48 protein-coding genes (2 of these 48 only partly in view) are annotated in these 57671 nt (G+C 41.4%); 22 read left to right on the top strand and 26 right to left on the bottom strand.

The genetic code is table 11. The annotated features are described in order from the left end of the window. The 7 genes from BUC20_RS19130 to BUC20_RS19100 all read left to right on the top strand — a co-directional run. Window positions 1-160, top strand: the final stretch of a protein-coding gene (locus BUC20_RS19130) for an efflux RND transporter permease subunit (RefSeq protein ID WP_073232626.1). It extends 2957 nt beyond the left edge of the window; only the last 160 of its 3117 coding nucleotides appear in the window; its start codon lies off the left edge, out of view; it ends in the stop codon at window positions 158-160. Window positions 161-259: 99 nt separating this feature from the next. After that, a complete protein-coding gene (locus BUC20_RS19125) occupies window positions 260-1606 on the top strand; it encodes a TolC family protein (protein ID WP_073232625.1) in 1347 nt (448 codons plus the stop codon). Window positions 1607-1653: 47 nt separating this feature from the next. Then, window positions 1654-3078 (top strand): MFS transporter, encoded by a 1425-nt coding sequence (locus tag BUC20_RS19120; protein ID WP_073232624.1) that lies wholly within the window; start codon window positions 1654-1656, stop codon window positions 3076-3078. Window positions 3079-3085: 7 nt separating this feature from the next. Then, window positions 3086-4150, top strand: a complete 1065-nt coding sequence (locus BUC20_RS19115; RefSeq protein ID WP_073232623.1) for a ferredoxin--NADP reductase — start codon at window positions 3086-3088, stop codon at window positions 4148-4150. Between the two features lie 80 nt (window positions 4151-4230). After that, window positions 4231-4434: a heavy-metal-associated domain-containing protein gene (locus BUC20_RS19110; protein ID WP_159441130.1), complete on the top strand. Its 204-nt coding sequence runs from the start codon at window positions 4231-4233 to the stop codon at window positions 4432-4434. 12 nt (window positions 4435-4446) lie between these two features. Continuing rightward, window positions 4447-4899: a heavy-metal-associated domain-containing protein gene (locus BUC20_RS34215; RefSeq protein WP_234994553.1), complete on the top strand. Its 453-nt coding sequence runs from the start codon at window positions 4447-4449 to the stop codon at window positions 4897-4899. An 80-nt stretch (window positions 4900-4979) separates the two neighbouring features. Further along, window positions 4980-5705, top strand: a complete 726-nt coding sequence (locus BUC20_RS19100; RefSeq protein ID WP_073232621.1) for a hypothetical protein — start codon at window positions 4980-4982, stop codon at window positions 5703-5705. A gap of 4 nt (window positions 5706-5709) precedes the next feature. Here the strand turns inward: BUC20_RS19100 and BUC20_RS19095 are convergent, their stop codons facing one another. The 3 genes from BUC20_RS19095 to BUC20_RS19085 form a co-directional block, all read right to left on the bottom strand. Continuing rightward, on the bottom strand, window positions 5710-5964 hold the full coding sequence (locus BUC20_RS19095) for a hypothetical protein (protein WP_073232620.1): 255 nt from the start codon (window positions 5962-5964) through the stop codon (window positions 5710-5712). 154 nt (window positions 5965-6118) lie between these two features. Continuing rightward, window positions 6119-7090 (bottom strand): metallophosphoesterase family protein, encoded by a 972-nt coding sequence (locus BUC20_RS19090; protein WP_073232619.1) that lies wholly within the window; start codon window positions 7088-7090, stop codon window positions 6119-6121. Between the two features lie 19 nt (window positions 7091-7109). Further along, complete coding sequence (locus tag BUC20_RS19085) at window positions 7110-8039, bottom strand: metallophosphoesterase family protein (protein WP_073232618.1); 930 nt, start codon at window positions 8037-8039, stop codon at window positions 7110-7112. A 633-nt stretch (window positions 8040-8672) separates the two neighbouring features. On the opposite strand from BUC20_RS19085, the gene BUC20_RS19080 reads away from it, so the two are divergent. Next, window positions 8673-11633, top strand: a complete 2961-nt coding sequence (locus BUC20_RS19080) for a SusC/RagA family TonB-linked outer membrane protein (RefSeq protein ID WP_073232617.1) — start codon at window positions 8673-8675, stop codon at window positions 11631-11633. Further along, window positions 11633-12982 (top strand): RagB/SusD family nutrient uptake outer membrane protein, encoded by a 1350-nt coding sequence (locus BUC20_RS19075; protein ID WP_073232616.1) that lies wholly within the window; start codon window positions 11633-11635, stop codon window positions 12980-12982. Before BUC20_RS19080 ends, BUC20_RS19075 begins: the two co-directional genes overlap by 1 nt. 25 nt (window positions 12983-13007) lie before the next feature. Here the strand turns inward: BUC20_RS19075 and BUC20_RS19070 are convergent, their stop codons facing one another. The 5 genes from BUC20_RS19070 to BUC20_RS19050 form a co-directional block, all read right to left on the bottom strand. After that, a complete protein-coding gene (locus BUC20_RS19070) occupies window positions 13008-13547 on the bottom strand; it encodes a hypothetical protein (RefSeq protein WP_073232615.1) in 540 nt (179 codons plus the stop codon). Further along, window positions 13547-14185: a LuxR C-terminal-related transcriptional regulator gene (locus BUC20_RS34400; protein WP_073232614.1), complete on the bottom strand. Its 639-nt coding sequence runs from the start codon at window positions 14183-14185 to the stop codon at window positions 13547-13549. Before BUC20_RS34400 ends, BUC20_RS19070 begins: the two co-directional genes overlap by 1 nt. Then, entirely contained in the window at window positions 14172-16034 is a 1863-nt protein-coding gene (locus BUC20_RS19060) for a 7TM diverse intracellular signaling domain-containing protein (RefSeq protein WP_084529042.1), read from the bottom strand. The genes BUC20_RS34400 and BUC20_RS19060 overlap by 14 nt, the downstream gene beginning before the upstream one ends. A gap of 133 nt (window positions 16035-16167) precedes the next feature. Further along, a complete protein-coding gene (locus tag BUC20_RS19055) occupies window positions 16168-16689 on the bottom strand; it encodes a thioredoxin family protein (RefSeq protein WP_073232612.1) in 522 nt (173 codons plus the stop codon). After that, complete coding sequence (locus BUC20_RS19050; protein ID WP_073232611.1) at window positions 16676-16864, bottom strand: hypothetical protein; 189 nt, start codon at window positions 16862-16864, stop codon at window positions 16676-16678. The genes BUC20_RS19055 and BUC20_RS19050 overlap by 14 nt, the downstream gene beginning before the upstream one ends. Before the next feature lie 211 nt (window positions 16865-17075). On the opposite strand from BUC20_RS19050, the gene BUC20_RS19045 reads away from it, so the two are divergent. The 4 genes from BUC20_RS19045 to BUC20_RS19030 all read left to right on the top strand — a co-directional run bounded on the left by BUC20_RS19045 (window position 17076) and on the right by BUC20_RS19030 (window position 21636). Continuing rightward, window positions 17076-17867 (top strand): hypothetical protein, encoded by a 792-nt coding sequence (locus BUC20_RS19045; protein ID WP_073232610.1) that lies wholly within the window; start codon window positions 17076-17078, stop codon window positions 17865-17867. A gap of 115 nt (window positions 17868-17982) precedes the next feature. Continuing rightward, complete coding sequence (locus tag BUC20_RS19040; RefSeq protein ID WP_073232609.1) at window positions 17983-19539, top strand: protein adenylyltransferase SelO; 1557 nt, start codon at window positions 17983-17985, stop codon at window positions 19537-19539. Window positions 19540-19854: 315 nt separating this feature from the next. After that, window positions 19855-21120, top strand: coding sequence for a hypothetical protein (locus BUC20_RS19035; RefSeq protein ID WP_073232608.1), 1266 nt, complete (start codon window positions 19855-19857; stop codon window positions 21118-21120). A 45-nt stretch (window positions 21121-21165) separates the two neighbouring features. Beyond that, on the top strand, window positions 21166-21636 hold the full coding sequence (locus tag BUC20_RS19030; protein WP_073232607.1) for a hypothetical protein: 471 nt from the start codon (window positions 21166-21168) through the stop codon (window positions 21634-21636). A gap of 94 nt (window positions 21637-21730) precedes the next feature. Here BUC20_RS19030 and BUC20_RS19025 read toward each other — a convergent pair whose 3' ends face one another. Further along, complete coding sequence (locus BUC20_RS19025; protein WP_073232606.1) at window positions 21731-22084, bottom strand: winged helix-turn-helix transcriptional regulator; 354 nt, start codon at window positions 22082-22084, stop codon at window positions 21731-21733. Window positions 22085-22203: 119 nt separating this feature from the next. Here BUC20_RS19025 and BUC20_RS19020 point away from each other — a divergent pair, with 119 nt between their 5' ends. After that, entirely contained in the window at window positions 22204-23409 is a 1206-nt protein-coding gene (locus BUC20_RS19020) for an MFS transporter (protein WP_073232605.1), read from the top strand. A 20-nt stretch (window positions 23410-23429) separates the two neighbouring features. Here the strand turns inward: BUC20_RS19020 and BUC20_RS19015 are convergent, their stop codons facing one another. Further along, a complete protein-coding gene (locus BUC20_RS19015; RefSeq protein ID WP_073232604.1) occupies window positions 23430-23819 on the bottom strand; it encodes a VOC family protein in 390 nt (129 codons plus the stop codon). 222 nt (window positions 23820-24041) lie between these two features. Here BUC20_RS19015 and BUC20_RS19010 point away from each other — a divergent pair, with 222 nt between their 5' ends. Then, window positions 24042-24707 carry an RDD family protein gene (locus BUC20_RS19010; protein WP_073232603.1) on the top strand — a complete coding sequence of 222 codons (666 nt, stop codon included), beginning with the start codon at window positions 24042-24044 and terminating at the stop codon, window positions 24705-24707. Window positions 24708-24720: 13 nt separating this feature from the next. Here BUC20_RS19010 and BUC20_RS19005 read toward each other — a convergent pair whose 3' ends face one another. The 6 genes from BUC20_RS19005 to BUC20_RS18980 form a co-directional block, all read right to left on the bottom strand. Beyond that, window positions 24721-25014 (bottom strand): hypothetical protein, encoded by a 294-nt coding sequence (locus BUC20_RS19005; protein WP_073232602.1) that lies wholly within the window; start codon window positions 25012-25014, stop codon window positions 24721-24723. Window positions 25015-25380: 366 nt separating this feature from the next. After that, window positions 25381-26724, bottom strand: a complete 1344-nt coding sequence (locus BUC20_RS19000) for a deoxyguanosinetriphosphate triphosphohydrolase (protein WP_073232601.1) — start codon at window positions 26722-26724, stop codon at window positions 25381-25383. A 116-nt stretch (window positions 26725-26840) separates the two neighbouring features. Next, window positions 26841-29195, bottom strand: coding sequence for a TonB-dependent receptor (locus BUC20_RS18995; protein WP_084529040.1), 2355 nt, complete (start codon window positions 29193-29195; stop codon window positions 26841-26843). A gap of 114 nt (window positions 29196-29309) precedes the next feature. Then, window positions 29310-30308: an alpha/beta hydrolase family protein gene (locus BUC20_RS18990; protein WP_159441129.1), complete on the bottom strand. Its 999-nt coding sequence runs from the start codon at window positions 30306-30308 to the stop codon at window positions 29310-29312. Between the two features lie 82 nt (window positions 30309-30390). Then, the gene (locus BUC20_RS18985) at window positions 30391-31479 is read right to left on the bottom strand and encodes a helix-turn-helix domain-containing protein (protein WP_073232598.1); all 1089 of its coding nucleotides are present in this window, start codon (window positions 31477-31479) and stop codon (window positions 30391-30393) included. A 78-nt stretch (window positions 31480-31557) separates the two neighbouring features. After that, on the bottom strand, window positions 31558-32859 hold the full coding sequence (locus BUC20_RS18980) for a DUF5074 domain-containing protein (protein WP_073232597.1): 1302 nt from the start codon (window positions 32857-32859) through the stop codon (window positions 31558-31560). Window positions 32860-32964: 105 nt separating this feature from the next. Here BUC20_RS18980 and BUC20_RS18975 point away from each other — a divergent pair, with 105 nt between their 5' ends. After that, the gene (locus BUC20_RS18975) at window positions 32965-33486 is read left to right on the top strand and encodes an OmpA family protein (RefSeq protein WP_073232596.1); all 522 of its coding nucleotides are present in this window, start codon (window positions 32965-32967) and stop codon (window positions 33484-33486) included. A 74-nt stretch (window positions 33487-33560) separates the two neighbouring features. Here the strand turns inward: BUC20_RS18975 and BUC20_RS18970 are convergent, their stop codons facing one another. From BUC20_RS18970 to BUC20_RS18955, 4 genes are all read right to left on the bottom strand, one after another. Further along, the gene (locus BUC20_RS18970; RefSeq protein WP_073232595.1) at window positions 33561-35324 is read right to left on the bottom strand and encodes a RagB/SusD family nutrient uptake outer membrane protein; all 1764 of its coding nucleotides are present in this window, start codon (window positions 35322-35324) and stop codon (window positions 33561-33563) included. A 2-nt stretch (window positions 35325-35326) separates the two neighbouring features. Then, window positions 35327-38608 (bottom strand): SusC/RagA family TonB-linked outer membrane protein, encoded by a 3282-nt coding sequence (locus tag BUC20_RS18965; RefSeq protein WP_073232594.1) that lies wholly within the window; start codon window positions 38606-38608, stop codon window positions 35327-35329. 70 nt (window positions 38609-38678) lie between these two features. Continuing rightward, a complete protein-coding gene (locus BUC20_RS18960; RefSeq protein ID WP_073232593.1) occupies window positions 38679-39605 on the bottom strand; it encodes a FecR family protein in 927 nt (308 codons plus the stop codon). 57 nt (window positions 39606-39662) lie between these two features. Beyond that, window positions 39663-40214 (bottom strand): RNA polymerase sigma factor, encoded by a 552-nt coding sequence (locus tag BUC20_RS18955; RefSeq protein WP_073232592.1) that lies wholly within the window; start codon window positions 40212-40214, stop codon window positions 39663-39665. Between the two features lie 241 nt (window positions 40215-40455). Here BUC20_RS18955 and BUC20_RS18950 point away from each other — a divergent pair, with 241 nt between their 5' ends. The 4 genes from BUC20_RS18950 (at window position 40456) to BUC20_RS18935 (ending at window position 46286) form a co-directional block, all read left to right on the top strand. After that, window positions 40456-41058, top strand: coding sequence for a TetR/AcrR family transcriptional regulator (locus tag BUC20_RS18950; RefSeq protein WP_073232591.1), 603 nt, complete (start codon window positions 40456-40458; stop codon window positions 41056-41058). Window positions 41059-41146: 88 nt separating this feature from the next. Next, window positions 41147-43900, top strand: a complete 2754-nt coding sequence (locus BUC20_RS18945) for a TonB-dependent receptor (RefSeq protein ID WP_073232590.1) — start codon at window positions 41147-41149, stop codon at window positions 43898-43900. A gap of 29 nt (window positions 43901-43929) precedes the next feature. After that, window positions 43930-45213 carry a parallel beta-helix domain-containing protein gene (locus tag BUC20_RS18940; protein WP_073232589.1) on the top strand — a complete coding sequence of 428 codons (1284 nt, stop codon included), beginning with the start codon at window positions 43930-43932 and terminating at the stop codon, window positions 45211-45213. After that, window positions 45204-46286: an SO2930 family diheme c-type cytochrome gene (locus tag BUC20_RS18935; RefSeq protein ID WP_073232588.1), complete on the top strand. Its 1083-nt coding sequence runs from the start codon at window positions 45204-45206 to the stop codon at window positions 46284-46286. The genes BUC20_RS18940 and BUC20_RS18935 overlap by 10 nt, the downstream gene beginning before the upstream one ends. A 78-nt stretch (window positions 46287-46364) precedes the next feature. Here BUC20_RS18935 and BUC20_RS18930 read toward each other — a convergent pair whose 3' ends face one another. Beyond that, window positions 46365-47480, bottom strand: coding sequence for a serine hydrolase domain-containing protein (locus tag BUC20_RS18930; protein ID WP_073232587.1), 1116 nt, complete (start codon window positions 47478-47480; stop codon window positions 46365-46367). 293 nt (window positions 47481-47773) lie between these two features. On the opposite strand from BUC20_RS18930, the gene BUC20_RS18925 reads away from it, so the two are divergent. After that, window positions 47774-48187, top strand: coding sequence for a PH domain-containing protein (locus tag BUC20_RS18925; RefSeq protein ID WP_073232586.1), 414 nt, complete (start codon window positions 47774-47776; stop codon window positions 48185-48187). Here BUC20_RS18925 and BUC20_RS18920 read toward each other — a convergent pair. The 5 genes from BUC20_RS18920 to BUC20_RS18900 form a co-directional block, all read right to left on the bottom strand. Next, complete coding sequence (locus BUC20_RS18920; RefSeq protein ID WP_073232585.1) at window positions 48177-49634, bottom strand: aminoacyl-histidine dipeptidase; 1458 nt, start codon at window positions 49632-49634, stop codon at window positions 48177-48179. The two genes, BUC20_RS18925 and BUC20_RS18920, sit on opposite strands and share 11 nt — an antisense overlap. 132 nt (window positions 49635-49766) lie before the next feature. Next, the gene (locus BUC20_RS18915) at window positions 49767-51644 is read right to left on the bottom strand and encodes a RagB/SusD family nutrient uptake outer membrane protein (RefSeq protein WP_073232584.1); all 1878 of its coding nucleotides are present in this window, start codon (window positions 51642-51644) and stop codon (window positions 49767-49769) included. 35 nt (window positions 51645-51679) lie between these two features. Then, window positions 51680-55120: a SusC/RagA family TonB-linked outer membrane protein gene (locus BUC20_RS18910; protein ID WP_234994552.1), complete on the bottom strand. Its 3441-nt coding sequence runs from the start codon at window positions 55118-55120 to the stop codon at window positions 51680-51682. 169 nt (window positions 55121-55289) lie between these two features. Beyond that, complete coding sequence (locus BUC20_RS18905; RefSeq protein WP_084529035.1) at window positions 55290-56360, bottom strand: FecR family protein; 1071 nt, start codon at window positions 56358-56360, stop codon at window positions 55290-55292. Between the two features lie 96 nt (window positions 56361-56456). Continuing rightward, window positions 56457-57023, bottom strand: a complete 567-nt coding sequence (locus BUC20_RS18900; protein WP_084529033.1) for an RNA polymerase sigma factor — start codon at window positions 57021-57023, stop codon at window positions 56457-56459. A 149-nt stretch (window positions 57024-57172) separates the two neighbouring features. Here BUC20_RS18900 and BUC20_RS18895 point away from each other — a divergent pair, with 149 nt between their 5' ends. Continuing rightward, window positions 57173-57671: the 5' portion of a hypothetical protein gene (locus BUC20_RS18895; protein WP_073232582.1), read on the top strand. 134 nt of this gene lie beyond the right edge of the window; 499 of the gene's 633 nt are visible here — the first part of the coding sequence; the start codon lies at window positions 57173-57175; its stop codon lies off the right edge, out of view.

Genomic DNA, 57671 nt, shown 5'->3' with positions numbered 1-57671 from the left:
AATTGTAATTGCCGGTGGATTGACCTTTGCAGGGATTCTTACCCTCTTTATTATTCCTGCGGTTTATTCTTACCTGTCAGGAACCAAGCGTAAAGAAGCGATGGAAGAAGAAGATGAAGAGATGGAATCCGATCATGCTGACCTATTAAAACAAAAATAATGAGCCCGACATGATTAAAATAATTATTGAGCATACTGCGCCATAATTATTTTAATCATCAAAGACTCCATCTGACGAATAACCACAATAAACAAATAGATGAAAAAGAAATTTTTAAATATACTACTTGCTTTGCTGCTGCTGTTTTCCGGCAAAGTTTTGCAGGCCCAGAAAAGAGATTTAAGCCTGGCGGAAGCATTGGCAATGGCAGCAAATGGCAACAAGGAGCTTCAGGTACAAACGCTGGAAGAAATCCGCTACAAAGAGATGACCCGGGAGGCACAGAGCCGTCTGTTACCAAACGTTTCAGCAAACGCGGCCTATTCCCGTTACTTTGACCGTCAGGTGATCTTTCTTCCGGGTTCATTTGCCGGCACTGATAAAGCGGTACAGGATATTGCAGTTGGAGGAAAAAATGTGTTCAATGGTTTTTTATCATTAAATCAGCCATTGTTTCTGGAAAATGCACGCCGCCAAAAACAGGCTGCTGTGATCAACGAGAAAATCCAGAAAGAAAAAACCACTAACCTGCAAAGCCAGCTGGCATTTCAGATCTCAGCCAGTTATTTTAACCTGCTGCTGATGAATAACCAGCTCAGTTTACAGCAACAAAGCTTATCCCGGAATACCAGAGCACTGGAAGATACCAGGGCCTTGTTTGCACAGGGACGAAGTCTGAAGGTAGATACCTTAAGGAGTTACATTGCGGTAGAGAACCTGAAGTCTTCCATCTCCTATTTAAGAAACAACATCGAAGTGAGCGGCATTCAGTTGAAAAGACTCATTGGCTTGAATGAGATGGCAGAAATAAAGCCGACCGACAGCCTCAATGTTAAAGCCGATCAAGCCGAATTTTATACGCTGGATCAGGCTTTAAAAACTGCTGAACTGAACCGCCATGATCTGAAACTGCAAAGACTTTCCATAGAACAGGGAGAAAAGCAATTGTCTGTCAGTAAAGCAGAGCGCCTCCCCCAGGCTTCAATTGTAGGTCAATATCAATTGCAGGCACAGGCAGACCACCTGAGTCTGGGCAATTATACCTGGCCACGCACCTCATTTCTGGGACTTCAGCTTACGGTTCCGATTTTTAACGGAAACCGGACCAGCTCCCAGATCAATCAATCCAGGATTAAAGTACGACAGGAAAAAATCAGATTAGATGACCTGCAGGAGGAAATGAATGCTGAATTAGCGGCCATCATCAGTAGGTGGAAGGAAGCCAATACTCAGCTCAATGTTCAAAAAACAACAGTAGAAGCGGCAGAACTCAGTTATATCATGATGAACGACCGTTACAAGAACGGCTTAAGTTCCAGGCTCGAATTAACAGATGCCGAACTGGCACTAACGCAGGGTAAGATCAATTATTTACAGGCAGCATACCACATTAAGGTATTGCATGTTGAATTACAGCGATCATTAGGCTTGTTAAAACTGCAATAAATACACCAAAACACATTCCGATAACCCTAAAGAAAAAATAAAAATTTATGTCTAAAGATACCACACTACCAATAGAAAAAGCAGTGCCCTACGCTAAGCGATGGGCAGCCCTTTCTTTACTCTGTATGGCTCAGTTCATAGTGATCATGGATACATCCATCATAGGTGTTGCATTGCCTGCGATCAAAACCGATCTGGGTTATTCACAAACAGGCCTTCAATGGATATTTAATGCCTACGTAATTGTTTTTGGCGGTTTCCTGCTTTTAGGTGGCCGTCTGTCCGACCTCTTTGGCTCACGCAAGGTTTTCATGTGGGGTTTTGCCATTTTAACCGGCGCCTCCCTTTTAGCAGGTATGGCCTCGTCAGAAGCCATGTTAAACACCGGCAGAGCACTGCAAGGTCTGGGTTCGGCTTTAATAGCACCAGCAGCCTTAACGCTGGTTTTAACCAAGTTTACCGATCCTAAAGAGCTAAATAAAGCCCTGGGTTTCTGGGGCGCTGCCGCTGCAGCAGGTGGTTCTGCCGGTGTGTTCTTCGGTGGTGCCATTACCCAATGGCTTTCCTGGCAATGGGTTTTCCTGATCAATATCCCTTTAGGCCTGATTGTTCTGGTTTTGAGTCCGGGCTTATTGCTTAAAGGAGCAACGCGAAAAGGAAAAGTAGATATGATTGGTGCGATCCTGGCCACTACGGCACTTATTCTGATGGTATATGCCATTGTATCAGCTGAAAGTGCAGGCTGGGATTCGCTTCAAACCCTTGGGCTGCCGGGCTTAGCAGTAGTGCTGTTTATGGTCTTCCTCATGATGCAAAAAAATAAGAAAGAGCCGCTTTTACCTTTATCCATTTTCAAGGCACCTAACCTTTCGGCCGGGAATCTGGTGATGGGCTTGATGGCAGGCGCATGGATTCCACTGTGGTTTTTTCTCAACCTCTATTTACAGCAGGTATTGAATTATTCTGCCTTCAATAGCGGACTTGCCTTACTGCCGATGACCTTTACCATTATGGTCCTGATGGTGGGTGTTACCGGAAAGCTGGTTGCCAGATTTGGCTTTAAAGCAAATATGATCGCAGGGTTTATAGCGCTTACGGCTGCCCTGGTTCTTTTCAGTAATGTTCCGGTAGATGGATCTTTTATGATTCATGTTTTGCCTGCATCCCTCTTAGGCGCAATAGGCATGTCACTGGCCTATATTCCTGGAACGATTGCCTCCATGTCAGGAGCCAAACCGGAAGAAACCGGACTGGCTTCAGGCCTGGTGAATACCAGTTATCAGATTGGTTCAGCACTGGGGCTTGCCATCATAGTTGCTATCGTAGCCGCAAAAAATGACATGGTGCAAGCCGATGGTACAAACGGACTGCTGGCACTGAATGAAGGTTTTCGAACCGCCTTCAAATCTGCGGCTGTAGTAAGTGGCCTTGCCACGTTAATCGCTGTTTTTTCCATCAAAACGTTTAAGTAACGGAACAATGCAAAAATATAAAATGATCTGCCCAAGTCTTAAGGTAGTCAGGGAGACAAAGGATGCCGTTACCCTGGCATTTGACATCGCCGAATCAGGATTCAGCTACTTGCCAGGGCAGTTTATCAATGTCAGTATGGTACTGAATGGAGAAAAGATAACCCGCTCCTATTCTTTGTCTTCTTCACCTGATCTGGACCCTTATCCTGCCATCACTGTAAAACGGGTAACAGAAGGATTGATGAGCAATTACCTGGTAGACTACGCAGAGCAAATCTCTGAATTGGAAATAGAAGGCCCATATGGCGCCTTCGTTCCCTCCGAAAGCAGTTATCAAAGCGGCCACGTTGTTTTATTATCAGGAGGAAGCGGAATAACCCCATTGCTTTCTATTGCGAAGTCCCTGTTGAGTAAATCAACTGATGTTCAGCTGACCTTAATTTATGCAAACCGCAACTGGTCTGATGTCATTTTCACCGCAGCGATCGAAACATTAGCACTGGAATATAAGGACCGGTTGACCGTCTTTCATGCACTATCCCGACAAGAAGAACCAACACCGGTGTTCACCGGTACTTTAATTGAAGACAGGCTGAGCAAATTGCTTGTCAAAAAGCTACTGAAACAAGCCACTGCCGGAAAACAATCAGAAACCCAATACTTTATATGTGGGCCTTCCGGGCTGATGAAAATATATCAGGATGCCCTGAAGTCTTTACAGGTTCCGGAAACAGCGATTTTTATGGAACGGTTTAAGGAGGATGATGAACCTGTGGAACAGTTAAACCTCCCTCAGGTTACACATGAAGTCCTGGTTCATTTTTATGAGCAAACTCATCTCATCGAAATACCTCCGGCAACATCTCTGTTGAGTGCGGCATTGAAAGAAGGCATTTCTTTTGGACATTCCTGTAAGTCAGGAACCTGTGGTTCTTGTGTAGCACTGCTGACATCGGGAAAAGTAAGCATGCTTAAAAATTATGCGCTAACGGAAAGTGAGGTCGCACAGGGCATGATTTTGCTCTGTCAGAGTTATCCTTTAAGTGAGGACATCACCATTGAGTTCGACTGAAATTATGTAAAAGAATGCCGCAATTGTATAATAACCAAAGCCCTGGCTATAAATAACTTTGAACTATAAAACTAATGATTATGGAAACACTTAATTTAAAGATCAGCGGAATGGGAAGTGCCCATTGTGTTGGAGTAGTAAAAGATATAATAGTTAAACAAGATGGTGTAGCTATTGAAAATATAGCATTGGGACAAGCAACTGTCAGTTATAACCCGGAGAAAGTTAAACCGGAAACCATTATTCAGGAGATTGAAAAGATGGGATATAAAGTAGATCAATAAACTGTCCCGAAAATGAAACTACTTGGTTTGGACATCAGCAACCTGAAAGATGGTTATTGCATTTCAACAGTAACTCTTTCAGTATTAAATACTCCGGGAGCATACCTGATGGTAGTACTACCTGGTATTATGGTGATCTCCTATGAGCCGTTGGTTACCTCTGTCGACAAAATAATCAACGCTGTAACACGTCTGGGATATCAGATTAAAAAATTAGTTCAACAAGATTCATTAACACAAATATTAGCATCAATGAAAACATTAAAATTTAAAACCAACATCAAATGTGCCGGATGCCTGGCAAGAGTTTCTCCGAATCTCAACGAAATAGCAGGAGAAGACAACTGGGAAGTGGACATCAATACCCCGGAAAAAACATTAACAGTGATTTCTGACGAAGTAGATGAACGCTCCATCATTTTTGCGATTAATGAAGCCGGTTTTACAGCCGACAGTATCAATTAACAATACAAATCAGGAAGGAAGCTGCTCTATACGGGAGCTTCCTCTTTTTGAAAAATAATCATTTTATAAATTATAATGATATGGAAAACAGAGAATACATCATGGAACTCACATCAGTGCCACAAAATATTGTTCCGGAGCAGGAAACCAGGTTAACCTTAACCCTTCAAAAGCCCTCAGTATTGGAGATCTCACACGAACAGAAAATTCATTTGATCATCCTGAGCGATGACCTTTCGTACTTTAACCATATTCATCCGGTTGAAACAGAAACAGGTTATGAGGTTAAAACACAATTTCCATCCCCTGGTAAATTTTATCTTTTTGCAGATTACAAACCTTATGGTATTGAACAGGTGGTCAATAAACTGGAAGTAAATGTCCAGGACAATGCCCCCTCCCCAGTAGTATACAGTAAAGAAGAACTAACCGGAAATTCAGGGGCGTATTCTATTTCCCTTGTTGCTGATCAGGGTCAGTTTACAAACGGTCATATGATGATAGATGGCATTTTAAAAAAGGATGGGAAAGAAATTGATCCCTCCACATTAGATAATTATTTAGGTGCAAAAGCACATGTGGTCTTAATTAGTGTGGATGATAAAGAATATATCCACGTCCATCCTGAGGTAGAAAACGGAAGATATAAATTACATGCTTCTTTCCCTAAACCAGGTATTTACAGAGGCTGGATACAGTTTCAGGCCGAAGGCAGGCTTCATACCACAGACTATGTATTAAAAGTTGTTCAGGAACAGGCTAATCCTGGAAACGGCCACCAGCAAGCCTCTAAACCTCATCATTAACTTCTTAACCTGTGAATTTACAGATCAAGGTCTCCATCTCCATCAATCCGTCTTTGTCTATCGGGTCAACAGCTTTTATTTCGGGCCCATAAGCCAGATCAAAATAGACATTAAATCTTTTGCCATTATTCCTGCAAAGAAAAACATTGGCCTCTGGTATCATCACCTCCTCCAAAATTTCAATTTTACCGATTGAAGCTGCTTCCTTTAAAGCATGCTTCAATACCTGATAACTCAATTTCTGAAATTCGACTTTCATTAAAACCCATTTCCCTAAATATAGCGCAAATTGATATGGATTCATAACAATCTATAATCCCCCCTGATTTTCCATTCTATTGGAGCCGGAGGGGTTCGAACCCTTGTCCAGTAACAGACAACTACCTCTGATCAGCAAATATAAAAATCTGCATTTACTTACTCAGATTCCTGCTGGAAATATACGGAACGATCGGATAAATATAATCATCCATATTGACCCCAAGTTTCTCCGGAGAAGATCCTACAAAAACTGTTTTTTTACCCTGAATGGTAATTCTGCCTTTATGGTCAATTTCAATCATCGCCCAGAGCGGATCCTGATACGGCACCGTGTATTTAATATTTGGCCTTGCTTTATCTACTGCGTCAGAATACCGGATTTCTTTAAAATCATCCCCTAGCCATTGATAGGAAGCGCTATTGATTTGTACATAATGAATATCATTAATCTTGTTATAGTAATCCTGATGATGGTGGCCACTCAGCACCATAATGACCTTTTTCCATCCCGCTTTATGGTTGGCCTGTTCCAGGGTGTACCGCAGCAAAGTGCCATTTTCCAGTCCACCTGCATCGTTATCAAGTCCCTGATGACAGCAGACAACTACAGGCAATGATGTCCCTTCCAGGTCCTTTCTCAACCAATCCAGCTGTACCGTAGAAATGAACCTTGCATAACCCACAGGACGGGATTTACTTTCATTATGTTCATTCCCATTGAGGACTACAAAATGAAAACCATTGCGGTCAAAAGAATAATATTTCCCTTCTGCTTTCCAGAAATCAACCACCTCATCAGGCTTAAAACCTCCATCCGTATCATGATTCCCGATCACATGGTATTTAGGTCCTTTAAACTTATTCCATACGTCCATTAAAGGGCTGTTCGTTTTTTTAGGCATGCAAAAATCGCCCATCTGGATAATGAAATCAGGTGTTTTCTGGTTCATGTCATCAATGAATGCAGACAGGCGCTCAATACCATCGTGCATAATATCGTGGTGTAAATCTGCGATTACACCAAAACGAACTTTTTTGTCTGCCGGTTGCAGCTCAGGATAGCGGGCCAACAGGAATGTTCCTCCCGCCAGTCCTGTCTTTGTCAGGAATTCTTTTCTGTTCATTTGTGTTTATGATTGGTTTTTAAGCTTCGTATTTAATGTATTCATGATCAAAACTTCCATCATTGTAGAGGTTAAGCAATGTATATCCGGGTACGGTCTGTTTGTAAGCACTTTTGCCATCATCCCCTGGCTCCCACCAAAAACCACTGGTTGCGCCATTACATAAATAAGTGACGTCATTATACCAGACCTTATCCAACAGGTGAATATGCCCGCTTAAACATACCTTAACGTTTTTATTTTTATTGAATACCTCGATAAACTTCATAATATCGAGGTGATTGTAGCTGCCACTGATCTTAAAAGGTCCTGTTGCATCCGGTTTACTGTCTGTAATTCCTGTGCAGCTCAATAGTGGATAATGGGACATGATCAAAATCGGCTTACCCTGACTATTCTTTTCTACCTCCTCAACGAACCACTGCCATTGCGTTTCATCCAGCATTCCCGGACTGGTAGGATGGTTGCTGTCCAGCATAATAAAGTGCCAGCCGTTGCGGGCAAAACTGTAGTAGTTGTGTGGCATATCCAGCATTTTCAACACTCCGGGTTTTCCATACATTTCGTCTCCCTTTCCCTGCCACCACATATCATGGTTCCCCAGAACATGGTGCATTTTGATATGATCAACCACCTTAACTGCATCTTTCCAGCAAGCCCATTGTTCCAGCACCCTTTCTTTTTTTATGTTTTCGTAATCTGCGGCATAGATGGAATCTCCACCATTCAGAATCAGATCAACTTTATCATTTTTGATTCTTTCCAAACATTTTTTAAACCGCTGCGGGGCATTATATTCCGGTCTGATGTGTACATCGGTAATGTGTGCGATTTTTAAAACTCTTTTCTTTTCAGGCATTGCAGCAAGGGAAGGGCTGGGAGCAATGCCGGTCAATGCAATGGTTCCTGTTGCAAGGCCTAACTTTTTAAGTAAATCTCTTCTTTTCATTTGGTGGTGTTCATTTTGTAATTAGCAGGTATAGCCTTCTCAACGCAAGAAATGATTACAAATACTAAACAAAAGTTTTATTTAAATGTACTCGTTTTTATAATAAAAACGAACAAACAACAAAAATATCACACTCATTTAATATTTAAAGAACATATAATTCTCAATCTCGCTTCCTTAAGGAGGAAATAGATGGCCAGGTTAAACCTCGAATTAAACACAAATACTAAACATTAGCTTAAATAAAAATCCGGCGTAATTAAACAATGGTTCCATCTTTAAGATCCTAAAAAATAACCATTTGATTTACTGTGGGTTTACCAGACAAATGACCACAAAAACCAGATAAAACACAAAAAGACTACTAAAACAGTAGAATTAATATATCTTTGCAGCATCATTAATATTTGTACTTCCGAAATCACATGATTACGAGCCGATCTTTCCTTTTTATCAACGAAAATCCATCCATAATGGCTACTCTTAGAAGAGAGTGTCTTTATTGTTGTGACTAATTCAGCCGGCCGGTAATACCCGCCCCTCATTTTCCATTTCTTAAAAAACAGGGATATCGTCCCATGGGATTCTATTGCCCAAAAATTAATTCATCAATTAAGTTTCTATCAGATCTTTATGAAATCAAATTTCTACAAAACATTGTTGCTGATTTGCTTTGGCCTTTCTTTGGCACAGACCGGATTCGCGCAATCTCTAAAAATCACAGGCCAGGTACGCTCGGCTTCCGATAAACTTCCCCTTCCGGGCGTTTCCATTTCCATAAAAAATGGTGCCGGACTCAGCACCACGGATACACAGGGAAATTTCAGTGTAAACGTTCCTTTATCAACCGTCCTTGTCTTCAATTCCATAGGCTTCCTCTCACAATTGGTGACCATTAAAAATGAAAACGTTTTAATCATATCTCTTAGTGATGACATTGCTGCTTTAGAAGAAGTGGTCGTGACCGGATTGGCCTCCGGCATTAAGCGTTCCAATCTGGCAAATGCCGTCACGAGCATTTCCAGTAAGGAACTTACCGGAACCACTCCACCACAAACTGTAGATAAAGCGCTTTACGGAAAAGTTCCTGGGGCCAATATACGGGCAAACAGTGGTGCACCAGGAGGAGGTATTTCTGTACAGCTAAGGGGGATCAGTTCCCTGCAGGGTGCTTCACAACCTTTGTACATTATAGATGGAGTTTACCTGAACAACAATGTTCTTAGAACAGGCAGATCTACACTGTCTGCTGCAGGAACCCAGGGGGAGGATGACGCTTCAAACCGACTTGCCGATCTAAATGCCAACGATATCGAAAATATCGAGGTGCTTAAAGGTTCTTCTGCCTCTGCAATTTATGGAACAAGAGCAAATGCAGGGGTAATTATCATTACGACCAAAAGAGGAAAAGCAGGAAAAACAAGGATAAGCTTCTCTCAGGATGCAGGATTTTCAAAGCTCCAGAAAAAGGTAGGAGCTGCCACATGGAATGAAGAAAAAATCAGGCTTTTCTTCCCTAAAGAAACACAGGATCTGGAATTAAAAAGATATCAGGATGCCCTTTCCAGCAATGGGATTACAGACTTTGAGCAACTCATTTATGGAGAAATACCAGCCATCTGGAGCAGCAATTTAAGCGTATCCGGTGGAACTGAAAAAACGAAATTCTATGTATCAGGAAATTTATCTGACGAAGGCGGAATCATCAAACATACCGGATTTCAAAGAAAATCCATCAGGCTGAACCTCGATCAAAAGATCAATGACTGGATCAATTTCTCCATCAATTCCAATTACCTCAATACCAATAGCGACCGGGGCTTTACCGGAAATCAGAATGTCTCGGGAACTTCCATCGGATACATTGGCGGATACACCCCTAATTACTATAACCCAAGACCTGTAAATGGAATTTATCCGGACAATCCTTATAGTGCCGATCAGAATCCTCTGGAGTTAAGAGACCGTGGCATCAATAACTCCAAAATCAACCGTTTTATACAAGCAGCAAATTTAAATCTGCACTTCCTTCAGAATGAAAAAGCCAATATTAAACTGGCCATACAGGGAGGTGTAGATTACCTGAACAGCAGAAGCAAGCAATATTTACCAGACGATATCCAGTCGCAAAAGAGCTTAGAAAACCCGGGAGATCTTGTTATTGGTTCTGAGCAGAATACCAATGTAAACCTTCAGGCCTTCCTCATCTATGGACAGCAGCTTAATAAATTCCATTTTACAACTCAGTTTGGGGGTGTTTTCCTTCAAACACAATCCAACCAGCTTTTAAACCGCGGACAAGGATTGGTGAACAGACAAGAAAACCTTAAACAGGCAGCCGTTCAATCCATATTGAGTCAGTACGATCAAAAGGTAAAGGATTTCGGGATGGTGTTCCAGGAAGAAATCAATTTTGAAGACAAGGTGATCAGCACATTTGGAGTCCGTTTTGATAAATCAACCCTGAACGGAGATGCAGACAAATTTTACGCATTTCCAAAGGCATCCACAGCAATTAACCTGACTAAATTTGATTTTTGGAAGGTACCAGTCATCAGTCAGTTAAAGCTAAGAGTGGCTTATGGTCAGACAGGTGGTCTGGCCTCTTTTGGGGATACTTATACCTCCCTCCGCCCGGTTGTTACCGGTGGATTGGTAGGCTCAGTGATTTCATCTACTGCCGGAAACAGGGACATCAAACCCGAACGTGCGGGAGAACTGGAATTAGGTGCTGATATCGGTTTTTTAAAGAACAGAATTGTGCTGGAAGCTACTTATTACAATAAAAAAGTAACAGACCTGATTCAGGATCTAAAACTTGCAGGCGCTTCAGGAATTACCCTAAAAAAGGTAAATGCAGCAGACCTGATCAATAAAGGAGTTGAGCTTTCCTTAACAGGAGTCCCTTTTTCCAGTAAAGATCTCAGCTGGACCAGCAGGATCCTGTTCTGGAAAAACACCAGCAAACTGACCAGGCTAAAAGTTCCAGCTTATACTGCAGGCATATATGGTCCTTCTTATGGCACCTACCTCTTTAAGGAAGGTTTCTCTCCTACTGCTATTGTCGGTACACCACAACTGGCTCCCGGACAATACACTGTTTATGGGGATTCACAAGCCGATTTCCAATCCTCCTGGTACAATAGCATCAGCTTCCTTGATGGATTTAGTTTCTCCTCATTGCTGGATTGGAGAAAAGGTGGAAAAATCATGAACATCACCCTATACAATACAGACAATGGGGGAACCACCAAAGATTGGAATGAAGACTATAACAACAACGGCATTCCCAATGGAAGAGACCGTGAGGGGAAAGGTGCAGGAGTATATGTACAGGATGCGAGTTACCTCAAGCTGAGAGAAGTAGCCTTCAACTATACCCTCTCCAAAAAATTCACTCAGCGATTTTTCAGAAATGCAGTGGATCAGATCCGCTTTGGCGTATCTGCCACCAACCTGCTCACCATCAGCAAGTATAAAGGATATGATCCCGAAGTATCCAGTTTCGGAACGGGTGCCACAAATACCGGATCCGACTTATTCAATTTTCCACCGTCAAAACGGTTTCTTTTTAACCTTAGAATAGATTTATAATGAAAAACATATCCACCTACCTGTTCTTCACAGGCCTGATTACCCTAACTTCCTGCAAGCTGAATGAAATTCCCGATCCCAATAACCCGTCCATTGCGGTCGTGACAGAAAATGCCAGCAGTGGACAACTGCAAACACTGGTAACCGGGCTGGAATCCAGAAGCGAAGATTACCTCTCTGCTACCACCAACGCCTTAGGTACATTTGGCAGGGACATCTGGTACTTCAATAACAGCGATTCCCGAAACATCCACTTTTGGCTTGGACAAGGTGGAAGAAAACCAGATGCCAACTTCTATGGCGTTGAAGGGCTTTACAGTAGTCCATATCAGGCTATCAAACAAGCCAATATTTTAATTACGGCAGTTCAGCATACCTCGGCAATACCGGAAAATCAGAAGACGGCCTATCTTGGATTTGCAAAAACCATTCAGGGTTATCAATACCTGATTCCTGCAAATACCCAATATAAAAACGGAATCAGGATTTCAGTTTCTGATGAATCAAACCCTGGCCCCTTTGTCAGCTATGAAGAAGCCCTGAAAGCCATCCGGGCCTTGCTCGACGAAGGCTACCAGGACCTGAATAAATCAGGAAGCACTTTAAGCTTCAAGCTCAGTTCCGGTTACAATGGGTTTAATACTCCTCAGGGTCTGGCAAAAGTAAACCGTGCTTTAGCGGCCAGGGTTGCAATTTATCAAAAGGACTGGCAATCCGCATTGGATGCCTTAAACCTTTCTTTCTACCAGCTGGAAGGAGAGTTGAACACAGGGCCTGCACATCCTTATGGGGGACCTCCAGAACCCTTTAATCCGCTTTACTATGTATTGAATGGAAATCTCAGCACACTTCCTGTGGTGCACCCTTCATTTGTTGCAGATGCTTTGCCTGGTGATCGCAGGGTAACGAACAAAATATTTGTCCGCAGCAACCCGATCATCAGCACTGTTGGTACAGTTCCATTGTCCAGTCTTTACCAGGATCAGCGATGGACCAGCAATACTACCGCAATACCATACATCAGGAATGAAGAGTTAATTTTGATCTATGCAGAAGCTTCCGCGCAATTGGGACATTTCCCTGATGCCATAAAAGCCATTAACCGCATCAGAACTGCTGCAAATCTGCCAGTTTATACCGGTGCTTCGAATCTGGATGCTTTAATCACGGAAATTCTGTTCCAGAGAAGGTATTCTTTATGGTTTGAACCCGCCGGACACCGATGGGTGGACCTGAGAAGGTACAACAGGCTTAGCGAAATCCCTGTTTCATCGGATGCAGGGACCGTATTTACGCAGCTGGAAAGGCCGGCAAGCGAAATCAACTGGGAAGAGTTTCATAAAAAATAAATTCCAAAGAATTGAATTAATCCCCTTAGCAGGACCCGATGAAATCGTCGGGTCTTTTTCTTTCGTACAATTTATGATTCACTAAAAACTCACACTCAGGTGGCAAAGCCGCTTCAATTTTTGATAACTCCTCTTCCTCTCCTTCCGAAGCCGAAACCAGGAGTAGTTTTAAATTTCGTAAACAGCCTATTTTCTCTAATCCATTGAGGCTGATTTCTGTTCCACCTAAGTGAAGTAGCTCTAAGCTTTGTATTTTACACAGAAAATCAATACAGCCATTGTCGATGGCACTGCATTCTTTAAGCCTCAGCTCTTTCAGGCTCTCCAATTGGGTCAAATAGCCAATTCCTTCATTGGTGATGTCAGTACCATCAAGGTCCAGCTGCACAATAGACCTCACATATCCAACCATTCTTAACAGTCCTTCGTCGTCTACATTATAATGCCTAAAACTAACACGCTTAAAAAAAGTTGGAATTTCATTGACGCCTCTAGGAAGATTGAAGTCACAGAAATCCGACCAGAATTTCTCCTCTTTTACTCTTAGTAATTTTTTCCTTCTCATCAGATACCAGTTTGAGGATCAATAGCATTGCCATTCATTTTGGAGATCAGGTTGGCCACATTCTTTGTACCCAGTTTTTTGCCTATATTTTTCCGGTGTGTCTTAATGGTTAGTTCAGCCACAAAGAGCGCTTCGGCAATCTCTTTACTTGTCTTACCGATTGCAATAAGGGAGATGATTTCTTTTTCCCGTTTGGTTAATCTCAATTGTTGCGTGAAAGAATCTTCAAAAGTATGGAGGGTAATGATATTCGGATCAAGATATAGTACGCCTTTTTTCATTCCCTCAATCGCCTCTTCCAGAATATTTTTCCCTGATATTTTCAAGACATAAGCATCTCCTTTGAAATTGGCCAGGTTCAAACCAATATCTGAAGGTTGATACATAGAAAGGATCATAATTTTAAGCGTCTTGTATTCTTCTTTTATTCTCGTCAGTAACTCCAGTCCATTGTAAGGAGGCAGGTTAATATCCAGCAACAGAAAATCTATAGGATGATGCCTCAATAAACTAAACATTTCCGGAACGGAAGCTGCCACAAAGGCCAGCTGCAAATCAGGATTACCAGAGATAATGTTGCTGAGGCCTTCTGCAAACAGCACATGATCGTCTGTGATACCAATATTATATGTTTTCATGTTGATGCTGATTAAATTCTATGGAGATGCTGAAACCTTTATCTTCGCTGCTATCGATGCTAAAACTCCCCTTCAACAGTTTGACCAGGTCTTCTAAACTTTTCAAGCCTACGCCGTCACTTATTTTGTTCGGATCCAAACCAACGCCATTGTCTTCCGCATAAATGGAAACCAGGTCCTGTTCCACCATCACCTGTAAAAACCCAGCTGTTGCCTTAGAGTGTTTTAATAAGTTTTGTAATATTTCCTGAACCATCCTGTAAATAATGATCTCGTACTGTACAGAAATCCGGTCCTTAACCCCTAACCATTCAAACTGCAAATCAATCTTCCCATTGTTGATGATGAGTTTAACCATTTCAGCAATGGATAAATACAATCCTTTATCCTGCAAAACCAGAGGAGAGAACTCATGGCTCATCGTTCGCACTTCCTGTCCAAGTTTAGTAATTGCTCCGGCTATTTTAGCGCGGCCCTCTTCTGTGAGTGGCATATTATCAGTTTCCAATCTTAAAAAGCCCAGGTTTGCACCTACCGTATCGTGTAATAATGACGACATGCGTTGCATTTCTTTTTGCTGGTAGGTAGCTGTTTCATTAAAAATATTTTCCTGTTGCAGCTGAGTTTCTTTGAGCAGCCTTTCGGAATCTTCTTTATAGGACTTAAAACGCCAGGCCAAGGCGAACGCCATCACCATTCCCTCAAAGAACAAACCCCAATAAACCGCAGAAGAGGTGAAACCATTCCTCGGCAGGATTTCATTTTGCTGAAGGACATAAATCAACGTTGAAGCAAAAATAATCAGCAGGGAGATCACAGAATATCCAGCATAGCGGATCCCCTTTTTAAAGCAATAAATGCTCTCTGCCAGAATCACCATCAACACTAAAGGATAAATAATCCGGTTCGCATATACCCAATAACCCTGTATCTTATAATTGCCGGAAGCCGAAGTGGCAACTGCCAGCACAAATAAAACAGCAAAAACCACCAGCAATCTTTTGTTGAAACGATACATCAGGGGCATTTTCTCCTGAAGGTTCATCAGGTTATTGAAAAAATTTACCTGAGGGATAAAGCTAAGCGCAAACACAGCAGGCCTGATGATGTCGTTCAGAAAGGGATAATCCGGATAGAAATACATAAACATATGCCCCATGCTGGTCCCCAGGTAAAAAGCGATCATCAAAATATAAATGCTGTACCACAAATAGAGGTTTTGCCTGATGCTGATGAACAGGTAAAAGTTAAACACGAAGAGGAACAGGGTGATTCCAAGAAACAAACCAAAAAGCAGGTTTTTAGACTGACTGCTACGCAGGTAATAGGTTTCCGTATAGAAATTAACCGGTAGGTCTAATTTGGTATAACGCTTATCAGTAGCAATTACAAAATCACAGTCCAGATAATCCGAGCCATTGATATGGTAAATAAAAGAAGCCGTAGGCAAAGGCCTGTTGGAGAAAGGCACATTATCACCACTGCGCGGAAAGGCCTTTATAAGACTGTCTTTTCTAATGATCCAGCACCTTAGAAAATTGATGTGGGGATTGTTAATGTCGATAAAATTAAAATCCCCATACGTTAACACACTCCGGACAGGAATCTTAAGCCATACACAATGTGGAGAATTACTGATGGGTATTTTGCCGGTCAGCAAGGTTTTCCAGTCCCCCTTCTTCATTTTAAAAAGGGCCGAATCGCTAAAATCATTGCTGGAACTAAATGCATACTGAATCTCTGCTCCCCGGTAATCAATCTGACGCCCATCACTGGTGATTTCCAATTGAGCCATTGCAGCCGGAGCCATAAAAAGCAGCAAAACATAAATCAGCAAATTTCGTAGCATCTCATAAAAGTAATCAATACAATTTCGAAATGTATGAAAAGGGCTTAAAATACTCCTTTGTAGGTATTGATTAAAAAGGGTTGTTTTTTCAATTTTGAATAGCAGTTGAAACACCCCTGGACCGACAAAAAAATCAATTGATGCCCTCAGAGACCCGATTAGACAATTGGGTCTTTTCTGCTTTCAGATAAGCCAGTAACAATGTATTCAGATCCTTTGGCTTAAGGTATCCGGAGAAACTGTATTGTACTTTATACCTGGCATCCAGGATGAACCACATGGGATAAGCAATATCTTTACTATCCTTTCCTAACTCCAGCACCAACTCATGAATCCCTGTAGATGGTCCGTTTGGTTTAAAATGATACTGTTTGTGATTAAAAGAGATGTTTTCCCTGTTTTCTGCGTTCAGCTTCAGGTAATACATCTCCTTACCTAAGGTAGCTGAAAGTTCGGCAGATTTTTTAATTCCATTCTCCTGCATTGAACAATAAGTGCACCAATCTGTGTATACATTAACGATGATGGGCTTTGGATGTTTAGCCAGGCTATCTGCCAAAGCTTCGAAAGAAATTGCCACCTCCCCATGCTGGGCAAACCCCATAAAAGGTAAAAAAACCATCAGCAGGTTCACACAAAATTTATTCAAAATCATAAGCCCCTTTTCTTTGGTGATGGTCTTTGACTACTTTTAATGCCTGCTTTAATTTTGAGATTTCTTTGAGCAGTTCTGTTGCCTTTTTTCTATCCTTGAACATCAGGTTCTCCCTGCTGATCAATACTTTTCTGTTCGATATTTCTGTCTGAAGTACTTTTATTGCAATTTCCATAATTTATATATTTTTAAATAAGCGCCTGCATATACAGGCGCTTAAAAGGAAACATATGGCTTTTACCTGCGTTACAGATCAGTCTCCCTTACCTTATTTAGACAAATCTAAATAAAATACCGATACAACTAACAACAAAAGTTAGGTAAACCTAAATATTGCGGTAATATTGCTTTTTATGTACTTTAGAAAACATTAAAACATCAGCACTATGGGATACGACATCAGCTATCATCCAATAAACGAAACAGAGATCAGAGAATGGTATTTTGACGTACTTAATGATCCGGAGTTAATTTCCGGGATAACAGACCGGTACCAGGTAGACGATTTCTATAAAGAAAAATATCAAGAGGTAATCAACATTGGCTTAGGAACAAATTCTGATGATTCCTTTGAGCGCTCTCATGGCTATTACATTGCAGTTGTGCAAGGTTTCCTTCGTAAATATTACTATACCAGAGGATCCGCTTTCTCATTTCTACTGGAAGAAAGACCGCACTTTGAAAAGTATACGAAAGATTTTAAAACGATCGCCCCAGATTCCGTTGGTACAGTGATCAGCAACAGAATTGTTCAGAATTACAGTTCTGGCGTATTCATCCCGGCAGGACAAGTAGTTCAACTGCTTGCCGACTATGAAAATGATCCATCTGTCAAAGCAGACCTTGACGCGTTTTTTTCGGATGGCAGGATCAAGGTTTTCCTGAAGGCACTGGAAGATGCAAAACAACAAGGACTAGGTTTACTGGAAGCTACAGAGGTGGTAGAACCCAATCCCTTAAACCTCAATGATTCTGCCTGTTATTCAAATCTGTTTAATTGCGATCAGGAAGGTGCTTACCTTTTCAAAGCAGCAGCGATGGCGCAAATGAAAGCCATTGAAGAGCAAAACAACCTGCAACCAGGCGAAATATCGAACAATGCGGAACGCGTAGTGATGAACCATGAAGAAGTAAAGGAACAGGAGAAAAAAGGTTTTTGGAAAAAATTGTTTGGATAGTTTGCCCTGTTTATAATTTCCCTGAAGTCATATCTTGTTATTTACGCACAATCCCTGCTTAGGTCTTCCGGATTAACCCGATATTTGTCTATTCGTTGAAAAATCTGTTTATCCTATGCAAAACCTAAGTTCCAGTACATTCGTCAATAACTTTACAGAAAGCTTCGAGGGGGATCAAAGCGGGAATCCGCAGCCAAGACAAACTCCGGGAGTATTGTACAGTAAGATTATGCCTGATCCAGTCAGAAAACCTGAGTTACTGGCATGGACAGAAGATCTTGCTATAGAACTGGGCATCCATAAACCGAACGGGAAGGATATAGAATTACTTGGTGGCAACTTTGTAAACCCAACCATGAAGCCATATGCTGCCTGTTATGCCGGCCATCAGTTTGGTAACTGGGCAGGGCAATTGGGTGATGGAAGGGCCATTACCCTTGGAGAATGGCCGGTTAGCCCGGAAAAATCCTGGGAACTGCAATTAAAAGGGGCAGGAATGACTCCTTACTCCCGCAGGGCTGATGGAAGAGCAGTACTCCGCTCTTCGGTCAGAGAATATTTAATGAGTGAAGCCATGTACCATCTGGGTGTGCCCACTACAAGAGCATTGAGTCTGGTCGCTACAGGTGAGCCGGTAAGGCGGGATATGTTTTATGACGGAAGGCCGGCAAATGAGCCAGGAGCAATAGTAATGCGCGCTGCACCCAGCTTTTTGCGTTTTGGGAACTTCGAAATGCTGGCGGCAAGAAAGGAATATGATCATTTAAGACAACTGGCTGACTGGACGATTGAAAAATTTCATCCTCATATCAAAGGAGAAGATCAAACCTTAACCTGGTTTAAAGAAGTCCTGGAGAAAACGGCAACGATGGTTGTAGAATGGCTGCGTGTAGGTTTTGTACATGGAGTGATGAATACCGATAACATGTCGATCCTCGGATTAACAATAGATTACGGACCTTTTTCATTTCTGGATGCCTATGATCCGAACTTTAGTCCGAACACAACAGATCATCCCGGACTTCGTTATGCCTTTGGTAAACAACACTCCATTGCCTATTGGAACCTGGGTTGTCTGGCTAATGCCATTGCTCCCCTGTTCGACGATACTACAGAACTGATCAAAGTCCTTGAAAGTTTCGCCCCCGTTTTCTACGAAAAATATTATGCAATGAAAGCAGGCAAAATGGGACTGGATGAGGTAAAAGGAAATGATATTGAATTGATTGATCAGTTTGAAGATCTATTGGCAACATTGCAGCCAGACATGACCATTTTCTATCAGTTACTGATCGAACTACCGGAAGACCTGAGGGATGAACAGTCTGTTGCCCTTCACTTCGCTCCCGCTTTATATGATCAGCTGAATGCGACAGAACTGACCTTGCTGAGCAAGAACATTAAAAATTATCAGGCAAGAATGGAGTTGAACAACACTTCAAGAGACCTGGCAAAGTCCCAGATGAGAACAAATAATCCAAGGTTTATCCTCAGGAATTTCCTGCTTTACCAGGCTATACAGGATCTGGAAAAGGGAGATGATGGACTTTTCAAAAGATTACAAGCTGCCTTGCAAGATCCATACTCAGATCAGCATGATGAGTTTTTTGGATTGAGGCCAGCCTGGGCCAATGAACAGCCTGGAAGTGCAACATTATCTTGTAGTTCCTAAAAATACAACTCCTTAATTATCGACACTTTAGCACAAAAATAAATCAATTCACTGAAGTAACACCGATTAAAATAAATGAGTTTTGGCGCGATATAGAAAGCTATATCACGCCAAAACTCATAAATTATCATTAAATTTTCTGACCATGATTACTACTTACCGCGCAAAGAATAGTTTAGCCTACCCAGGCCTGATACAAAAAGAAATTACCATGAATGCATTATTTGATATTAAATAAATATTTACATAACCAATATACCTGTCTACTTTACCAAAATGTTTATTTAATTTCACCATTCATCAAATTTGCTCCATATGGACAGAAAGAAGAAAAAACAGGCGGCAATTAAATCTGCCGCAAATGTCGAACAGGCTCGTAAAGCTTTAAAAGAGAGGTTCATGGACCGCATCAAAAAGATCATCACACTCATTGGTGGTCCGGAATTGCTGGCCAAGTTTCCTCCTATCTTTATCCATAACCTGTATGAAGTCCGGTATCCGGTATTGAAAATAAAAGCCGCACCAGGGTCAGAAATGTCAAAAATAAAGATCACTCAGTTCAATAAACTGATGTATCAGCTCATGGAAGGTATAGATATTGAATTCGAGAATGGAAACACGATCCCTTTAACCTGGTACCTTTCTGAAGGATTAACATTGATGGACTGTGTTGGTGAAATCAATGTGCTCACTGATCCTGATTTATCAGAAATAAAAACGCATTTCCTTCCCTATCTACATGACAGCAAAGCACATAGGGACCTTCAGGATGGGTTGGTTCAGATCGTGACACATACCTGCCGGCTTTTAGCAGATTATAACGATCAGATTTACAGTGCTGATCTTTCCGACACTCCGTATTTTGCAAGGTTTAATCCACAGAACGACATCCTCATTCATCCCTTCAAACAAGAAAGACATCAAATCATGCTAAAAGACGGTGTTCGTACTGCAATACGCCTGGGCTGGGCCTCTCCTGATCTTGAAATGGAATATTACAATGTAAAACCATCGTTGCTGGGATTTAAGACACCCGGACTGGATATTCCATTGCAATTATACATCACCATTCACGCACTGGACAGGCTAAAGGAAAGGGTCAATATCACCCCGGGAGTCATGCATGAAATATTATTACTTACCTTTTTACAAGACAAGATCCCGCACCGCTGGTCTGGCAGTGAGAGTCATGTAGACTTTTGTATAGCAGACGAAAAAGTAGGATATTTTGTAGTGAGGTTGCATGGCGACAAGCTTGTGGTTCGTACCTTCCTGTTTTTAACCAATAACGACACATTCGAAGGAGAAAAACTAGGCCGCTTGTTAAACATCAACAAGATTGATAAAGAATACCTGGCGATTGATACACTTCCCGCTTTCAACTCCTACCACATTGACCAGAATGAAAAGCTCAGCAAACTATTCAGGGATGCAGGATGTGGTTCTTTATTAAAGTTAGGCTACCTACAGGAATTTACGGCCAATCAGGTAAAGGATAAAGATCCGGAATCGATATTGCAGTACCTGGCTGACGCGCCCTATTTCATCAGACAGCTGCCTCAGGATGAATATGAAAACTAAAATTCCCTATACCGATTACTACAAATGTTTATCTACTTTTACCCTATGAAAAAATACGCATTTACAATTATAATTCTCTTATCTGTCTCTATTTCTTCTTATGCGCAAAAATACCTGTTACCCAATGAGGAAGCTATTTTTTCGTTCCAGACCAAAAACAACAAACGTGTCGTATTGGCAAAAGATAAAGCCAATGCTTACATCGTGTACAGATTCGGAACAGCCCAAAAGATTGAATTTGAGTTTCCCGAAAAAACAAAAGACAGCTGGACAAAATTCAGTTATTCCTTTTATTTAAGAGGTGGCGGGGCACAGAACGATGCAATGGACCTGAACTATGTTCATTTCAGCAACAAAGGTTACAAATACACCATTTACGATAAACAACCTGAAACAGGCATTACGATTACCAATCTGAAAACAAATAAGGAAACCGAGATTGAAGGAAAACCGAAAACACGCAAAGGAAATCTGATTGTCTTTAGGGACAATGGCTTATTGAAAATTACGGAATAGTGTAAGTACCAGGCTTTCCAATTTGTCTGATCAAAAAAGCAATGTACAAAAGTACATTGCTTTTTTTTTATAAAATCGTCCCACAGACAACACCCTATTTTGGCGGAAATTCAATTCCCGCCTCCTGAATCAGCTCATAACCATATTTCATAATGGTTTCAATAATCGGAATTGCTTTTAATCCTTTTTCTGTAATGCTATACTCCACTTTTGGAGGTACTACGGCATAAACTTTTCGTTCGATCAGCCCTTTTTCTTCCAGATCTCTCAATTGCGTTGTCAGCATTTTATCGGTGATGTGCGGAATGTCTTTTTTTAACTCCCCATACCTCAGAATATTCTTATGTAAACGCCAGAGAATGGGCATTTTCCATGTTCCTCCAATGTGATTTAAAGCAAATTCAATGGGCGTATAATACAGTTTTTTATCATGAAAAAATTCTGGCATAAGGGGAGTTTTGACTTTATACTTTCCTAAAAGTAAGTATCATACACAAAGGTGTGTACGATAAATCAGGTTAGCTTATTCGGCAAATTTGCACAAAAAACAACAGCTACAAAAATTTTATGAAACGAACACTTTATGTACTTGCCCTGGGTATTTTCGGGATTGCCACAACTGAGTTTGGCGTAATCGGGATTTTACCGCAACTCTCTTCTGCTTTTCATGTCAGCATTGATAAAGCAGGTTGGCTCCTGAGTACTTTTGCCCTGATTATTGCCTTATTTGGTCCGTTTATGATGATGCTGGCATCCAGTTTTGACCGTAAGAAAATACTGGCATTTGTGCTGGCAATTTTTGCAGTCTCCAACATGATATCGGCCCTTTCCCCCAGCTTCAATGTCTTGTTAATAGCCCGGATTTTACCCGCATTTCTCCACCCTGTGTTTTGGTCGATTGGCCTGGCAACAGCGGCCAACTCCGTCCCACCCGGGCAGTCTCCAAAAGCAGTAAGTATTGTATTCGCCGGATTTACCATTGCGAGCGTCTTCGGGATTCCGTTGGCTACTTTTGTAGCTGATATTTTTAACTGGCAGACTTCTTTTATATTGTCAGCGTTCATCAATACCATATCCTTTGCAGGCTTAGTATGGCTTTTGCCACAGATCCCTGCACCAGAGAAAAACCAGGCTATGGGTCAGGTCAGCATTTTCAGAAAGAGAATGCTATGGATAAACCTGGTCCTGGCCTGTTTAATGATTTCAGCAATGTACTCCACCTATGGTTATATGGCCGTATATCTGGAACAAATCACCAAAATGAGGGGTGGAGAAATCAGTCTGATGTTGTTACTTTTTGGCGTCGCAGGTGTGGGTGGAAACTGGTTGGCAGGAAAATATTTAAGTAAAAACATCGACGTCACGACTTTAATATTCATCGTGTTACTGGCCATCGTACATCTGCTTTTATTTTTCTTCGGTTCTTATTTTATCCCGATGATCCTGATGGTTTTTTTCTGGGGATTAGTCCATACCGGCGGCTTTTTGATCAGTAACGTAAACGTGACTTCGTCTGCTACCGAAGCACCAGAATTTGTTAACAGCATCTTTACCTCCTGTGGAAATTTAGCAGTTACAATAGGATCTACAATTGGTGGCTTGACGATAGCAAAAACCGGCATTCATCAGGTACCACTTACGAGTATAATTTTACTGATACTTTCTTTGTGTGTATTGTTCCTGAAAACCTTTAAAAGGTTTAGCCTGGTCTGGAATAAAGTTGTTACCGCGATTTACGGACTTAATTGCAAATCAGAAGGAGGTAAATACTGATCAGGAAAAGTTTGCAGCATTTACCCTTCGTAATTGTGATACTCCGTGATGGTCAAATAATATCCATCAGGATCTCTAAGCGAGAATTCCATTTTTGTTGAGTTTGTGTTTAGGTGAATATCTTCTTCAATAGTGTAGCCCCTATTTTCGACGTTTTGTCTTATAACATTCATATTTTCAGTCCTGAAATAAAGGATTAATCCATTTCCAGGAGTAATATCTGGATTTGCCATTGTAGGGTGCCCATGCGCGCCCCATTTATGAAGACAAATTAAAATTTCATCATCTTCAGAGACCAGAATATCAAATTCCTTTCCTCCGTGCATACTTCTACATCCAAACACAGATTGATACCATTCAGAACTGGCTTCTACATCTTTTACAGCAATTATAGGGTCGGTCTTTGTCATCGTATATTATTTTTCATATAAAAGGAAAGCTCAATTTACCATAAAAATAAAATGGCTCCAAATATATCCTGAATGAGGTGTACCATCATTATTCTACAGGTCATGGCCTACCGGATGAGCAGAAAAAAACTTGATTATGTAATTATTTTTTTCTTTATTTTTAAAGAACAATGCAGATAAGAGTTATTTTTTTACGCATTTAAATAGCTAACCATAACAAACATGTTGGTAATCTTTGGAACAAAACCAGTCGGCACAACTATTCAGCAAGGTAGCTTCTCCTGTCCGAATTGCAGAACTGAACGCAACTATTTACTGAAACGGTATAAGAACTATTTTACATTATTTTTTATTCCGCTTATCCCCATGAAGGATCTGGGAGATTCAGCAGAATGTCTGGTATGCAGAAAATCATATGTTCCAGGGTCTGTACTTTCAACATACGATGGCACACCTCAAAGCCAGGACTTCCAGCCCGACAGCCAAACAACTGTTGTAGCTAATGCTGCCCCCGGAAAACGCTTCGGCGCTTATTTTATTGATATGATTATCTTAACGATTTTAAACTTCCCCACTGCTTTCCTCATACCTGTGCTCCCAACCGGCTTACAGCAATTCCTTCAACACCGCTTCTACATTGTGATCCTCCTGCTTTGGTTTCTTTATTTTTTCCTGTTCGAATATTTTGCAAAAGGATATACTATAGGGAAAAAGATATTTTCAATTCAAACCACAAGCAATGGTGATGGGCACAATTTATCTATAAGTCAGGCGCTGGTCCGGAGTCTGATCAAAATGATTCCGGTAATACCCGTTGTCCTTTTATTTACTAAAGACAACAGGGCAGTTCATGATTACGCTGCGAACTCTATTGTTGTTCAAAAATAAGGAGACCGGGAATTCAGCTTAATTTTGAAGAAGCCCTGTATTTCAGGAATATATATCGGACAAATACTACTAAAACCAACACAAAAGCCATATCAACAATTAAATTTTCCGGATAAAAGTCACCCGCTCCCACAGATTCGCCTTCCATGTTTAAAAACCTCCCCCCTGTTCTGGAAAATCTAAAAGGGAAACCATAGTCGTCCGTTCCGTCTACATCTGCGGATAAACTGGCTGTAATCAGAGTAATCGCCCCAAAACCGAGCAAGAAAAGAACAACTATCCATGTGATGTTTTTTATTAGCTGCATATTTCCCTTTTTGTCATTTTTCTATAGATCCGAATCATTTAAATCTTTAGGCAAATTCTTATTCAGAATTAAATATATTAATAATAAACTTAGAGCTAATCCTCTGCGGGCACGCTCCGGGATTGGAAGGGAGTTGCGAGGTAGTTACGAGGTAGTTGGAAGGTTAAATAACCTTCCAACTACCTCTCAGATATCTTCCAATTACCTCCCAACTACCTTCCAACCCCGGAGAATGTACGGAGCGTTCCCGGATTTGTATCCCTATCACGTCCTGATATAGTTATACAACTGCAATCAGTTTATATTAGTTGAACATACCCCTCAGCTGTCAATTAACAGTGTCCTGGTAACCTTAATTTTAACAACTTAACTCATAGAAGGGAAAGAAATTCCTTTGATCTTCCTGAAAAGCTCTACCGCATATATATCGGTCATCCCTGATATGAAATCAAGGACACTTTGAATTTTGGAATAAGCATCCGTTTCTTTGGTCAGGAATTGCTTGGGAATCAATTCTACCAGTTTCTTATGGTATTTCGATTCATTCAGAAGATAAGCAGGAATAAACTCTTCCAGCAAGCCTCCCATTACCTGATAACCTGCCACTTCTATCTGTACTACCGACGAATAGTTATAGATTTTCTTATAGGAAATCCGTTCAATCTCCTTCATTACGGAGAGAAAAGGTTCATCAATCGCATCCATCAGGCTGATGTTAAAATCACCATTCAGAATGGCTTCCTGTTCTTTAAAGAATACAGTGGAACACTGCCAGATGAGTGTACTGATAGATTTTGCCCTCATCAGGGTAATCTTAGCATCATCATCTTCCATTTCTGCTAACCTCGCAGGCAACTTAGGGTCGTTACATAAAGGTAACAACAAGGTTTGCACTTCTTCATAAGAAAGGATCTTCAGGCGGTGCGCATCTTCCAGGTCAATGATGTTATAGCAAATATCATCCGCAGCTTCAACCAGATAGACCAATGGATGACGTTTATAGACCAAAGGCTCATCCTGAACCTTGATCAGGTCCATTTCTATGGCAATCTTTTCAAAGCCACTTTCTTCCGACTGGAAGAATCCATATTTCTTGGTATAAATGTTCTTTTTGTTATGTCCTGCCAGTGAAGCGCAAGGGTATTTGGCAATAGAAGCTAATGTAGCGTAAGTCAATGCGAAACCTCCTGTCCCCTTTCCTGCAAACTGATGGGTCAGGATTCTTAGCGCATTTGCATTTCCTTCAAAATGAATAAGGTCTTCCCATTGTCCTGGAGTTACCTGAGATTCATATTGCTTACCATCACCATCGGTAAAGTAATGAGAAATTGCAGATTCGCCGGAATGGCCGAAAGCGGGATTGCCAAGATCGTGCGCCAGACAGGCTGAGGCGATAATATTGCCGATCTCACAAAGTAAAGGGCAGGACTCATCGATATTCGAATCGTTCTCTTTGACCTTATTGTAAAAGATCGTGCCCAATGAACGGCCAACACTGGCCACTTCTAAACTATGGGTTAAGCGGTTATGAACAAATACACTTCCCGGCAAAGGAAATACCTGTGTTTTATTTTGCAATCGCCTGAACGGTGAAGAGAAAATGATCCTGTCGTAATCCCTTTGAAACTCTGACCTCGCTTCTTTCTGATTTCCTGCAAATCTATCTTCATTCCCCCAGCGTTTCGCCGATAGTAACTTTTCCCAATTCATATAATGGATTAAAATTTTTGGCCGCAATATACAAATCTCTTGTTTGTGGATCCAATAGAAAGCAAAAAGCTGCACCAATACACCTGATGCAGCTCCAGTTAATCTGAAGAATTTATTTAGTAGCTAACAGACAGTCCAAGGTTTACTGAAGTGCCCCTTCCTTTAGAATAGAATCCGGGTTGCATAAACCATTGAGCCCTTGCCGGGAAGTAATCCTGGTTAAACAGGTTTTCGATCCCAAGACTTAGTCTGGTGCTTTTATTGACCTTATAATTTCCCGCAAAACTGAATATATGATAAGCTTTAACCGCTCCTTCATTGCCATTATAAATACCATTGGCATTTTTCTGAAAACGGTTACGTGAACCAATGCCAGTATAGTTAAGGGTAAGTTCTAATACGGTAAGAGGTTTGTAGGTAACCGTTCCTGTATATTTTGGTGCAGAAATACGTCGGCCATTCAGATACATATCTTCTGCATCATCATATTTACCGTTATTGTTCAGGTCCCGTTTTCCTTCCGTATAACTGTAACTTCCTCCTAATTCCAATGAAGGTGACAAGGTATAATTAGCGGCAAGTTCAAATCCATAGATCCTTTCCGGACTCCTGCTGGTATTAAACTGATCTGTAGCGGGGTCATAAACCACTTCTATTCCTAATTTCGAAGTACTGGTATAAGCAGAGGCAGAGAACGACAATCCTTCATAAATGGTTTCGAAACCAGCTTCGTAATTGTTCACTTTTACTGCGTCTGTATTGATTTTATCAATGCTTTTCACCTTAGCATCCCTCAATGCAAGACCAATATCCATTACAGAAAAGCCTTGAGAGAAGCTTACAAAAGGACTGAATATAGCATATCTGTTATATTTTAAAGCGGCATTAAACAGATAAGTTCCATATTTCAGGTTTCCACCTGTAACATCAAATGATGGTGTAAGGGTTGCACCAGCGGCATTCGTAGTCCGCAACGTACGATAATCATCCACTTTAATATTTACACGTTCATAACGTACTCCTGTTTTAAAGATCAGATCTTTAAAGAGGTTCAGGTTTGCCTGTGCAAAAGGGGCAAGGTTATTCATGTCCATTGTTGGGACCCATATCCTGCCATCCTCAAGGGGCTGAGCAGTTTTATCCTTCATAAAATCCAGTCCGTAAGCAAGGCTGAGGTTGATCTGTGGTTCCTTAACGATCCCGGTCTGCAGAAATAAGCGTGCACCTTTTTTATCATTTGTAGCAAGCGACTGCCCGTCTCCTCCATCAAATCTGCCTAAAGAAACGTAAAAAACATCCTGACGTTTTTGATAAAATGCATCGACATTCAGATTCGTGTTTTTAAACACACTATCAATCTGATAAGACAAATGGAAATTGTGGTTATACTTTACCCCGGTTGGTTTTCCAAGCGGTTTTCCCAAAACCCCGGTTGCCTTCTGACCGGTAGCAAGATTCCCGTTAACCAATGTAAAATTGCTGTTCTGCAAGCTGCTGAAAGTGTTATAAACGAATTGGATCCGTTGATTCTTTGCCGGTGCGTAACCAATCTTTGCAAATGCATTATAGCTGTCCGTTTCTCCTAAACTATAATTAGGTCCCACAACATCCCCTTTTGAGTCCTTATACTCTCCCGTTTGTTCATAAGTTCCACTGGCCACATAATCGAACTTTCCGATTTTCCCGTACACCAACTGGTTGATGCGACCACCGGCAGAATTTTTCATATTCACCAGGGATCCGTTCAGTCCAACCTGAGTTTTCCCAGCAAACTTCGCAGCGGTATCAGGGACTAAAGTAACGTAGTTCACCAGACCACCTGCTGCACCATTCCCGTAAATTGCTGTAGCTCCTTTTAACACCTCAATTTGTTGTAAAACGGACGGGTCTATAGACCGAAGGTCTACTTCTGCATTCCTTAATGGAGAAGACTGGCTTACTCCGTCAACCATGACGAGCATTGGTCGTCCACGAAGATTCTGGCCTACATTATTTCCGGTTTGAGCTGTAGGTGCAAATCCGGGAACCTGGTTTGCCAGAATGGAACTCAGGTCAGGATTAATCGCCATTTCGGTTTCCAGTTTCTTTTTAGAAACAATGCTGACTGAAGAAGTGATGTTCCTGATGTTTTCAGGGGAACGCGTCGCAGAGATGACCACGTTATCGAGGGTATTGGTTACTGCTTCTAAAAATAAATTTATGGTGGTATCCTGCTGCAAACTGCCCAATTTTAAGCTCAATGTCTTGTAACCGATCGCATAAATCTTCAAAGTAAGCGACTGACCTTGTTTTACAAAAAGAGCGTAATTGCCATTGCGATCACTGGAGGTTTTAGTATGATCGTCCAGGGCAATTGTTGCAAATGGGATACTTGCCTGTTGGTCAGCTATCCGGCCTTGCAACTTTATATTCTGTGCATAAGCACAGAAAAATGAGAGGAATAAAATTGGAAAGAGTAAATATTTCATCATTGAATGCTTTTTTTGACAAATGTAAAAACATTAACAAGAATTAATCTAAATAATAACTATTGATTATTACTTAGTTTTACGTTGCCCTGTTTCATTGGAGATAATTACCTCAGATCACCAATGTTTTTGTAGCAAACTAAAATAGTTTAATAGTTGTGGTAGCGTAGTATTGGTCCAGACTGACCTATTGGTAAACATTCCGGAATGCCCGACATCCGACACCTTAAATAATTGCTTATTGATAAACACTGATGATACTTTTTGAGCCCAGGAATCCGGATAGGCCTTATTATCTCCATATCCGAAAAGTACAGGTTTTGAAAACCGGCCAATTCCAACGGAAAGATCAGGTTTGGTTTTTTCTCCCTGTTCAAATGCTGCTGCAGCAACTACAGCTCCCATTCTCCAGAAATCGCCTTCGATCAACGATTCGCCGGTATTACAATTTACCGTTCCTGCTGATAGCGCCATCTGATAATCGAGTAATTCCTGACTATCCGATTGATCAGAAACCAGTCCAGAATGCTCCATTCCTCTGACAGGTGCCATCCCCTGACAGGGAGCCTGTGATTTTAGGACATAACTGACAATATCCTCCCAAATCAGTCCACCTGGTTCAAACAGCGCCAGCCCCTCTATTTCCTTTGGGTACTTTCCGGCATAATAAGTCGCTAAGATTGCCCCCCAGGAATGTCCAAGAAGAATCACCTTTTGATTTGGTTTGGTTTTATACTTCGCAATAATACCCCGTAATTCGTTTACAAAAATCTCTTCTATGCTTAGCTTTTTATAATACTGCTCCTCAAATCTCTGGGATAAGCCGGAACCTACCTGGTCATAAAAGACTACGCTGTATCCATAATCTGCCAAATCTTTTGCATTCAAAAGGTAGCGGTAATCTGCACCTGGCCCACCGTGAAGACAAACAATTAAGGTATTACCAGCTTGCCCGAAAGCTTCGGAATGAAGTAACCTTCCGTTAATCAACACGGATGGTAATGATGGGTCCTGATCCACAGTTCGGGGAACTAAAGGCGTAGGTTCCTCTTTTTTCTTTGAACAGGCAAGCGTTAAAAGGGAGAGACAACAGGTTGCAAAAATTAATCTGATCATATTCATTTTTTTGATTTTTGACCAAAAGTATCCCCTGAAGTCGTAGCAGAGGTATCAATAGATAAGTTGAGACTAATAATTTTTACATTCTTTGACTCATGTATTCAGTTGGGGCCATGCCTGTAATACTTTTAAAATTGCGATTGAATGATGCTTTCGAATTAAATCCTGAATCATAAGCAAGCGCCATGATCGTATAGGTTTTGTGATCGCCTTTTCTCAGCTTTTTTAAAAAATCTTCGACTCTTTTCTCATTAATCAGTTCATAGAATTTTTTTTGAGCGATCTCGTTAATCACCCTTGATAGCAGATTAGGGTGAATGTTCAGCATTTTAGCAAGATCCAACAGCTTGAGTTCAGGGTTGAGGTAAGGCTTATCTTCATCCAACAGGATGATCAGGTTATCGTAAATTTTTGTTAAAGACTCATTGACTTCAATTTGACCTGCGTTTCCAGTTTTGCCTTTCAGAAGTTCCTCAGTCTTTTCGGCTATAATGTCCTGCTTTTTAAAAACATTGACCTGAGATATTCCGAAATAACCTAACCATATGACAAAAACAGCCCCAAAGGCAAAAATAAACCGGTCATCCTGAATGAAAATGATGACGATCCAAACCATACATAAACACATGATCTGGTACAGCAACCAGTTGAAATTTATTTTCTCAATATTTGAGAATTCTTCTTTTTGATTTTTCTTAAAGCGGATCAGCCTCATTAACGAGAGCGGAAAATAAACCAGTCCGGATAAGTAAATTCCTGCCAATTTGATAGATTGACGCACTTCATAACCTATTAACCGATCTTCTATGATTTGTATTTTGTTTTCATATGAAAAGAAGAAGAAGTCCAGAAAAAGCAAATTGAACAATACAAAGGGCAAAAAATGCAGTAAATCAGTTTTCTGAAAATTGATCGGTCTTATTTGGTACTTGACATACAAATAGATAAAGGGTCCCTGCAATAAAGAAAAACAAATGCCAGGTATGACAAGAGATGGAAACAGGAAATACTTTTGTGTATAAATCAGATAGTAGCAAAACAGGATATATCCCAAAGACAATAACCACAGTAGCAGAATCTGATCTGATATCGTTTTGCCTGGCTTTTTCAGGAGTAAAAGCACCAGGAATACTGCAATTACAATGCCTGAGGTAAGAAGGTATTCCATTGTCAATACATTAGATCATTATTTTGAAAATGGAAAGATTAAAATCTTTCCATTTTATATCATAGCCTAAATTTAATGCTATTTAGCAAAGGCAATATCAGAAATACTATACCCTGCCTTTTTTATTCTCTGTTTCTCTTTTCCTTTTTTGTCAAAAATAAACAAGGTGCTTTCCGTTTCTCCTGAGAAAATCCCCGGAGTACTTGCGATATAAACATCACCTGTTTTTGGATTTACCTTCCATGCCGAAGCAAACAAAACATCAGCATCTGCAAAATTCACAAACTCCTCTGCGGTTTTTGTCAGGGTATTGAACCTGCAAATCACACCAAGAGCTGTTTCCTGCCAGTAAATATATTCATCGTTGCCTGATGCAGTTAGAATACCATTGGCGGGTAATTTATATTTTAAAGGATCAAGTTCTACGGAATCCACGGCCTTAAAACTTTGATCCAGCTTCACAAATTTCGGTTTATTGGTAAAGCCCTGAACAGCTACCCAAACGGTTTTATTTGCTGTTTTAACCACTCCTGCTACATTCTCTTTATAAGCGTAAAGTACTTTAGCTTCGTTGTTTTCTATTTTCAGTAATTGTTTTCCTGAACCGGCAAGCATGCTATTTCCGATGTAATCCAAAGGCACAAGACTGATGTCTTTTGTTCCAGCCAGGGCTGTTCCGGAAATGGTTTTAGTTACCAGGTCAACCGGATACAAACCAGACTTTCTGCGGTTCGTTACATTCACGAAACCCGTTTTCCCGTCTGCGGTCGCGAAATGGGTAACATCGGAAATTCCGGATTGAGTAACCACATAGTCTAATTTCAGAGTTTGATCGTCAACTACGGTCAGGTGATTGGGACCATTCATGGAAGTAATGTAATAACGGCTGTTATGGTGGTACATGTTATAAGCAGCCGGTGCTAATTGTACTCCTTTATTGGCCGCAGCAAAAACATTTGTAGTCAACACTCCTTTTTCGTCTATATATGACAATTCTGAGGGGCCATCACTATCTTCATTGCTATTGCTCAATAACAATACACCAGAACCATAACTCCCAAGAACCCTAATTTTATAGGTTAAAGTGCTTGTTCCTCCTTCATTGACCGCTTTAAAAACCAGAGTATAGACTCCCGGAGTTTCTTTTTTGAATTTATAGGTTGATGAAGTTCCTATTTCCCTATCATTTTCCAGCCATTGATAGCTGTTAACTTTCCCGGATACTTTTGGATTCAGGACCAGTTCTTCATTAAATTTTGTGTTTAACAGGCTATCTCCGGCCTGTGCATGATCTACGGTAGCAACATTAACGGTGTCTTTCTTGCAAGCGGCAAAAGATAATGCCATTACACTCAGAAAGATCAGGATTCTTGACTTCATTTCTTGATTTATAGTTTATTTAAAATTCGGGCAAAGGTAAGGGATTCGTGACGATCGTCGCATTTCATTTTGACATTGTTATATTTACGCTTAATTTAATTTCGAATGACACACACAACCAAACTCGTTTTAGCTTTATTGCTTACCCTTACCCTGTCCTGCAAAACCAAAAAGAAGGTAGTTCCTACTCCTCCGCATCCGGTCGAAAAAACAACTGATACCGAACTGGATAACATAAAAAAAGACTTACCTCAGGATCAGGTAGAAAGAACCGAGGCGGGGATTAAATTCACCTTCAGTTCTGAGATCTTATTCCCTACCAACTCCTCTATATTAAATCAGGAATCAAAAAAGAGAATTGCTGATGTAGCGAAGGTAATTGGAGAAAAAGATAAATCAAGAGGAATTCTTATCGAAGGACATTCCGATAAAACCGGGGAGGCAAAATACAATCAATGGCTTTCTGAGAAACGTGCTGTTTCTGTTAAAACCTATCTGCAGAGCCTGGGAATCAATGCCGAAAGAATGAAAACTGCAGGTCTTGGTGATAGTAAACCTATTGATGACAACAAAACAAAAGAAGGCAGATTAAAAAACAGAAGGGTTGAAATTACCTTGTTAAAATAATAAAACTGATCATAAAAAGCGCTGCACAAAAGGACCAGCAAACAGGCATCCTATTGTGCAGCGCATCTTATTTCTTAATACCCCATATTCTGACGAAATTCCTTCGTTACATCCAATGTGGTTTGTGGAATCGGAAAAATCCTTCTGAATGGCTGAGAAACCGGCTTAGCGCTAAATGGCAATTCATATTTCCCAAAACGTATCATTTGCGGACGTCTTAATAACTCCCAGTAGGTTTCAAAAGCAATTTCCTTATACAGTATAGCCTCATTCATAGAAGTGATGGGCACACCTGCTGCATTTTCATAGAGTGCTTCTCTTCTTCTGGAAGTTCTCAATTTATTGATATCATCTAGAGCAGGCCCTGATTGCCCCGACCGGAGATAGGCTTCTGCCCTCATCGTATAAATTGCGCCCAAGCGGAATAATGGAATGTCTACATTGCTGCTCCCATTTCCTTCTTCCGGGTCAAACTCATACTTAAAGACACGTACTCCACGATTGATTTGGTTCTGGGCAAATACAGCCTGGGTTGGATCATTGAAATTGAGTTCCGGAGTAAAGTCCATACGTGTACCAGTGCTTTTTTCCATAAACAGCTCAGAAACTTTAATACGCCCCTCGGGAGTCATCTCAAATCCTCCTGAAGCCGTTAGTATCGGACCATATTGTGGCCCTGCCATCAGCCCGCGATTGAAATGAAACCAAGGCAGGTTCTTCTTACTGTTTGGGACGATATCTTTTGCAGGTACACTACCTGTAGCATTGTTCATAAACCAGGTTCCATCAGCATACTGATATTTTCTTGAAAACCGGGGATCATCATGGTTTCCCTCCCAGCTGGCATAAAACTCAGGACTGATGCAAGCTGCATTCGTGCCTCTGTTCTCAGGAGAAGGTCTTTGATTTCTTTCCACACTGACATAGGCAAAGGAGTTGGACCCGTTTCTGATGTAATCTATCTTCTGTGTAACCACAAAGATCAGTTCCTTTCCACCAGAATTATTGATAGAAAAGTTATCAAAATAATTACTTGCCAGCTGGAATTTTCCGGAATTGATGAGCAATGAAGTATAATAGATCACCTTGTCCATATCCGTTTCATTCCCATTTACAGACTTCTCCAAAAAGTTAAAAGTTGCTGCATAACGGTTTTTGAATACCGCACGGTTCAGGTACATATTGGCCAACAAACCATAAGCTGCCTCTTTTGTAAACCTGCCATTGTGTGTAGATTTTTCTCCAAGTGTAGCAAGAGCAGGAATCAGGGCTTCTACCTGCAGAATCAGTTCATCTATAGCCGGTGCGGCCTGTTTAATCTCTAAAGGGCCATTTTCTATTGCAGGGTCACGGTAAGGTGCCTGGCCAAACAGATCAAGGGTAGTATAGGTATAAAAGGCGAGTAAAGCTTTCGACTCTGCCAGTAAAAGCTCACGCTGAGGATCGGTAGAGTTGGTAATCGCCTTGATCGCATTTAACGATCTTGTGATCCCGTTGGTCAGCATATTCCAGTTATCGGTAACGATGGCATTGTCGGGAGCCCAGGTAAACTCATGCATAGACCTCCATTTCCCTCCATCTCCCCAGTCGCTTCCACGTGTAGGCAGCAGGGCTTCATCGGTGGTATACTCCTGTAAGGAAAATACAGCACCATGGTCCACAAATGTTCCTTTCCCTAATCTGTCATAGGCAGCGGCTAAAGCTCCGGCCGGACTTGAAGCTTCTGCACCCAGAACTTCATCCAGGACAGCTTCATTTAATTTTGTACAATTGGTCAGAAACAAGGCTCCAAGTAGAAACAGGATGTTCCTGGCTTTTAATAGTTTGTTTGTTTTCATCTTTATAATTTTATAGTTGCGCCTAAGAGGAATGTTCTTGCAGTGGGATAACTGGAATAGTCAATTCCCAGTGATTGGTTTCCGCCGCTTGATTTAGGGCTGTTGATCAATGGATCGTAACCACTATAGTTGGTAATCGTGAATAAGTTTTGTCCGGTCAGGTACAGACCTAAACCATGAAGCCAGGTCAGCTTATTAATTTTAAAGTTATACCCTAAACGAGCGGAGTTGAGTCTTAGAAAATCTGATTTTTCTAAATAAAGAGTAGACAACTGAGGTGAGTTGGCAGGGTTCGCGCCAGAATCAAAGTATTTGGCAGCCACATTTCTATCTGAAGCCAGGTTATTGATATTCAACGCATTTAATCCCGTATTATTTACCAGATATCCTCCGCTTTGCCCGATAATTGAGAAAGAGAAGTCAAAATTCCGGTAGGTCATCTGGCTGTTCAAACCATAAGTAAACTTAGGCAATGCCCCCTGGATAATGACACGGTCATTGTTATTGATTACCCCATCATTGTTCACATCCCTAAAGATATTCCCTCCTTTATCATTAAATCCAATATGCTCCAACAGGTAAAATGATCCTGCCGCATAACCGCTTTTATAAATATTGGCTGCAACTCCGGATTGGCCGGGTCCGGATATTGTTCCAGACAAGATTTCAGAAACCGGCAGGTCTTTGATTTTATTGGTCAGTGTAGCTCCATTCAGATCCAGGGACCAGGAGAAATGGTCATTGCTGATCAGTTTGGAACCCAGCATAAACTCCAAGCCCTTATTCACAATTTTACCATCAATATTTACCCAAACTGTATTGGTAGGACTCAGCACCTGAGAAGGAATGTTCAGGATCGCATCGGTAGTCGTCTTATTGAAATAGTCCAGTGTTCCATATAATTTCCCCTGCAATAAGGAAAAATCAAGTCCGACATTGTATTGTGTCACTACCTCCCACTTTAAGTTTGGATTTGGTGTTCTCGTTACCGAAACCCCGTTTACCAGGTTCAGGTCATCGTTAAGATAGTAACCGTCTACCGGAGAAAGTGCATAACTCGCTTTGGTGAGTTTGTTTTCCACCTCCTGGTTGCCCGTCTGTCCCCAACTCGCCCTTAATTTCAGTTCTTCAACCACAGCAATCTTTTTCAGGAAATTCTCCTGTGCGATATTCCAGCCTAATGCAAAAGAAGGGAAATAACCATACTTGTTGTTTTCTCCAAAACGGGTAGATCCGTCTGCGCGTACCGAAGCAGTGAAAAGGTATTTATTATCATAAGTATAGTTTAGCCTGGAAAAGAAGGACTGCAACTCGTTTTCCTGTGCAAAACCAAATACTCCACTTTGTTTACCGGAAAAAGCGGGATTGTTTTCAGGTAAAACACCTGTACCCAGTCCGCCTATTCCATCAATATTAAAACTGTTTCCGCTTCTTTCAAACTTTTGATAAGAGAATCCTGCGAGCGCTTCCAGTTTATGTTTATCTTCCAACAGGCTGTAATTCAGGTAATGTTCCAGCAAAGTACTTTTTGAGTCCATATTGTACTGCACATACCTGCCGCTTGGGTTAATGTCTGTCAGATTGGGAAAGATCGTCGTATTTCTTTCCGCTGTCGAGCGGTCCAGTCCGAGGTTGAACTTATATTCCAGACCTTTTAAAATCCTGAAAGAAACATCCACATTTCCCAATACCCTTAATGTACGTGTCAAATCCCGGTATACACTCAATAAATAAGCAGGGTTATAATGGGCATTCATCTTGAAGTTGGTGTATTTACCATTTCCATCAAATACAGGTCTGGTTGGATTGGCCATCAGGGTATGAATGATCAACTGTCCGTTTGAGCCCCCATCATCACTGGTTGGCACTCCATGATCTCTGGTTTCACTTGCCGTAAGGTTTACCCCTACTTTCAGTCGCTGGTTATCCAGAAATGATTCTGAGGCATTGATCCTTGCCGAAGTTCTCCGGAAATCACTGTTCTTTACGATTCCCTGCTGATCCATTTGCGCCGCAGACACATAATAATTACCTGAATTGGTCTGTTTTGAGAACGACAGGGCGTTATTTCTGGTTTTGGCTTCCCGGTAAATCACATCCTGCCAGTCGGTATTTCCACCATGATCAAAAGCTTTATCCGTCAGCGCATTTCTATATTCATCTGCCGTCAGGACCTTGAGTTTATGAGCAACCCTGGAAAGGCCAAAATAGGAATCTGCGGTAATGCTGCTTTCTCCTTTTTTTCCTTTTTTGGTGGTCACAATTACGACCCCGTTAGAGCCTCTCGCACCATAAATCGCAGCGGCAGAAGCATCTTTCAGCACAGATATAGATTCTATATCACTGGTGTTTAAAAAGTTCAATGGATTTTTCGCTTTAGAGGCACCGAAACCTACGTTTTGTCCGGTTGGACTAACATCATCGTTGGTTAAAGGCACCCCATCCACTACAAAGAGCGGCGTGCTTCCACTCCTAATCGAGCCTACCCCACGAATCGTGACATCTACACCACCACCTGGTTCACCGCTGCTGCTCACCACCCTCACACCTGCAATTTTTCCCTGCAACAGGTTATCTGCCGAAACGACTACCCCTTGTCTGAAACTTTTCTCATCCAGCTGGGTAACCGCACCGGTTACATCTTTCTTCGTTTGCTTTCCATAACCAACAACCAAGACCTCCCCCAGACTTGAGGCATCGGGTTCCAGTTTAATCGTCAGCAGATCGCCATCGATGGCCACAATTTTGTTCTTATAACCGATAAAGGATACTTCGAGCGTTTTACCTGTAGTTATCCTAATTTCAAATGCACCTTCGGTATTGGTGACCACCGCATTCTTTGATCCGGATTCTTTTACGGTTGCGCCGATCAATGGCAGGCTGTTTTCATCAAGGACCCTTCCTTTAACCGTCTGCTGGACTGCGACTTTCTTTACTACTGTCTTTTCTTTTTTATTCTTGCTGATCAGGACAATCTTATCCAGGATATTATAGGTAAAATCTGCCTTTTCTGACAAATCTTCGAGTATGGTTTTTAAGGGTTTGGTATACGTAACATTATAAGTGTTCTTATCGGCGATTATTGCTTCACTATAACTGAATTTATAGCTGGTTTGCTTACTAAGCTCAGAAAAGATGTTAACCAGTGTTTGATTTCCTGCTTTCGCGTTTTTTCTGAAGTGACTGTTAACCAATGTTTTTGAATATGTTTCAGGAATAACCGAGAAGACAATCCCCAGAAAACATATTATTTTCAGATTAAAAAAAGTATATTTATTGTGCATATTTAAGGTATTAATTGTTAGATATCTTAATGACTAACCGTGGTTGTTTCAGCAACTGCGGTTTCTTTTTTTATTGACGTAGCTCTATTTTATTGCCATGCGTAATGAGTTTTAGGTGAGTGATATAATTAATTTGATCCAGGATATTTTGAAGGGATAAACCATTTTTGACATAAAGCGTTATCCTTGTATTTAAAAGTCCCTGATCCTCTGTTTTAAAGGATGTACCATATTTAAGACTCAGCAGGGTAAATACCTTATCCAGTGTCACATTATTCAGGCTGATGTCTTTTTTGTACCAGCTGTAAAGCGACAAGTCGTCCATTTTTTGTTTCCTGAGCCCCTCTGTAGGCGTAAATACGGCCTTTTCATTTGCTTTTAATACGGCAACCTGCCTGTCGGAAGAAACCTGAACTTTACCGGTAATTACCGAAACGCTTGATTTACGATGATCGAGGCTGATATGAAATGAAGTTCCCAATACTTTTGTGGTCATCCCGGCTGAGCTGATGACGAAAGGATGAGCAGGGTCTTTGGCTACTTTAAAAAAGGCATTGCCCTTTAATAAGCTTACCAGTCTTGATGTTTGGTCGAAATTTTCGGGATATTTAAAGGTAGAATTGGCAGCAAGATAAACGGTAGTACCATCGCTCAATTTTACAGAATCTGTAAAAGCAGTAGTCCTGACCGTAATTTCTTTCACATTTACCTGAGGTCTCAATAAGATACCTACTGTTGCCACCAATATTACAGTGGCCGCAATGGCATATTTATAATATCCATAGAAATGCTTTTTTAACTGGCTTTTCTTTTTAACGTTTTGATAAATGTTTGCTGAAATGTGCGCTTTGGAATCACTGATTTCAGTATTCCATACGGCATGATCGTATTCATGCTGAAAAAAATCATCCAGCAGATTTTGTTCTGCTGCTGAAAGTTGTTGTTTCTCACTCTTCTCAATCAGAAGTTCCAGATAGTGTTTCTCTTTTTTAGTCATAGTACTTATATTCGGCTATAAGTACCAGAGATGGTAAAAAAGTACTATCTGAGTTGATTAAGAAATGATTAAAGAATTGTTAAGGTGGATCAGCAGGTAAATACTGAAAGGAATGATCAGGCCCGGGTTTTCACTGGTATACAATTTCAATTGCTTTAAAGCGGAAGAAAGTTGATTTTTAACCGTTTGTTTAGAAAGGTTCAGCTCAGAGGCAATTTCTGCAATCCCCATTTCTTTTATTTTACTCATCACCAGGATTTCTTTTCTTTTTTCAGGAAGGTTTTCCATGAGGGCATAAAGCTGGTTCAGCAATTCTATTTCCAATGCCGGAACATGGTCTATGAGGTAATTCTCAAACCGCTCTTCCATATATTCCGTATCCAGCTTCTTTTTCCGGTACTCTTTAAGTACCTGATTTTTTGCTGCCCTGAACAAATAGGATTCTATAGACAGAATGTTCACTTCATTCCGCCTTTCCCACAGATCAGTAAAAATGTCCTGAACAATATTCTGAGCAATATGTTCATCACGCGTCATTCTGAAACAGAAAGCATATAATTTCTCCCAATGATGGATGTATATATGTTCAAAGTTCTTAAGGCCCACCATAAGAGAATTTTATTTGGCGCTAAGGAACAAAAAGAATGTGGACTGAATTTTAGGGAAAGGTTATATTTAAATTAACTTTTTCTGCATTCAGTTAATATAGATCAGACTTAATGTCCTACACTGTTTTTACTCCCCTGACTTTGTTATGTTTACAAAAGTTAACACTACTTTTTCAATTTTCAAACGTTTTGTTAAAACATTTGGATAATTGAAAATATGTTTATAGATTTAAACAAGGGATATGAGTAAAAAAGAACTGGTAAAGGAAAAGATAGGAAAATCAGCCATGCAATGTTTTGCAAAATTTGGTTTGGATAAGACGACCCTTGATGACATTGCCCAGGCCGTAGGTCTCAACAAGGCATCATTATATTATTACTATAAAAATAAGGAAGATATATTTATCGAAGTAGCGCTGAAAGAAGGGGAAGATTTCATCAACTCCCTGCAGGAAGCTACTTTACTTAAAGAGGGAATAGAAAACAGGACTGCTTTTTACCTGGAGTCGAGGTTCAATTATTATAAAAACGTGCTCAATATGAACCGGGTGTCAGTAGATACCCTGAATAAGATCCTGCCACGTTTTTTTGAATTGTACAATGCATTGATGAAAAGGGAAAAGATCTTTCTCACCCAGCTTCTGGAAAAAGCGGCGAAAGAAGAAAAGCTGATGATGACTGATCCGGAAAATACGGCATCTGTGCTCATCAACCTGACTGATGCTTTAAAACATAGTGTAGAACAGCAGGCCATCCTGAAAGGGGAAACTGAAATAGACTACACACAAAGTCTTCAGGATATCAAATTTTTGGTGTCACTGATCTTTACAGGAATAAGAAAATAGCGGTACTCTCGTAGTTTCATGACGGTTAAAGGGATAGCAGGCTATTTTATTGTTTAAAATTTTGTTGCGAACCTAAACCAAACTAAATATGAACAAAGTCATGTTACTTAGCCTGATTCTTTATTTCTGTATGCCCGATTCCCTAAGGGCTCAAAACCTGATCAAAGGAAATATAAAGAACAATGCCACACAGGAAGCCGCATATGCGGTATCAGTGAAAGTAAAAAACGGCACTGAAGGAACCTACTCTGATGACCGTGGAAGGTTTCAATTGAAAACATCAAAGAAACTCCCGCTTACACTGGTCGTTTCTTCTATTGGCTTCGAACCTACAGAAGTGACTGTTCAGAGTTTTTCCGGTGTTCTGGAAATCAGCCTGGAGCCAGCTTCAGTACTTGGACAGGAAGTGGTCGTTTCTGCCAGCCGGACGGTACAAAAGAAGCTCGCTTCTCCCGTCACGATTGAACAGATCAGCAGCAAAGAAATCAGCAATTCGCCCCAGTTAAATTATATGGACATGATCCAGGGTTTAAAAGGAGTAGATGTAACGGTTTCCAGTATCGGTTTTACCAGTATATCTACCAGGGGGTTCAATACCAGCGGAAACACCAATTTCACACAGATTGTGGATGGGATGGACAATCAGGCCCCAGGACTTAACTTTCCCCTTGGCTCTGCGATCAGTTTAACGCAACTGGATGTGGACAATATAGAGATGCTGTCCGGCGCCTCCTCTGCACTTTATGGCTCCAGGGGCTTAAACGGAACGATGATCATGTCTGGCAAAGATCCTTTTAAATATCAGGGTTTAAGTGTTTTGGTTACCCAGGGCGCCAACCACCTGAACAGCAAAAACAACAATGATCCGGTATCAACCTCCCCTTACTACGACTGGACCATCCGTTATGCCAAACAAATCAATGAGAAGTTTGCTTTTAAAATCAATTCTCAATATACACAGGCAAAGGATTGGGTAGCCAACGATCCGAGCAATAAAAACGGCCCGGGCAACAGCCTGAATGATCCCAACTATAATGGCGTGAATTATTATGGAGGCTCAACCTCGACCGATATTTCTCCCTTTTTACAGGCCGCACTGGCAGGAGATCCGGCCCTCGCACCGATTATTGAACCTTTGCTCAGTAAACCAAATTATGTAGCCAGGACAGGTTATCCTGAATATGGCTACCTCGACAATAAAGCTAAACTGTTCAAAGTAAACGCAGAATTGCGTTATAAGATCAATCCAAAACTGGAAGCAGTGCTCTCGGGTACTTATGGAACAGGAAACATTGTCTACACCAATGACACCAGGTATCAGTTAAAAGGTTTCAAAGTAGGGCAATACAGAATGGAACTGAAAAGTGACAAGTGGTTTGTCCGGGCTTATACCACTCAGGAAAATTCCGGGCGTACCATTGTCGCTGGCCCTACGGCACAATATATCAATGAGTCCTGGAAAACAAGTTATGACGGGAATACCGGAGGATGGTATCCTGAATATACTTACGGACTGATCAATGCACTGGCCGGAGGCTCAGGATTGAATGATGCACACCTTGCCGCCCGTGCATTTGCAGACCAGGGACGGGCAGAACTGGGCAGCCCATTGTTTAACCGTTTAAAGGACAGCATCACCAATACGCCCATTTCTGAAGGAGGCACCCTCTTTCTGGACCGTAGTAAATTATACAATGCAGAAGCGCAGTATAACTTTACAGATCTGGTAAAGTTCATGAGTGTCATCGCTGGCGTAAACTGGCGCTTGTATAGCTTAAACAGTAAAAACACGTTATTTCCAGATAAAAACAAGCCCATCAATGTAAAGGAATACAGCGCTTATGTGCAACTTGCAAAGAAGGTCGCAGATGATAAACTCAGCATCAGTACGTCCTTCCGCTTTGATAAAAACACCCTGTTTTCTTCTCCAAAAGTTACTTCAAGAGCCTCATTGGTATTTGAAGTGGTAAAAGAAAATTTCATCAGATTCTCTTATCAGAATGCTTACAGTTTCCCTTCTAATATCCAGGCTTTGCAAAACACACTGAATGGCTATAACAGTTATTCTTCAGGAGGTTCTTCCCTCCTGCTGAACGACAATTATCAGTTCAACAGATTTCCACCATATACTTTGGAAAGTGTCAGTAAATTCCAGCAGACAGGAGATGCCAGTCAGCTGCAGAGGTTTCAGTACAATGACATCAAACCACAGTCGGTCAACGCATTTGAACTCGGCTATGCAGCCCTGATCGGGAAGCGGGTGATCTTTGATATATTAGGTTATTATTCGACCTGGAAAAACTTTATTGGCTATGCAAATGTTGCCAATACACCAGGTACCGATGATGTGAACGCATTTAAAGACCATAGCACCTATATCCAATACAACATTGCCTTCAATGGCGGGCAAATGGTAAATACTTATGGCTATGCAGCGAGTGTCAGTGTAGATCTCGGTCATAATTTCCTCACCAAGGTTAATTACTTTTCAGACCACATCAAAAATAAAAACAATTCTCAGATCAATAACTTTAATACCCCGAATTACCACATCAATTTAGAATTCGGAAACAGTGGCTTCGGCAAAAAACAAGTATGGTCCTTTAGCACCAGCCTTCGCTACAAACCGGGTTATTTCTATGTCGTTACCGGTGGACTGGCCGAAGGACGCGTACCGAGTTCGGCAGTTATCGATGCCCAGGTCAGTTACAAACTCATTAAAGCCCGTTCCGGCATCAGACTCGGCGCAACCAATATCACCAACCGGTATTATACCACGGGAATTGCCAACCCCAATATAGGGGCGGTATATTATGTCACTTATGCCTACAATATCTTTTAATCAAACCTGCATACAAAAACTAACCAAATATGAAACATTCCATCACTACAGCACTCCTCTTACTACTGGTCACCGGTATTCTGAGCTCCTGTACGAGCAAATCTGATCAAAAGGACACTTACACCACCGTCCTCAGTTTTAAACCCGGCGAAGAGGCTAAAATTGCAGAGGCTTTCCTCTCTTTAAAGGACAGTACAAGCATCCTGCTTAAAGCAGGGAACTATAAATTTGATAACCTGAGTATCGCACAGGTCAACCATATCCTGATTCATGGAGAAGGTCATGACAAAACTGTTTTAGACTTTTCCGGTCAGACTCAGGGTGGCGAAGGCATCCGGGTAACCGATGTGAAAGGCTTTACCATTGATGGCATGACCATCCGGGATTCCAAAGGTGACTTGTTAAAGATCAACAAGAGCAGCAATGTAACCGTAACCAATCTCCATGCGGTTTGGAGCAAAGCTGACTCTACCAGCGGTGGCTATGCCATTTATCCGGTCTTGTGTAAAAATGTGCTGATTGAAAACTGCTATACAGAAGGTTCTTCGGATGCCGGAATTTATGTTGGCCAGACCGATAGTGCCATTGTCAGGAAATGTAAAGCAGCCAAAAATGTAGCAGGTTGCGAAATTGAGAACACCTCTAACGCTGAAGTTTACGACAATGAGTTCTACAATAACACTGCCGGCTTCCTGATTTTTGACCTGCCGGATCTTTCTAAAAGAGGCGGGCATGTGAAGGTTTACAACAACAACATCCACGACAACAACTTTAGAAATTTTGCTAAAGCGGGCAGTTTCGGTACCACATGGGGGGTAGGAAATGCTTCTCCCGGAAGTGGAATCATTATCCTGGCCGCCTCAGATATCGAAATTTACAACAATAAGATCACGAACAACAATACCTCTTCAATTACCATTGCTTCCGGCTTCGCTGTTGATGAAAAAGCAGGAGAAAAGATCAATGCCAATTACTCCCCTATTCCTAAGAACATCAGGATTCATGACAATACCATAGAGATGGGTCCTGCCTTTCCCAAGCCTGCCTATGAACACCGGATCGGACAACTACTCGTGGCCACTGAAGCTCAGTTAAATAAGCTGGAGCCTGCACGTAAAAACAAACGGATTCCATGGATCATGTACGATGGGATTACCAGCAATATCCTGACAAAAGGAACCACGCTAAACCCGGATTCGATCTGTATCAATCAACCCGGTGATAATGTTTTTGTGAATGCTGATTTCCTCAATATTGCAAAACCTGAAAACTGGAAACCAAACACCAACATTAGCCCTTACCAATGCAAATAAAAATGCGTAAAACTTATCTTTTTAGCACCCTGCTCCTGTTCAGTACAACTTTTTCCCTACTGATGGAGCAGGGTTGTAAAAATAAACCCAAGCCACAGACAACCGGGGCTTTTGAATTTAAAGAGAAGCTTTCTGACTATGGATTTTTCAAAGGAAAACTCGCAGCTCTGAATCCTGCAGAAGGAATTCTCCATTATGAATTGAGTACCCCCTTATTTACAGACTATGCGGTCAAAGACCGTTTTATCGTCTTGCCTGCAGGCCGGGTTATAAAATATACAGAAGATGGCGCTTTAGACTTTCCAGATTCCAGTATCATCATTAAAAACTTTGCCTATACCAATCTGGAACATCAAAAAGTAATGATTGAGACCCGACTGCTGGTCAAAGATCCTAAGGATAAAAAGTGGAAAGTGATGAACTACCTCTGGAATAAAGAGCAAACAGAAGCAGTGAAACACATTACCGGAGCAAGAGTTCCCATTACCTTACTTGATGAGGAGGGGAAAAAGTATTTCACCAATTACCAGGTTCCAAACACCAATGATTGCAAAAGGTGCCACATTAAGGATGGAAGCCTCATTCCCATAGGCCCGAAAGCAAGAAATCTGAATTTCACGTTAACTGGTCAGACCGTTAATCAGCTGAGCCAGTGGGTAGCTAAAGGGAAACTCAGCGGATTACCGGAATTGAGCAACGTACATCAGTTACCGGTCTGGACAGACAAAAAACACTACAGTCTGGAGCAAAGGGCAAGGGCTTATCTGGATGTGAATTGTGCACATTGCCATACCAAAGGGGGAGACGCTTACAATACCGGATTGTTTTTGGATTACCAGGAAACAAATGCAGATCATTTAGGGATGCGAAAAGCACCTGTATCTGCAGGCGGGGGTGCCGGGGGGATGGACTATGATATTGTTCCCGGAAATCCGGATCAATCCATTTTGTTGTATAGAATGAACAGCACCGAACCCGGAACAGCCATGCCGGAGTTGGCACGAACCATTATTCACAAAGAAGGGGTAGCATTAATCAGGGAATGGATTAAGAGCTTACCGAAACAGAAATAGGATCAGCAGGATTTATGAGTACGGCATTCTATTGCCAGATTCATAAATCCTGCTTTAAATTCAGGTTAAATTAGCCTTTTAATTACCGAGCAAAGCACCTATATTTTTGTTAAAAACGACTCCCTTATCACAATTGGTAAAAAACACATAGCCGTTTTTATTCGCTTTATTGATCTTGAACCCGGATTGAGCGTCTCCGTTATTTCCGCCATGCTCATATATTACCCCATAACTTACAGGTCGGATCGCAATTCCCAGCCCCCATGCCGTATCTCCGTTGACCAGATAATGTGGTGTACTTTTATCGAGTTGTACCTGTTCCCGGAACAGCTCCTCATTACTCTTTTTTGAAAGCCCCTTATCATTCATCAGCGCAATCAGAAAGGTGGAATAATCTATGGCCTCTGTATGTAATCCACCTGCAGGTTCAAACCCGGTCGAATCCTCTTCAGGAAAGGCGGTCGGCCAGGGTTTTCCGCTCAGTTTCCCATCGACATGCCCTTTCACCTTATGTGTTGTGATGTAGGCATTTCCACTAAACCAGGAGTTTTTGAGCTGAAGAGGCTTAGCTGCCTCTGCTTGAAAATACGGATCCAGAGTCTGTAACGTTAAGTGATTTAAATGTGCAACAACTTTAGCAAGATAAAAATACCCCTCACCTGAATAGGAAAACTGCGTTCCCGGAGTAAACTTGATATATAACTCCCCGTATTTATAACGGTTTTCATCACGCTTATCGAAATAACGCCAGTTTGGGAAGCCACTGGTATGAGACAAGACCATCCGCGCCGTGATTAGCTTATAGCATTCATCTTTGGCAATATCCGCATAAGGCAAATACCTGTACAAAGGAGTATCCAGGTTCAGTACTTGCTGATCAACCAATTTCAATACGAAATAGCTGAATAAGGGCTTCGACAAGGAAGCTGCTTCAAAAAGGGAATTTACATCTACCTTTTTCTTTGTCACGATATCTGAAACCCCAAGGGAGCGGTGATAAACCACTTTGCCCTTGTTGATCAGTGCAAATGACAAACCTGGAAGACCCAGGGAATCCATTTGTTTCTTAATAAATCTGTCTAAGTGTTCCACACTTAGTTTACTCCCTTTGAGGGTTCGTAATTGAGCAGTGCTTGTAAAATTCAGAAACAACAGGATGATAAATATACCTATAGGGAGCTTTTTGTTATACATATTCAGAAATAGCTAATTTGGTTATGGCAGGCTGGTCTCATCTAATAGACAACTTCAAAATATGAATGTTACACTCCGGATCCGGTAAAAAAGACAAAAGCCCTGACATCCATCGGGGCTCTTGTATCAACTAAACCTAAACTTATAAATACTAACCAAATATTTATGGCGCAAAGCTAAGGTTGCATTGTAAAATTCAGGTTAAGTGTATATGATTTATAATATTCAGGATAGAAATTATTTCATTACATTTATCTCCATAAGAAAACCACCAACACATCATACCTAAAGAGATGACGGAGAATAAAGTATTTCAATCTGCAACAGGAACAACAAAAGTTGCTTTTATTGCCATTATTTTCACTGCACTATGTTTGTTTCTCTACCTGATGTCCAAAAGTATATGGATCATTTCCTCATATGTGAGTCTGTTTATTGTTTTCGGATCTAAGGTACAGACCAGATATCACATCAAAGGGGATTCACTCATCATCACCTCCGGTTTTTGTTTGCACCAAACGATAGCCATCAATAGTATCAGAGAACTTGTGGAACTTGAGAAGTTGAAAATTTCTTACAACACCAGTGATGAAATGAGCATCAGCCCCAGAGACCAGGCGGAGTTTATTGCCTGCTTACAAAAGATAAATACAGGCATAAAGCTAAGCCCTATGCCTGATTCTTCAAGCCCACTGGCTATTTCTTAACCGGGATTTCCTGTAACACTTTCAATAAATAACTCCAGTATTTTTGTACGGAAGAGATTTTTACACATTCGTCTGGAGAGTGTGCACCATGAATGGTAGGTCCAAAAGAGATCATGTCCATTCCCGGAAGATGTGCACCTAAAATACCACATTCCAGACCCGCATGACAAGCATTTACATTTGGTTCCGCATTGAAGGTTGTTTTATACAAGCCCGTCATCAGCCTTAAAATATCAGAATCTGCATTTGGTTTCCATCCTGGATAGTCTCCACTGCGGGAAACATCACAACCCATATTTTCCAATGCTGCGCCTACTGCATTTGCCACATCGTCTTTGGTACTTTCCACGCTGCTGCGTTGCAGAGACTGGGTGATAAACTCGCCACCTTTGATGATGACCCTGGCCAGGTTTGAAGAAGCTTCAACCAGGTCGGCAATATCCGGGCTCATCCTGAACACCCCGTTTGGAAGGGCATAAATCGCATTCACAATTTTGTGGAAATCCGTGTTGTCCATTCCATGTTCAGGAAGGGCAGTTTCTTCGGCACTGATGCTGAGTGCTGCTTCTATACTCTGATATTCTTCTGTTAAGATTGCAGAAAAATCAGCTATGAAGGCAAGAAAAGCATCCTTTTGACTTGCAGGAATCGTTACCACAGATTTAGACTCCCTTGGAATTGCGTTTCTTAAACTTCCGCCATCTACTGTAATTAACTGTAGATCCAGCACTTTAAGACCGGCATAAAACAAACGGTTCATTAGTTTATTGGCATTACCTCTTCCTTTATGAATGTCCATTCCGGAATGTCCGCCAACAAGACCTTTAATGCTGATCTGGTAAGCCAGACGGTCCTGAGCTACGGGATGTTGTTTATAGTGGTAAATGCTATTGGTATCTATCCCACCGGCGCAGCCAATGGTCAGTTCATCATCTTCTTCAGTGTCCAGGTTTAATAAAATCGTTCCCGATAAATTAGCAGGATCCAATTCTTTTGCCCCGGTCATTCCGGTTTCTTCATCGATGGTAAATAACGCTTCAATTGCAGGATGTGCAATGGTAGAAGAAGCCAGGATCGCCATGATGGTGGCCACACCGATTCCGTTATCTGCACCTAAGGTTGTTCCTTTTGCACGTACCCAGTCGCCATCCACAAACATCTCAATTCCCTGTGTTGCAAAGTCGAAATTGCTGTCGCCATTTTTCTGATGAACCATATCCAGGTGAGATTGCATGATCACCGTTTGCCTGTTTTCCAGGCCAGCAGTAGCTGCTTTCTTGATCACGACATTTCCTGTCTTGTCCTTTGTGGTCTCCAGACCTAAACTATGACCATATTTAACCATGAATTCAATCACCTGCTCTTCTTTTTTTGAAGCTCTTGGTACGGCATTCAGGTTTGCAAAATTATTCCAAAGTTCCTGAGGTTCTAAATTTTTGACTTCCATTACTATCTCTTTGTTGTTTCAAACAAAGCTAGAAAAACCGGAAGGATATTGATACAACATCCATAAAAAAAGACCGTACCGGTGTGTGATTACCGGCACAGTCTTCAGATATTAAACAAACGAGCGTATCTTTTAGTAACCCGGATTTTGGGTTAGCTCTTTATTGTTATTAATTTCATCCCTGCTGAAAGGTCTGAAATAGATTTTATCATTCCACACCCTGTTTTCCTGAGCTGTTTCTGTAGTAGGCGTATACGTATAATCGTAGATATCAGTATCATAATGATATTTTCCAGCCAGGGTTTTTCCCGGCTTAAACTTCCCTGTTACTTTGATATAGGTTGTTTTACGTCCAAGGGTTTCAGACGCAATCATCCACCTGCGGGCATCATGATAACGCTGTTCTTCATACACCATTTCTATACGGCGCTCATGGCGATAAATTTCTCTGAGTGCATCAGGAGCTGTTGTCGTGATGGCAGGCATTCCTGATCTGAAACGGATTCTGTTCAGCCATAGCAAGGCATCAGTCGTTTGTCCAACCTCGATGCTCGCTTCAATATAGTTCATTACAGCTTCCGTATACCTGAAGAAAGGCCATGGAACAAACTGAGGCATAGAAGCATCTACGATCTCCGGATTGGGATCAATAAACTTCTGCGTATAATATCCGGTCCAGCTTCCATTCCAACTTTCGATAGGACCTGATCTGGTGTCCAAACCTTTGTAGGTAAAGGTTTGGCCTTTATCGTTTACCATGTCATACTCTCCGGTCTGGATCTGACTGGCTGGATCTACATCTCCGGAAGCTAAACTTCTTGGTTTCCAACCCGCTCCATCATAAAGTACGGTAGCATAAAAACGCGGATCCCTGTTTTTATAAGGTGCTGCTTTCTGCGTAGGGTCTGACCAGCTGAATTTAGAGCCATCTGCCATTTCATAATCATCCACCAGTAAACCCACAGGTGTATTTCCTGCCCAGTTGCGGTAGCCATTCGGCCCATTTGCACGGGCATAACGCATGTCACTGCGGTCTATAAAATACCTTCCAAAAATGATCTCTGAAGCAGCTGAAGCATCCATACCGGGAGCTTTACTTCCTCCGCCCATAGCAATACTTTTGTAGTTGAGACGTCCCTCTTCAGGAGAAACCGGAGCAGAAAGGTTGAGTTTATATCCGCTACTGGCATTCATCACCGCTTTTGCTGCATTCCGGGCATCCTCCCAGCGCTGCATCTGCCCATCACCATCGTACGCCAGCAGTGCCAGGTCTGCCACCCCGGCAAGCAAAGTAGATTTTAGCTTTGCCTTTTTCTGGTCATGAAGATCACTTGCCGCATAGATCAGCACCCTCGATTTCAAAGCCAGTGCAGCCAGCGCATTTGTCCTTCCTTTTTGAGTTACCTTTCCAGTCAGCAAACGAGCTGCTTCATCACAGTCTTTCAAAATAAAGTCAACACATTCTTTATAACTCGAACGTTTAACGTTGAAATTATCTGTTAACTCATAAACTTTTGTGATGATCGGAACACCTCCGTAATACCTTAACATCTGCTGGTAATAATAGGCCCTGAGGAAGTAAACTTCGCCCAAAAGCCTGTCTTTCAAACTCTGGTCGGTTAAGCCATTATCGCCACCCACCAGGCGATCAATGGTCATGTTGCAGGAGCGGATGCGGTTATACATTTTTGAATAACGCCAGGTATCGTCTACCCAGCCTAAAGTGGAAGGATTAATGGTACTGGAGTTGACTAAATCTATCCCTCTGTTTGGATGGGTAAAAAGAGATTCATCCGATACCGATGACAACATCTGTTCGGAGAAGCCCCCTACACCCAGTCCGTTGTAAATGTCAAGTACAAAAGCATCTGCCAACGCACCATCTTTCCAGACAAGGTCTGAAGGAATCTCCCTTGGCGGAGTGAGAGACAAGTCTTTCTTACATCCCGCAGCAAGCAATGCCATCACAGCAATTGTCAATATATATGTATTTCTGATTGTTAATTTCATAACTATATTTTTTGTGTTCTGTGGTCCTGATTCGCTTAAAAAGTAGCCTTTATCCCGAAATTGATTACTCTGGCCTGTGGATAATACTGTGCACTGGAATTGGTTGATTCCGGATCCCAGATTTTGATCTTATCCAAAGTGAACAGGTTCAATCCGCTCGCATACACCCGAAGTGCTTTCATGGCCATCTTTTGGCTCAAAGCACTTGATAAAGAATAGCCCAGCTCCACATTTTTTAGTCTGATATAATTATTACTTCTGAACCAATACGTATTTCTTGCCGCATTGTTAAGATCTGTATAATAAGTCTTTCCGCGGTTAGACAGGCGGGGATTTTCTGAGCTTGGATTGTCAATCGTCCATCGGTTTTTATAAGACCATTCCAGAAAGTTTCCAATGTCTCCGGATTCTGTTAAACCCACGATTTGGACCCCGCCTGTGGCTCCCTGAATCAATACAGAAAGATCAAAGTTTTTATACTGAAGGTTCAGGTTTAGTCCTCCTGTAAAAGTTGGTGTACTTGTTTTATCCATTCGGATCTGATCATCTGCGTTGATTTTCCCATCTCCGTTGGTGTCTTTGAACTTCATATCACCAGGCTGTAAATTAGGAGCAATAGCCGAATAGTTGATGGTATTGGCCTGAATTTCTGCTTTATCTCTGAAAACACCATCGAACTCATAAGCAAGCTGTGTTCCGGTCGGCATTCCGGTAGAGCGCTGCCATGCAGGGGCTCCGGGGATCTCATCCCAGAACATGATCTTATTTTTAGCATAACCTCCATTTACACTGATGCCATATCCGAATTCACCAGCCTGGTCATTATAACTCAGCTTAAACTCGAAACCACTGTTGTTCACTTTTCCAAGGTTTACAGGTGGTAGTTTTTCAGTGATTCCTGAACTCTCCGGAATGGAATTTCTTTTGATCAGGATCTTGGTTCTTTTATTATAGAAATAATCAAATTCAAGACTTAATTTATTGTTCAGGAAGGAAGCATCTAACCCGATATTGGTATTATTGGCCACTTCCCATCCAAAGCTCGGGTTGGGAACCCTAGCCTCAAATACGGTTTGATTCAGCTGATCATTTGATATATAATTACCAAAACCAACGGAACTCAGGTATTGGTATTCAGCGAGTGCATCGCCAAAATAGGCCTCGGCCCCCATTTGTCCCCATGAACCCCTGATTTTTAAATTATTCACAAACTTCACGTTATCCTTGAAGAAAGATTCTTCAGACAAACGCCAGCCCAATGATACTCCGGGAAAGAAACCAAAACGCTTGTCGGCGGGGAAGATATAAGAACCATCTACCCTCCATAAGAATTCAGCAAGATATTTTTCTTTATAATTATACCCCAATCTTCCAAAATAACTCAGACGTGCCCTGTTGAACAGGCTGTTTGGAGCATCGGTAGGATTACCTACGGTTTGCTCTTTATCACTTCCGGCGAGGAGTTCCTGTAAAGCAGTGGAAAGGAAATACCTGCGCGAAGCAGAAAATCCATCATTATTTACTTTTTCACTGGTTATCCCTGCCATTGCACTGAATGCATGTTCACCGATTTTTTTATCATAATTGATCATCGACATCAGGTTGATGGCCAGCTGATCTCCTGCTGTTTCCGACAAACTTGCATCTTTACGCTCAGAACTTACTGTTCCGACAAGCTTGGGAGTTACTCCATCAGCCTCAAATGTCTGTTTATCCCAACTATATAAAGTCCAGGGGGTCTGCCATCTTTTCTGACGGCCGGCAAACTTATCTATGGATGCCGTACCGGTTACCTTTAAGCCCTCCACTCCCGGAATTTTGATTTCTACCTTACCGGTAGTTTGGAAATAATCTCTTTTGTCTTTGTTATAACCTGTCAGGTCCGTAGTCGTTACATAAGGGTTATAACCAAATTCAATGGCTGGTCCTGGTAATCCATTTGGCCAGACCTCGATTTCGTTTGGTCTTCCACGCATCAACATCCTGAAGATATCTCCTGCACCTACTGTCGGGAAATTCCGCAATTCTTCTCTTGCGGTAACACCCAGGGTAGTGGTTACATACTTATTTAAGGTCGCCTCCAGGTTGATCCTCATGTCGTATTGTTTGTAACCTGTAGCTGATTTCTTGTAGTAACCGTCCTGATCCAGGTAGCCCATTGAGATCAGGTACTTGATATTTTCTGCACCTCCGTTGATCTGGAGATTGTGTCTTTGCTGAGGCGACCAGTTTTTAAGTGTCGTATTGAACCAGTCGGTATTTGGGTAACGCAAAGGATCAGATCCATCCCTGAATTTCTCCATTTCATCCGGTCGGAAAGGGGCAGTAAGGAGACTTCCATTATCAGTTCTGGTATAAGATCCTTTAGTTTTAAAGTCCTGCCAGGCAGCCCCCCACTGTTCATCGGGAAGGTCGGAAAAGATTTTCAATTCATTCAGAATCTCTGCATATTGACTGGAGTTAGCCATCTTAGGTGTCCTGGTTGGCTGTTGTAACCCGTAAGCATAATCATAAGAGAATTGAGGTTTACCTGTTTTTCCTTGTTTCGTAGTCACCAGAATTACACCATTTGCTGCCCTGGAACCATAAATAGCAGCGGAAGCATCTTTCAGTACCGATACACTTTCCACGTCATTCGGATTCAGGCGTTCTAACCCACCTGCCCTGTTTGGCACCCCGTCGATCACGATCAGGGCATCACTGTTTCCCAGGGAGTTGACTCCACGGATACGGATCGCAGAACCATCATAACCAGGCTCTCCACTCGATTGCATCGCGGTTACCCCAGGCATCCTTCCAGCCAGGGAATTGGATAAGTTTGCTGTTGGTGACTTCGCCAGATCAGCCCCTTTAACAGAAGTCACCGCGCCGGACACTACTGCTTTCTTTTGTGTACCATAACCTACCACTACAATTTCTGATAAATCCTGGCTATTTTCCTGAAGTTTTACATTGATCAGTGCCTGGCTGTTTACCTCCACCTCCTGACTTACAAAGCCGATGTAAGAAAACACCAATACACCATTGTCAGGAACTTTAATGCTGTATCTTCCTGCTGCATCTGTTGTTGTTGCTGTACTCGTTCCTTTGAGCTTGATACTTGCCCCTGGAACTGCAACTCCTTTTGCATCTGTCACGGTACCTTTTACCAGCACATCTGCCATGGAGGCATTTGTGGATCGGATCACCACAAGGTTATCTTCCAGTGATTGGAATTTAAGCCCTGTTCCTTTTAAAAAGATGGCCAGTGCATCAGAAACGAGGATATCTTTTTCGATCAGGGTGATGTTTTTTCCAGCCGGGAGGTCTTCTTCGCTATAAAGCAGCCTGAAATTACCTTTCTGTCCGAGGATGGTCAGGGCCTCTTTTAGTTTCACTTTTCTGAGGTCCAGATCCACCTTTGTATTTTGTGAATAGGTCGCTGCCGATACCTGTATACACAGGAGGAACGAAAAAACAAAGATCCAGTTTAGCATTAGTAGTATTTTTTTTCGGGAAAAGCCGGCACATAGAACTTTATTGCACAGTCCTTTTTTTTTCATAGATTTGTGAATTTCAAAGTTAAAAATCTGATAATGGTAGTTTTAGCTACCCTTGAAGGTTTGGAAAAGGGGGAAAATGTTGGCGCATTTACTCCCTTTTTTTTTAGTAAATAATTATGTCATCTGCTTTAAGTTTAAAGTGAAAAGGTTTGATTAATTGCATGGCCGTTAAGGCCTCTGTGATGTTTTCATTTTTAAAGATTCCTGTAAAACGATAAGATTTTGATACAGAGCTGTTGATTTCGATCTGAACATTGAACCAACGCTCCAGTCTCGGCTTCAAATCTTCCAATGACTCGTTCCTGAAAACCAGCACATCGTCTTTCCAGGAAATTTCTTCAATATATTCCTGACCATCAATGCGGACAGGGTTAATGTTTTCTATCTTCAGGCTGATGTCTTCGGGATCCTGCTCATCATTTCTGGCTTTCTTCTTTTCTGTAAAAGCGAATTTTTCAGATGGTTTTAAAAGGATCTTTTGTTCCGACCGGTTGTTGACCGAAAGCTCAATGGACCCGCGTAGTAGCGTTGCTTCAGAAACAACGTCTTTATCATAAGCTTTCACATTAAATGCAGTTCCCAAAACCTTTACAGAAATCTGATTCGTCCGAACAATAAAAGGGCGGTTTTTCATATGTGCCACATCAAAAAAAGCTTCTCCGGTAAGGTGCACCAGGCGCTGTTCTTTTTTATTGATATCGTTGTCGTAAGACAATTTGCTATCTGCATTGAGCCAGACTAAGGTGCCATCCGGAAGTTTTAACTTTTTACGCATTCCCTTTCCGCTGACAATCTCTGTATCAAAATCAGGGGCTTCTTTTTTATTCAGATAAAATAGAGAAGCCAGCGCAATCAGAAACAAGCTACAGGCAATGGCCACAAAACCCGTATATTTTTTAAACCAGCTAACCGGCACCACTTCTTCTTCTTCGGGTACCTCAGTTTCAAACTCTTCCTGAAATTTTAGTTTATGTTTTTCATATAGCTGATGCAGGTGTATCCGCTCGGAAAAGCTTTGCTTAGGTGCTTCTGCCCAAATTTCTTTCAATGCATCATCATAATAGAGGGAATCAGGATAGATAGCCATCAGTTCATCCAGCTCTTCCAGTTCGCGTGGGGTCGCTTCATTAGCCATTTTTCGGGCTAATAGTTCTATTAATCTATTGCTATCCATTTGGACGGTTCGTTCTGAAGTTTATATTGGTTGTTTGTATAGGACAATATTTTTCAGGAAACTCCCTAGTCGGCAAGGAAAAAAAATGAAAATAAATTACATGAGGTTAAATTCCATCTTCAGTAAAGCAGTTAATTTCTTCACTGCAGTGACCAGATGGGCATCTACGGTCTTTACCGAGATATTTAGAACAGCTGCAGTTTCTTTATAGCTTAAGCCATCTTCCTTGATCAGTTTAAATACCAGCTGGCATTTCCCAGGCAAAGATTGGGTAGCCAGTTGCAGCTTCTTTTTCAACTCATCGTTAATGAGCAGCTGCTCCGGATTTAAAGAATCCATCACCACTTCTACCTGAATGTCATCAATAGAGACCAGTTCCTGTCTGGTATTTTTGTTCAGGGCATTTAAAGAGAGATTACGGGCAATCACAAATGCATATACCCTTACATTTTCTACTTCCAGTAATTTCTGACGATTTTTCCAAAGGCTGATCATTACATCACTGGCCACTTCCTCCGATAACTCTCTCGATTTCAACAAACAATAGCTGAACCGGTACAAAGAAGGGAACAAGCCCTTAAAGAGCTGTTCGTAGGAGCTCTCACTATCATATAGTGCAATGTGACTGATCAGGTTATTCAAGTCGGGTGAATGCTTGGACATAGTGGTTTAGGTTAGATTAATTCAAATGTATGAATTTAACAATACCATCCAAATCTTTGTATATTTACTTAGTTCAGAACATTCTGAGCTTAAAACTGTTAGTAGTGTTAAGCTATAGTGTTATTTGTACATTAACGGGGTTTAAATAAATGTATAAAAAGGCAATCTCATTCTATAAAACCAGCTGGCCCGGATTAATATTAGTCGTAATATTTTCCTTTACCTTCCTCTTTGGCTTTTTCAAAGCCGCATTCCCGGAAACATTTTATGAAAAAAACATTGGAAAAATTGATACCGCCATCATTGGAATCGCTTATTATCAGAATAACCATACACTGGAATTAAAACTACAACCCGGTGATCAGACCTTACGCCAAAGCTATCCCCTTTGGTGGTATGCACCACATCCAAAAGCTACGGATCTGAAGTCAGGAAAGGAAGTCTCTGTCTTGATTAAAAAATCTACAGGCAGTGTGTTTGGAATCAGATCAGAAGGAAAGGTCATTCAGCCAGCCTGGTTTGACATTTTAATCGATTACTTTAATTCGTCCGGGGTATTGATGTTAATGGTGGCTTGCTTTCTGCTGATCAGTGTTTATCATTACGGGGAAGTGCTGAAAAATGTTTTCCTGTGGATGCCTTATGCCT

The organism is Pedobacter caeni (assembly GCF_900129215.1).
In the GTDB taxonomy this organism is placed as follows: Bacteria; Bacteroidota; Bacteroidia; order Sphingobacteriales; family Sphingobacteriaceae; genus Pedobacter; species Pedobacter caeni.
Note: the sequence above shows the minus strand (reverse complement) of the source record. Positions and strands in the feature narration are given on the sequence as shown.

Coding starts and splice junctions, on each gene's coding strand:
- BUC20_RS19125 (WP_073232625.1), top strand. CDS start 260: ATGAAAAAGAAATTTTTAAATATACTACTTGCTTTGCTGCTGCTGTTT.
- BUC20_RS19120 (WP_073232624.1), top strand. CDS start 1,654: ATGTCTAAAGATACCACACTACCAATAGAAAAAGCAGTGCCCTACGCT.
- BUC20_RS19115 (WP_073232623.1), top strand. CDS start 3,086: ATGCAAAAATATAAAATGATCTGCCCAAGTCTTAAGGTAGTCAGGGAG.
- BUC20_RS19110 (WP_159441130.1), top strand. CDS start 4,231: ATGGAAACACTTAATTTAAAGATCAGCGGAATGGGAAGTGCCCATTGT.
- BUC20_RS34215 (WP_234994553.1), top strand. CDS start 4,447: ATGAAACTACTTGGTTTGGACATCAGCAACCTGAAAGATGGTTATTGC.
- BUC20_RS19100 (WP_073232621.1), top strand. CDS start 4,980: ATGGAAAACAGAGAATACATCATGGAACTCACATCAGTGCCACAAAAT.
- BUC20_RS19095 (WP_073232620.1), bottom strand. CDS start 5,964: ATGAAAGTCGAATTTCAGAAATTGAGTTATCAGGTATTGAAGCATGCT.
- BUC20_RS19090 (WP_073232619.1), bottom strand. CDS start 7,090: ATGAACAGAAAAGAATTCCTGACAAAGACAGGACTGGCGGGAGGAACA.
- BUC20_RS19085 (WP_073232618.1), bottom strand. CDS start 8,039: ATGAAAAGAAGAGATTTACTTAAAAAGTTAGGCCTTGCAACAGGAACC.
- BUC20_RS19080 (WP_073232617.1), top strand. CDS start 8,673: ATGAAATCAAATTTCTACAAAACATTGTTGCTGATTTGCTTTGGCCTT.
- BUC20_RS19075 (WP_073232616.1), top strand. CDS start 11,633: ATGAAAAACATATCCACCTACCTGTTCTTCACAGGCCTGATTACCCTA.
- BUC20_RS19070 (WP_073232615.1), bottom strand. CDS start 13,547: ATGAGAAGGAAAAAATTACTAAGAGTAAAAGAGGAGAAATTCTGGTCG.
- BUC20_RS34400 (WP_073232614.1), bottom strand. CDS start 14,185: ATGAAAACATATAATATTGGTATCACAGACGATCATGTGCTGTTTGCA.
- BUC20_RS19060 (WP_084529042.1), bottom strand. CDS start 16,034: ATGCTACGAAATTTGCTGATTTATGTTTTGCTGCTTTTTATGGCTCCG.
- BUC20_RS19055 (WP_073232612.1), bottom strand. CDS start 16,689: ATGATTTTGAATAAATTTTGTGTGAACCTGCTGATGGTTTTTTTACCT.
- BUC20_RS19050 (WP_073232611.1), bottom strand. CDS start 16,864: ATGGAAATTGCAATAAAAGTACTTCAGACAGAAATATCGAACAGAAAA.
- BUC20_RS19045 (WP_073232610.1), top strand. CDS start 17,076: ATGGGATACGACATCAGCTATCATCCAATAAACGAAACAGAGATCAGA.
- BUC20_RS19040 (WP_073232609.1), top strand. CDS start 17,983: ATGCAAAACCTAAGTTCCAGTACATTCGTCAATAACTTTACAGAAAGC.
- BUC20_RS19035 (WP_073232608.1), top strand. CDS start 19,855: ATGGACAGAAAGAAGAAAAAACAGGCGGCAATTAAATCTGCCGCAAAT.
- BUC20_RS19030 (WP_073232607.1), top strand. CDS start 21,166: ATGAAAAAATACGCATTTACAATTATAATTCTCTTATCTGTCTCTATT.
- BUC20_RS19025 (WP_073232606.1), bottom strand. CDS start 22,084: ATGCCAGAATTTTTTCATGATAAAAAACTGTATTATACGCCCATTGAA.
- BUC20_RS19020 (WP_073232605.1), top strand. CDS start 22,204: ATGAAACGAACACTTTATGTACTTGCCCTGGGTATTTTCGGGATTGCC.
- BUC20_RS19015 (WP_073232604.1), bottom strand. CDS start 23,819: ATGACAAAGACCGACCCTATAATTGCTGTAAAAGATGTAGAAGCCAGT.
- BUC20_RS19010 (WP_073232603.1), top strand. CDS start 24,042: ATGTTGGTAATCTTTGGAACAAAACCAGTCGGCACAACTATTCAGCAA.
- BUC20_RS19005 (WP_073232602.1), bottom strand. CDS start 25,014: ATGCAGCTAATAAAAAACATCACATGGATAGTTGTTCTTTTCTTGCTC.
- BUC20_RS19000 (WP_073232601.1), bottom strand. CDS start 26,724: ATGAATTGGGAAAAGTTACTATCGGCGAAACGCTGGGGGAATGAAGAT.
- BUC20_RS18995 (WP_084529040.1), bottom strand. CDS start 29,195: ATGATGAAATATTTACTCTTTCCAATTTTATTCCTCTCATTTTTCTGT.
- BUC20_RS18990 (WP_159441129.1), bottom strand. CDS start 30,308: ATGATCAGATTAATTTTTGCAACCTGTTGTCTCTCCCTTTTAACGCTT.
- BUC20_RS18985 (WP_073232598.1), bottom strand. CDS start 31,479: ATGGAATACCTTCTTACCTCAGGCATTGTAATTGCAGTATTCCTGGTG.
- BUC20_RS18980 (WP_073232597.1), bottom strand. CDS start 32,859: ATGAAGTCAAGAATCCTGATCTTTCTGAGTGTAATGGCATTATCTTTT.
- BUC20_RS18975 (WP_073232596.1), top strand. CDS start 32,965: ATGACACACACAACCAAACTCGTTTTAGCTTTATTGCTTACCCTTACC.
- BUC20_RS18970 (WP_073232595.1), bottom strand. CDS start 35,324: ATGAAAACAAACAAACTATTAAAAGCCAGGAACATCCTGTTTCTACTT.
- BUC20_RS18965 (WP_073232594.1), bottom strand. CDS start 38,608: ATGCACAATAAATATACTTTTTTTAATCTGAAAATAATATGTTTTCTG.
- BUC20_RS18960 (WP_073232593.1), bottom strand. CDS start 39,605: ATGACTAAAAAAGAGAAACACTATCTGGAACTTCTGATTGAGAAGAGT.
- BUC20_RS18955 (WP_073232592.1), bottom strand. CDS start 40,214: ATGGTGGGCCTTAAGAACTTTGAACATATATACATCCATCATTGGGAG.
- BUC20_RS18950 (WP_073232591.1), top strand. CDS start 40,456: ATGAGTAAAAAAGAACTGGTAAAGGAAAAGATAGGAAAATCAGCCATG.
- BUC20_RS18945 (WP_073232590.1), top strand. CDS start 41,147: ATGAACAAAGTCATGTTACTTAGCCTGATTCTTTATTTCTGTATGCCC.
- BUC20_RS18940 (WP_073232589.1), top strand. CDS start 43,930: ATGAAACATTCCATCACTACAGCACTCCTCTTACTACTGGTCACCGGT.
- BUC20_RS18935 (WP_073232588.1), top strand. CDS start 45,204: ATGCAAATAAAAATGCGTAAAACTTATCTTTTTAGCACCCTGCTCCTG.
- BUC20_RS18930 (WP_073232587.1), bottom strand. CDS start 47,480: ATGTATAACAAAAAGCTCCCTATAGGTATATTTATCATCCTGTTGTTT.
- BUC20_RS18925 (WP_073232586.1), top strand. CDS start 47,774: ATGACGGAGAATAAAGTATTTCAATCTGCAACAGGAACAACAAAAGTT.
- BUC20_RS18920 (WP_073232585.1), bottom strand. CDS start 49,634: ATGGAAGTCAAAAATTTAGAACCTCAGGAACTTTGGAATAATTTTGCA.
- BUC20_RS18915 (WP_073232584.1), bottom strand. CDS start 51,644: ATGAAATTAACAATCAGAAATACATATATATTGACAATTGCTGTGATG.
- BUC20_RS18910 (WP_234994552.1), bottom strand. CDS start 55,120: ATGCTAAACTGGATCTTTGTTTTTTCGTTCCTCCTGTGTATACAGGTA.
- BUC20_RS18905 (WP_084529035.1), bottom strand. CDS start 56,360: ATGGATAGCAATAGATTAATAGAACTATTAGCCCGAAAAATGGCTAAT.
- BUC20_RS18900 (WP_084529033.1), bottom strand. CDS start 57,023: ATGTCCAAGCATTCACCCGACTTGAATAACCTGATCAGTCACATTGCA.